Origin of the sequence: Aquamicrobium sp. LC103, from assembly GCF_001014615.2 — a bacterium.
GTDB lineage: Bacteria > Pseudomonadota > Alphaproteobacteria > Rhizobiales > Rhizobiaceae > LBCQ02.
In genome coordinates, this window is the sequence record NZ_LBCQ02000001.1 from 169,112 (window position 1) to 223,459 (window position 54,348).

Here is a 54,348-nt window from a genome sequence, read left to right on the forward strand (position 1 = left end):
ACGACCATGTGTCGAGCTGGGCCGTCGGCATCTCAGTCGAAAAGGCGATCGGCATCTCCTGGGGGCTCGCCGGCATCTCGGCGGTCGCCGCCGGCGTGCTGTGGGGTTCGGTCCAGGGCGTCGACTGGACGCTCTCGACGCTGCTTTTCCCGGCCGTCGCGGTGGTGATCCTGGGCGGCATCGATTCCATCTGGGGCGTGCTGATCGGCGGCCTGCTCGTCGGCATTCTCGGCTCGGTCATCCCCGGTTATCTCGACGCCGTGGTGGGCGGCGGCACCCGCGACGTCGTCACCTCGCTCATCATCCTCCTGACCATCATGATCCGGCCTTACGGCATATTCGGCCGCGAAGACATCGAGAGGATCTGACGCATGTTCTATCGCCTCGCCGGTGTCCACCATACGCGCTACGAAACCGCCCGCGCGCTCTGGCCGGTGCCGGCCGACCGCTGGCAGGTCGCGATCGTCGCGCTGCTGGCGCTGGCCGCCCCCTTCTTTCTGTCGAGCCTCTATCTCGGCAGCTATCTCCTGCCCTGGCTGATCTGGAGCGCGGCGGCGCTGTCGCTGACGCTGCTGATGGGCCTTGCCGGCCAGCTCCATTTCGGCTTCGCGGCGGTGATGGCGATCGGCGCCTACAGCTCTATCCACCTGGCACGCTTCGGAGTGCCCTTCGAGCTGGCGCTGATCGGCGCCGGACTGACCGCCGCCGTCATCGGCTCGCTCTTCGGCGCGGCCGCACTGCGCGTGAAAGGGCTCTATCTGGTGATGGCGACGCTCGCCATGCAGTATCTGGTCGACTGGGTGATCATCAACGTGCCGGCCATCTCCGGCGGCGCGCAGGCGACGCTGCGCACGCCGTCCGTCTCCTTCCTCTTCATTCCGCTAGACACACTGTCGGCGCGCTACTATCTCGCGCTCGGCTGGGTGGCGCTCGTCGCGATCTTTTTCCTCAACGTGAAGCGGACCAGCTTCGGGCGCGCGCTGGTCGCCATCCGCGACAAGGATTTCGCGGCCGCCGTCATCGGCGTCGACCCGTTCCGCTACAAGCTGATGGCCTTCTTCACCTCGTCCTTCATGGGCGGCGTGACCGGCGCCGTCCTCGCCTTCTGCTACTACCGGGCCGTAACGCCGGAGCAGTTCAGCTTCAACGTATCGATCCAGCTCGTGGCGATGGTGCTGGTCGGCGGGCTCGGCAGCGTGATCGGCGGCTTCCTCGGCGCGGGCTTCGTGCTGTTGGTGCCGATCATCCTCACCAATCTGGTCGCCGGCATGGCGGCCGCGGGCTGGTTCACCGTCTCGTCGAACCTGCTCGCGCACGTGCCGCTGATGATCTACGGCGCGCTCATCATCGGCTTCCTGCTGTTCGAGCCGCTCGGGCTCGCGAAGATCTACGACAACATCCGCAAATATTTCCTGGTCTGGCCGTTCAGGCATTCCAGGAGCTGAGGTCGAGTCTCACCAGACAGACAAGGGCAACCAAGTGGAGGAAATGTCATGAAATGGATCAGGAGAAGCGTACTCGCCACCGCGCTGATCGCGGGGATGGCGGCCACCGGCGCGGCGACGGCCCAGGAGCAGCCGATCAAGTTCGGCCTGCTGCAGGACTTCACCGCCGTCTACACCTTCGTCACCGGCGAGTACAATCAGGGCCAGCGCGACTATCTCACCCTGATCAATGAGGAAGGGGGCATAGACGGGCACAAGTTCGAGGCGATCGTGCGCGACACGGGCAACCAGCCCCAGCGCGGCATCGAGGCCTACAACCGCGCCAAAGAGGAAGGCGCGATCCTGTTCGATTTCCTTTCCACCCCGGTCTCGCGCGCGCTCGTCGACAGCGTGCTCCAGGATGCGGTGGTGATGATCACGCCGGTCCACGGCCGCGGCGACGCCAGCGACGGCGAGACCTTCCCCTACGTGTTCCCGATGATGGCGACCTACTGGTCTCAGGCCACGGTTCTGGCGAAATACATCGAGGACAATGGCGGGCTCGAAGGCAAGAAGATCGCGCTCGTCCACATCGATTCGCCCTTCGGCCGCGAGCCGATCCCGGTCCTGCAGGACCTCGCCGCGGAGAAGAAGTTCGAGTTCCAGGCCTTCGCCTATCCGAGCCCCGGCAACGAGCAGTCGGCAACCTGGACGGAAGTCCGCCGCTACCGTCCCGACCATGTGCTGATCTGGGGCGCGGGCGGCGGCCAGCCGGTCTCCGTGCGCGAGGCGATCCGCAACGGCATCCCGGCCGAGAACATCCTTTCCGTCGTCTGGCTCGCCGAGACCGACGTGGCCAATGTCGGCAGCGACACGATGAAGGGCGTCAAGCGCTTCGAGGCGGTCTCGACCGGCACCGACAGCCCGATCCTGCAGCGCATCAAGGAGAAGGTGGTCGACAAGGGGCTGGGCGCCGGCGACGCCAAGAATGTCGGCACCAGCTACTACAATATCGGCGTCGCCACCATGGCGGTCGCGGTGGAGGCCGCGCGGCTGGGTCTCGAGGCCGAAGGCGCGCCGCTGACCGGCGCCAAGCTCAAGGCCGGCTTCGAGAAGGTTACCAACTTCGACGCCGAGGGCCTGATGCCGCCGGTCACCATCACCGCGCAGGACCACCAGGGCGGCGGAGCGGGACGTGTCTCGCAGTGGAACGGCGAGGCATGGGAGCCGGTTTCCGAATGGGGCGCGGCCTACCAGGATATCGTGACGAAGGAAATCCAGCAGGGCGCGGCGGCGTTCAAGCAGGGCAACTGATCATGCCGAAGCTCGCCCTTTCGAATGTGGAAGTCGTCTACGACAAGGTGTTCCTCGCGATCAAGGGCGTGTCGCTGGAAGTCGAGGAGGGCGACATGGTCGCCCTCCTCGGAGCCAACGGCGCCGGCAAGAGCACCACGCTGAAGACGATCAGCGGCCTGCTCGGTCCGGAACGCGGCGCCGTCACCCGCGGGGAGGTGACCTTCGGCGGCAGGGACCTGCTGCCGCTCGGCGCGCCCGAGCGCGTCGCCTCCGGCCTCGTCCACGTGCTCGAAGGCCGCCGCATCTTCGGACATCTCACGCCCGACGAGAACCTCGTCGCCGCCTTCCGGAGCGGCGGCGCCACCGCGCGCCTCAACGAGCTGCGCGAGCGGGTCTACACCTATTTCCCCCGGCTGAAGGAGCGCGCCCGCAGCAAGGCCGGCTATCTCTCGGGCGGCGAGCAGCAGATGCTCGCCATCGGCCGGGCACTGATGACCGAGCCGCGGCTGATCATGCTCGACGAGCCGAGCCTCGGCCTGTCGCCGATATTGGTGCAGGAGATCTTCGCCATCATCCGCGAGATCAACAGCCAGGAAGGCGTGAGCGTGCTTCTGGTCGAGCAGAACGCCGCCGCCGCGCTGGAGATCGTACGCACGGCCTATCTCGTCGAGAACGGCCACATCGTGATGAGCGGCACCGCCGACGTGCTCAAGCAGAACCCCGACGTTCAGGAATTCTATCTCGGCGGTGGCGGCAAGGTGAACTACCACGAAGTCAAGCATTACCGCCGGCGCAAGCGCTGGCTGGCCTGAGCGACCGGGCCGGAAGGAGACCACCCGCGATGGGCGAGACATACGACGCGCTTGAAAAAGCCGATCCACGGGCGCGGGAGGCGAGCCTGTTTTCCGCGTTGGGCGAGGCCCTGGCGCTGGCGAGGAAGAACCAGCCCTTCTGGGCGGAGCGGCTTGCGGATATCGGCGACGCGCCGGTCGATTCGCGCGCGGCGCTGCAGCGCCTGCCGATATTGCGCAAGTCGGATCTCTCGCGGTTGCAGCGCTCCAAACCGCCCTTCGGAGGGCTCAATGCGACGCCGGCCGGCAAGCTCGCACGGCTCTTCGTCTCGCCGGGGCCGATCTTCGATCCCGAGGGCCATGGCGACGATTGGTGGGGGGCTGCCCGCGCACTCCACGCCGCCGGCCTGAGGGCGGGCGACATAGCGCTCAACACCTTCTCCTACCACCTCACCCCTGCGGGCGCGATGTTCGAGAGCGGCGCGCACGCGATCGGCTGCGCGGTCATCCCGTCGGGACCGGGCAACACGACCGACCAACTCCTCGCCATCGAGCAGTTCCGCCCCGTCGCCTATATCGGCACGCCGGACTTCCTCAAGATATTGCTCGACAAGGCCGATCAGGCCGGCGTCGACGCTGGCTCGATCCGCCGCGCGCTCGTCTCGGGCGCCGCCCTGCCCGCCTCGCTCAAGGCCGAGCTTGAACAGCGCGGCATAAGCGTGCGCCAGTGCTACGGCACGGCGGATCTCGGCATCATCGCCTATGAGGGCGACGCCGACGGTCTCATCGTCAACGAGGGCATCATCCTGGAGATCGTGCGGCCGGGAACCGGAGAGGCCGTGCCCGACGGCGAGGTCGGCGAGATCGTCGTGACGCGGCTCAACCGGGACTACCCGCTGTTCCGCTTCGCCACCGGCGACCTCTCATGCCTGATGTCGGTACCCGCCGGCGGCGACCGCACCAATATCCGCATCAAGGGATGGATGGGCCGCGCCGACCAGGCGACGAAGGTCAAGGGCATGTTCGTGCGGCCGGAGCAGATGGCGACGATCGCGCGCGGGCTTCCCGGCGCCGGCAGGCTTCGGCTCGTGGTGAGCCGCGAGGGCGAGCAGGACGTCATGACGCTTCATGTGGAGCATGACGACCCCGCGACGAGGGATGCGGCCGCGGCCAGGCTCGCCGAGGTCACCAAGCTGAAGGGAACCGTCGAGATCGTGCCCCTGGGCTCGCTCCCGAACGACGGCAAGGTGATCTCCGACGAGCGGGGCTGATGCGGGTTTGAGACAAGCTCCCTCTTCTCAGCCCGTCACCACCACGCCGGCGTCGACCACCAGGGCCTGGCCGGTGATGACGGTGGAAGCGGACGAAGCGAGAAAGAGCGTCGGCTCGACCATCGCTTCCGGCGGAATTTCGAGCTTCAGCGCCTGCCGCCCGATATGGCTCTTCAAGCCTTCGTCCGTGACCCAGAGCTCCTTCTGCCGCTCCGTGATGACCCAACCCGGCATCAGCGCATTGACGCGGATGTTGTCCGGCCCGAGCTCGCGTGCGAGCCCCCGCGTCAGGCCGTTGATGCCCGACTTCGCCGCGACATAGGCGGGATAGCCGTCATTGCCCATCATGTAGGAGATCGACGAGTAGTTGACGATCGATCCGCCGCCGGCAGCGCGCATGCCCGGCGCCACGGCCTGAATGGCGAAGAAATGGTGGCGGATGTTGACGTTCATCATGTGATCCCACTCGCCGACGGTGAGTTCGTCCAGCGTGTGGCGGTTGTCCCAGGCGGCGTTGTTGACGAGCACGCCGACATCGCCATGCGCTTCGGCCGATTGCGCGATCGCCTCCTTCAGCGCCGGTATGTCGGTGACGTCGCATCTGATGAAGAGCGGCCGCGCGCCGTAGGTTTTCTCCAGTCGGTCGCAGAGCGCGGTCGCGTCGGAGCGCTGGACGAAGGCGACCTTCGCGCCCTGCGCGACGAAGCCCTCCGTCAGATATTCGCCGATGCCCGAGCCGCCGCCCGAAATGAACACGGACTTGCCCTTGAGGTCGTGGAAGGTCGCGGAGAATTTCATCGTCACCCCTGCCCGCTGTCGCGCTGAAAGATCCAATCGTGGTCGGGATGGTTCTTGAAGCGCCACTTGCGCAGCGGCCCGGCCATCACGTTGAGGTAATACATCTCATAGCCATAGGGCGCGCCGCAAGGATGATGGCCGCGCGGGACCAGCACCACGTCGTGGTCGGCGACCGCCATCGTCTCGTCGAGCGCGCCGTCCTCGGTGAACACCCGCTGGAAACCGAAGCCCTGCGGCGGATTCAGCCGGTGATAATAGGTTTCCTCGAGATAGGTCATGTCGGGAAAATCGTCCTCGTCGTGGCGATGCGGCGGGTAGGACGACCAGTTGCCCTGCGGCGTATAGACCTCCGTCACCAGAAGGCTGTCGGCGACGTCGCGGTTCTCCATGGCGATGTTGTGGATGAAGCGCGTGTTGGCGCCCTTGCCGCGCTCCTCCAATCCGATGCCGGCCGGACCGATCACCTGCGCCTCGTGGCCGCCCTTGCCCGGCGCCGAGCAGACGGCGAGGGTGCACGGCGTCGTCGCCTTGGCGGTCCAGCCCGCGCCATTGGGGATATAGACGGCATGCGGCGGCAGCCGCTCGAACACGTCCATGCGTTCGCCGAGCTCACCGAATGTCCTGCCTTCGCAGGAAATCTCCGCCCTGCCCTCGACCAGCACGAGGATCACCTCCCGGTCGCCGGTCTCCTCCGTCACCGTCTCGCCGGCGGCGAGACGGTAGAGGCCGAAGCCGACATAGCTCCAATTGGCGGCGCGCGGCGTGATGTCGTGCACCTTGCCCGCGGTGCCTTTGGGCCTGACGAGTAGATCGGCCATGGCTTCCTCCCTGTGGCCGTTATTCCGGCCGGTCGCGTTCCTCGACGTCCGGTTCCGGCTTGAAGGCGATCAGCAGCGCCCAGGCGCTGTAGAGCCCGGCGCCGACGAAGAGCGTTCCCCAGAGCGGCGCGCCGGAGGCGAATTCGAACAGGCCCCAACCGAGGCAGACGACGACCACGGCGACCCTGCGCCAGAGCGGGCGGAAGAAAGGATGGCTGGCGTCAAGCAGTTGCATGGTTCGGCTCGTATCGTGGCTGCATCATATCTCCCTCCGCCTGTCGGCATCTCCTCATCAGGAGGCAACCAAATCGGCCCTCTCCACCATGCTTCGCATGGCACCCCTCCCCCGTAAACGGGGAAGGATCCAGGCTGCGCCGTCGGGAGACCCGCCGAAGGCGGTGGAGGTGCACTGCGCCAGGTTCAATCCTGCCAGCAGACGTTCCGCACCGCCGGATGCTACCCGTCCAACCCAACCTCCCGCGCGGCCTCCCTCAATGCCTTCAGCCCCATCGACTGGTACCTCACCGGATCGGCCTTGAGCGGGTCCTGTTCCGCCTCGATCACCAGCCAGCGGTCATAGCCATGTTCGGCGAGTATCGCGAGCACCGGAGCGAAATCGACTGCGCCTTCGGGATCGCCAGGCACGGTGAAGACGCCGCGGCGCGCGCCTTCGAGAAAGGAGAGCCCTTCCTCCTCCACTTGGCTGCGGATAGCGGGACGGACGTTCTTGGCATGAAAATGGCCGATCCGGTCCGCATAGGCGCGCGCCAATTCCAGGGGATCGGAACCGCCGAACCAGGCGTGGCCGGTATCGAGCAGCAGCCTGGTGGCGGGTCCGGTGCCGGCCATCAGCCGACCGATCTCCTCGCGGTTCTCGACGATGGTTCCCATGTGATGATGGTAGACCAGCTCGACGCCCTGGTCCGCGCAATACCGAGCGATCGCCTCGACGCCGGCGCAGAATTCAGGCCAGCGGTTTTCCTCCAGGACCGGCCGGTCGCGCAGCGCGATGCGATCGTTGCCGTGAACGGCATTGGACGTTTCGCAGACGATACAAACCTTGCAATCATTGGCTTTCAACATGTCGAGATGCGGCTGGATCGCCCGCTTCTCGGTTTCGATGTCGTTGACCAGCAGGTTGAGCGAGTGCCAGCCCGAGATGAAGACCAGACCGTGGGCGGCGAGCAGATTCCTCAGCTCCGCGCCGTCGGAAGGCATCTTGTGGCCCTTCTCGATGCCGTCGAAGCCGATCGCGGCGGCTTCGGACAGGCACGTCTCCAGCGAAATATGCGCGCCGATCGTGCGGTCGTCGTCGTTCGACCAGGCAATGGGATTGGTGCCGTAGCGGATCATTCTTCACCCTCGATGGATCGTGCCTGCGCTCAGGATCTCGTCTTGAGCGCGCTTTCATATTTCGCGCGCGCCGCCCTCACCTCCTCGCGTTCGGAGGTTTCGGGCACGGCCACGTCCCACCACCAGCCGCCCGCCTCGGTCGATGGATAGGGGTCGGTGTCGATGACGACGACGAACGGGCCGGAGGCGCTTCGCGCGCGGGTGAGCGCGTCTTCCAGCTCGGCGATCGAACCCGCCTTCTCCGCGTGCGCGCCCATGGAGGCTGCATGCGCGACGAAGTCGATGCGTGACGGATTCACGTGGCGGGCATGGTCGAGGAGATTGTTGAACTCCGCCCCACCGGTCGACATCTGCAGCCGGTTGATGCAGCCGAATCCGCGATTGTCTGTGACGACGACGGTGATCTTGATGCCCATCATCGCCGCGGTGGCAAGCTCGGAATTCATCATCATGTAGGAGCCGTCGCCGACCATGACGACCACGTCGCGGTCGGGCTCGGCCATCTTCACGCCGATGCCGCCCGCAATTTCGTAGCCCATGCAGGAATAGCCGTATTCCATGTGGTAGGAGCGCGGCCGGCCGGCCTTCCACAATTTGTGCAGCTCGCCCGGCATGGTGCCGGCCGCGCACATCACCACCGTGTCCTCGCGCGCCGCGCGCTGGACCGCGCCGATGACCTGCATGTCGGTCGGCAGCGCGTTGTCGTCGGCGGCGGGCGCGGAGGTAACTGCGTCGGCGGCAGCGAACCAGTCGGCCTTCAGCCTGGGGTCCGGCGGCTCGAACCGCCTGTCGCCCAGCGCGCGCCACAGCGCCTCCAATCCCACGCAGGCATCCGCGCAGACGGAGATCGCGCCGTGCTTCGCCGCGTCATAGGCGTTGACATTCAGGCTGATGAGCTTGCGGTCCGGCCGCGAGAACAGCGACCAGGACCCGGTGCTGAAATCCTGGAACCGGGTGCCGACGCCGATGACCACGTCGGCCTCGGCGCAGCGCGCATTGGCGCTGGCGGCCCCGGTCACGCCGACCGGGCCGAGATTGAGCGGGTGGTCCCATGGCAGCGCCGATTTGCCTGCCTGGGTTTCGACCACCGGAACCCCATGCGCCTCCACGAAGAACCGGAACGCCTCGCAGGCGTCGGAATAATGCACGCCGCCGCCGGCGACGATGACCGGCAGCTTCGCGGCCGCGATGATCTTCGCCGCCTGCTCGACCTCGACCGGGTCGGGCTGGACGCGGCGCATTCGCCAGGTCTTCTTCTCGAAGAAGCTTTCCGGCCAGTCATGGGCTTGCGCCTGCACGTCCTGGCAGAAGGCGAGGGTGACGGGGCCGCACTCGGCCGGATCGGTCATGACGCGGAAGGCGCGCGGCAGCGCGGTCAGTAGATGCTCGGGCCGGCTGATCCGATCGAAATAGCGCGAGACGGGGCGGAAGCAGTCATTGGCGCTGACCGTTCCGTCGCCGAAATCCTCGACCTGCTGCAACACCGGATCGGGGCCGCGATTGGCGAAGACGTCGCCGGGCATGAACAGAACCGGCAGCCGGTTCACATGGGCGAGAGCTGCGGCAGTGACCATGTTCGTCGCGCCGGGGCCGATCGAGGAGGTCACCGCCATGGCGCGCCGGCGACCGAGTTGCTTGGCATAGGCGATCGCCGCATGCGCCATCGACTGCTCGTTGTGGCCGCGATAGGTCGGGAACCGCTCGCGCTCGGCATGGAGCGCCTCGCCGAGACCGGCGACATTGCCGTGGCCGAAGATCGCCCACATACCGGCAAGGAAGGTCTCGCCTTCCTCGTTGAGCTGCGCGGCGAGATAGCGGATCGCCGCCTGCGCGGCCGTCAGCCTGATCGTCTTCATGCCGTCCTCCCGAGATGGCGGTGATCTTGGCGTTTGAGGAAATAACCCCCACCCCTAACCCCTCCCCACAAGGGGGAGGGGGATTCTGCGACGTCGACGACCCCCTCCCCCTTGTGGGGAGGGGTTAGGGGTGGAGGTAATGTCCGCACTGGAATCGAACGCCGCAATCCCATCATGCCCTCCGCCGCGCACGGTCCCAAACCCTACACAGCGCCTCGTATCTGCTTGCCATGTCGCTCACCACCTCCTCGTCGCCGATCTCGCCCGCCAGCCAGCGCCGCGCAGCATCGGCGAAGATGGTGCGTCCGACCGCGAAGCCTTTGACGAGGTCGAAGCGGCCGGCGACCGAGAAGCATTCCTCCAACGTCTCCGCGGAAGCCTCCAGGCCGAGCACGACCACGCCGCGCGTATGCGGATCATTGCGCTCGATCGCCGCGCAGGCCGCTTGCCAGGCGGCCGGCGACCGCATCGGCTCCAGCTTCCACCAGTCGGGATAAACGCCGATCTCGTAGACGCGGTCGATGATCCCGGCCGCCGTCCGGTCGTCACAAGGGCCGACCTTGGACGGGATGATCTCGAGCAGCATCTCCAGCCGGTTGCGCCGGGCGGCGGCGAAGAGCCGCCGCAGCACGTCCTCCTGCCGGGCCTTCGTCCCGGCGTCGTCGTCGGGATGATAGAGGCAGAGCACCTTGACGACATGCTCGAGCGGCCATTCGACGAGGCCGCCATAGTCGGGACCGATCTCGGGCTCCAGCATCAGCGGACGCGAGCCGGGCCACTCGACCGGCCGGCCGATCCACAGGCCGCTGCCGGCGGCGCGGTGGAGCGCGTCGGTGCCGAGCCTGCCGTCGCAGAGGACGCCGTAGCCGTGGCGCCCGTCGGCGACCCTTTGCGCCGCCGCGAAGCAGAGCAGCTTGAACGCGCCGATCCGCTCGCGCGGCACGCCGGCGGCGTCCGCCATCTCCTCCATCTGCAGGCGATGGTCGAAGGCGAAGACCCGCATCTGCGGCCAGTCGCCGGAGCGGTTGGTCGCCCAGTGCACCTGCTCGAGTGCGGCGTCGTTGCGCAGCGCGGGCTCGCGGATGCCGGTGCGCAGGAAATATTCGAGCTCGGCAAGCGACGGATAGGCTGGCGTGCAGCCATGGCGGGAGACCGCGAAGGCGCCGCAGGCATTCGCGAATTTGAGCGCGGTCGGCCAGTTCTCGCCGGTGAGCCAGCCCTTCAGCAGGCCCGACATGAAGCCGTCGCCGGCGCCCAGCACGTTGAACACCTCGATCGGAAAGCCCTCGCCGGCCTCGCCCTCGTCGAGCGTATCCGGTATGGCGCCGGTGAAGGTGGCCGCGCCCATCGGCCCGCGCTTGCAGACCAGCACCGCACCGGTAAGGGAACGCACGGCGCGCAAAGCTTCGATGGTATCGGTCGAGCCGCCGGCGACGTGAAACTCCTCCTCGGTGCCGACGATCAGATCGAAGAAATGAAGACTCGCCTGCAGCCTGGCGGTGACCCGCTCGGATTCGATGAAGCGGCTTTCGCCCGCACCATGACCGGCGAGACCCCACAGATTTGGGCGGTAGTCGATGTCGAGCGCCGTCCGCGCGCCGTTCTCGCGGGCGAGCCGCAGCGCTTTCAAGACGGCGGCTTCCGTGAGCGGATGCGACAGATGCGTGCCGGTGGCGCAGACGCAAGCCGCCTCGGCGATGAAGGCCGGGTCGATGTCGTCCTCGCAGAGCGCCATGTCGGCGCAATTCTCGCGATAGAAGATCAGCGGAAACCGTTCCCGGTCGCGGATGCCGAGCAGCACGAGCGCCGTCAGCCGCTCTGGATCGGTCACGACGCCGCGCGTATCGACGCCCTCGCGTTGGAGCTGCTCGCGGATGAATCGGCCCATATGCTCGTCGCCGACGCGGGTGATCAGCGCCGATTTCAGGCCGAGCCTCGCCGTGCCGGCGGCGATGTTGGTCGGCGAACCGCCGATATATTTGTTGAAGGAGCCCATGTCCTCGAGCCGGCCGCCGACCTGGACGCCGTAGAGATCGACGGACGAGCGGCCGATGGTGATGAGATCGAGGGGCTTCATGGCTCTGCGTCCTCCCTGCCAGTATCGCGGGCGCCTCCATGCCGCGCCTGCCGCCGGACCGCCCGAGCGGCGCTCTCCTTCCCCGGCTCTCGCATCTAGACCCGCGCAGAGCGGCGAGCCTGACACTCATTGAATGGAAAATATGTTCCAAATCGACTATCAAATCAATCAGGAAATTCCATTCTGGTTGCGAGCCGCACTTCCCACCGCGACGACCAACGCCACCGCGAGCGACAGCGTTGCCGAAAGCGATCGGAAATCTCCGAAATCGGCCTCGGAAACGGTGAGGACGAGCGGCGTGATCTGGCGCAGCGGGCTCGCAACCGAATCCGTGATCGCCACCACCTCCGCGCCGGCGCGGCGGGCGACATCCGCAAGCTCCACCGTCTCCGCCGTGTAGGGCGCGAAGGTGATCGCGATCATCGCGTCTCCCGGGCGGATGGCGTGGTGCCTGCCGAGCCTCCCGACATTGTCGTGCAGCAGGGCCGGAACGTTCATCTTCTCGAAGGCATAGGCGAAATAGGAGGCGACGGAGAAGGCCCGGCGCAGGCCGACGATGTGGACCATGTTGGCCTCGGCTAGGGTCTTGGTCGCGGCGTCGAGCGTGCGCGGATCGATCGTCTTGGCGAGGTTTTCCAGCGACAGGCAGCCGGCCTCGACGAACTCCGCCAGCAGCGCGGAAGGGCTGCCCGCGCCGCTCTCGCGCAGCTTCTTCAGCCGTGTCGCATAATCCGGCCGCTGGGCATAGGATTCCCGGAAAAGCCGCTGCATCTGCGAGAATCCGCTGAAGCCAAACACCTGGCAGAAGCGCATGAACGCCGACGGCGGCACGCCCGCGCCCTCGGCCATCTCCGCGACGGTGGAAAAGGCGATGCGGTCCTGGTTGGCCGCGACATAGTCGACGCATTGGCGCAGGCGCTTCGGCAGCTCGTCCGATTGCTCCACCATGCGGTCCATGAACTCCTCCACCGAGGCCGGCGCCGAAATTGCTGCCATGAACGCTCTTTCTCAAACTTGCAAAAATGCCCGCCCGCGACTCTAGCGCATGGAATGGAAATTCCAATAGTGTATTGTTTATTCCAACGATACACAGCGCAGGACCGGCGCGGGAGCGGAGGAGGATCGCATGCACGAGGTCGGCATCGGACTGATCGGCACCGGCTTCATGGGAAAGGCGCATGCGCTGGCCTGGCGGGCGGCGCGCGCCGTGCTCGGCGACCTGCCCCATGCGCGGCCGGAACTTCTTTGCGACACGCCCGCCGAAAGGGCATCCGGCATGGCCGACCAGTTCGGCTTCGCGCGGGCATGTGAGGACTGGCGCGAGCTCGTCGGGGACGATGCCGTCGACGTCGTGTCGATCACCACGCCCAACCGGATGCATCGCGAGATGGCCCTGGCGGCGATCGCCGCCGGCAAGCACGTCTGGTGCGAAAAGCCGATGGGGCTGACGCTCGACGAGGCGCGCGAGATGGCGGCTGCCGCCGCCGAAGCCGGCGTGAAGACGATGGTCGGCTACAACTACATTAGGAACCCCGCCTTCCTGCATGCCCGCCGGCTGATGGAAGAAGGCGCGATCGGCCGGCCGGTGCATTTCCGTGGCGTCGTCGACGAGGATTACCAGGCCGACCCGGAACTTGCATGGACCTGGCGCGCCCGGCTCGGCGAGGCCGGGCTCGGCGCGCTTGGCGATCTCGGCTGCCATCTCGTTTCCATGGCCTACGGCCTGATGGGGCCGATCGACAGCCTGATCGCGGATATGCAGACGATCCACGAAACCCGGCCCCTGCCGGAAGGTACGGGCCGCGCGGACGTCGAAAACGAGGACACCGCCTCGGCGCTGGTGCGCTTCTCGAGCGGCGCGCAAGGAACGCTTTCCGCCTCGCGCTCGGCCTGGGGCCGCAAGAACAAGCTTGCCTTCGAGGTGCACGGCACGAAGGGCATGATCGCCTTCGATCAGGAGCGCATGAACGAGTTGCAGCTCTACCGCGACGAGGGACCGGCCGGCGAACAGGGCTTCAAGACGATCCTGACCGGCCCCGCCCATCCTCCCTACGGCATGTTCTGCCCGGCGCCCGGCCATCAGCTCGGCTTCAACGACCTCAAGGCGATCGAGGCGGGCGCATTCCTGCGCTGGATCGCGGGCGGCGAGAAATCATCACCCGATTTCGCGGAAGCGCTTGAGTTCGAGAAGGTCATCCACGCGATCGCCCGCTCGGCGCGGGAGGGAAGGCGGGTGGAGGTGGATGGTTAGCGGGTTCTAATTTTAGCTCCCTTCGGTCCAGCACCGCGAAGGATCGGCCTCTCCGGCCTTAGGGCGTTTCCAGATGAAATGGATCGTCGCTTGGAATGCCCCCACCACCACGCTTCGCGCGGTCCTTCATGGCGAGCCGCTTGTCTCGCCCGTCCTTCGCCCCCCGCTCCGCAAGGGAGGAACCAGCGTCGCGGCCGGCCGCACCGTGGATCCTCCTCCGTTTACGGGGGAGGGGGACCACGAAGTGGTGGAGAGGGGTGTTTCGGTGAAAACGTGAACTGCCCTTAGGCCACCTGCCCCGCTCCAACGCTTCGGCAGTGGAGGGGCATCAACAAGGAACCCGTTGCCAGGGAATCTCCCAAAGCAGGGCGGAGACGGGCTGACCAATCCGATACCCGTCGCTGCCGGAGACAGATGCCTGACGCCGCTACTCGCCGACAACGCCGGCAACGTTCTGGTCGTAGTCCACCAGCGAGCCCGTCATGACGCCGGATTGCGGGCTGATCATATAGGCGATCAGGGCGGCGAGCTGATGCGGCTTGACGAGTTGGCCCATGGGCTGCGCGGCCTCCGCCTTCTCCAGCCAGTCGTCGGGCGCGTCGTGGGCGGTCTTCTGGACGATCGCCTCGCCGGGCGTATCCATCCAGCCCGGCAGCACCGCGTTGCAGCGAATGCGGTCGCGCCGATAGGCGTTGGCGACGTTCCTGGTGAGAACGGCGAGCGCGCCCTTGCTCGCCGAATAGGCCGTGAGGAAGGACTGGCCGGCATGCGCCGACATCGACAGGACGTTGACGATGGAGCCCGGCTCGCCTTCCTCCACCAGCCGGCGGACGATGCCCTGCATCAGAAAGAGCGGGCCGGCCACGTTGGTGTCGAAGATCGTGTGGTAGAGTTCAGGCGTCGTTTCGAGGAGCGAGCCGCGCGCGGAGGTAGCGGCGGCGTTGACGAGCCCGTTGATGGGGCCGAAACGCCTCTGCGCGGCATCGATCGCGTCGAGGCAGGCCTTCGGATCGGAGATGTCGGCGCTGATGAAGATCGCCTCGGTGCCCGACTTCTCCAGCTCCGCCACCGCAGCGCGGCCCTTCTCGGCCGAGCGCGCCACGAGGGCTACCGATCGGCAACCTTCGGCGACGAGCTGCCTCGCCACGGCAAGGCCGATGCCTTGAGCCCCGCCCGTCACGATTGCGCGCGTGGTGCCGTTGCGTGCGGCCATGTCCATGGCGATCCCTCTCAATCCCGCTCGACGGCGACGGCCCTGCCCTCGGCGATCGACCGGTAGGCGGCATCGGCCAGCGCGAGAGCGGCAAGTCCGTCGCGGCCGGAGGGCATGGCGGCGCTTCGGCTCGAAACCGCCGCCACGAACGCCGCCATCTCGGCCGCATAGGCCTCGATATAGCGCGTCATGAAGAAGTCGTGCAGCGGCGGGCGGGTGTAGCCCTCCGCCGTCGCCATCTCGATCGAGACTGGCCGCTGGTTTTCCGCCGCGACCATTCCCTTGGAGCCGTGCACCTCGACACGCTGGTCGTAACCATAGGTGGCGCGGCGGGAATTGGAGATCGAGCAGTGCCTGCCGGAGGGGGTGGTGAGGACGACCGACACGCTGTCATGGTCGCCGAGCCCGCCGATCCCCGGATCGACCAGCACCGAGGCGGTCGCGAACACCATGTTCGGCTCCTCGCCGAGCAGGAAGCGCGCCATGTCGAAATCGTGGATCGTCATGTCGCGCAGGATGCCGCCCGACGATTTGATGTAGGAGGCGGGGGGCGGGCCGGGATCGCGCGAGGTGATCTGCACCATCTCGACATTGCCGATCCTGCCCTCGTCGATGGCCGCCCGCACCGCCGAGAAATGCGGATCGAAGCGACGATTGAAGCCGACCATCAGCACGGCGCCCGCTTCCTCGACGATGCCGAGACAAGCCCTGACACGGGCTATGTCGAGGTCGATCGGCTTCTCGCAAAAGATCGCCTTGCCGGCTTTCGCGAAGCGCTCGATGAGATCGGCATGGGTGTCTGTCGGCGCGCAGATCACCACAGCGTCGATGTCGCTCGATGCCTCGATCTCGTCGATGCCGCGTATCTCGGCACCGTAATCCCGCGAGATCGCCGCGGCGGCATCCGCGAATGCATCCGCCACCGCGACCAGCTTCGCGCCGCCATTGCCCGAGATCGCCCGGGCATGAACCTTGCCGATGCGGCCTGCGCCGAGAAGGCCGAGCCTGACTGTCATGCGTATGAGCTCCCTGTCAGATGTAACTTGGTCAGATGTAACTTGCGTTCTCGTGGACACCGGTCTTGACGCCGGTGATCAGCGAGACGACTTCGTTGCCGTCCGTCTTGCCGGCTTCCAGCATGCCGGCGATGCGGCCGCGCCGGAACACCCAGATCTTGTCGACGAGATTGAAGACCTGACGCAGATTGTGGCTGACGAGGATGAGTGGAATGCCGCGGCGCTTCAGCCCGCGGATGATGTTCTCCACCTGGGTGGTCTCCTGCACGCCGAGCGCGGCGGTCGGCTCGTCCATCAGGATCAGCTTGGAGGCGAAGCTCGCCGCGCGGCTGATCGCCACGCACTGGCGCTGGCCGCCCGACATGTTGGCGATCGTGTTGTGGAGGTTCGGGATCTTGACGCCGGTCTTCTCCAGCGCCTCGCGCGAGCGCTGGAACATCTTGCGCTCGTTCAGGAAGCTGAAGGGCCCGAGATTGAAATAGACCTCCTCGCGCCCGAGGAAGATGTTCGACGGCACGTCGAGATCGTCGGCGAGCGCGAGGTTCTGGAACACCGCCTCGATGCCGACCTCGCGCGCGTCGACCGGGCTCTGGAAATGCATCTCCTCGCCCTCGAAGAGTATCCGGCCCGCGGTCGGCTTCTCGACGCCGGTGATCTGGCGCACGAAGGTCGATTTGCCGGCGCCGTTGTCGCCGACGATCGCCACGTGCTCGCCCTCGCAGAGCTCGAAATCGGCATCCTCCAGCGCGCGCACGCCGCCGTAATGCTTCGTCAGCCCCTCGGTCCTGAGGACGACCTTGCGATCCGTGTCTGCCATCTTCTCCTCCCGGAAACCTGCGCCTATCGCGAACTCGGCCGCATCCGCTGGCGGTAGACGTCCGCGACCACGGCGGTGACGATGATCGCGCCCATGATCATCTCCTGATAATAGGCGCTGAGCCTCAGGAAGGTGAAGCCCGAGGTGATGACGCCGAAGATGACCGCGCCGATCAGCGTGCCGACGATCGAGCCGCGACCGCCGGTGAGCGACACGCCGCCGATGACGGCCATGGCGATGGCGTGGAGCTCGTACATGGTGCCCATGCCGGCCTGCGCCGTCAGGCCGCGCGCGGCGACCACGATGCCGGCCAGCGCAGCGAGCATGCCGGCGATCGCATAGACGAGCACGAGATGGCGCTCGACGTTGATGCCCGACATGCGGGCCGCCTGCTCGTTGGAGCCGATCGCGTATGTGTGCTTGCCGTAGACTGTGTATTTCAGCGCCACGTGGAAGATCAGCGCGATCAGCAGGAAGATGATGACCGGTGTCATGCCCTGGCCGATGGCGGCGAAACCGTCGGTCGGGAATGAGATCGGCTGGCCCCTCGTGTACCATTTGGCAATGCCGCGCGCCGTGACCATCATGCCGAGCGTGGCGATGAAGGGCGGTATCTTGGTGTAGGCGATGAGCAGGCCGTTGACGAGGCCGGCGATCAGCCCGCAGCCGAGCCCGATCAATACCGGCACGATCAACGGCAGGTCGGTCAGCTCCGGATAGACCGCGCGCGGATAGGTGCTCACCTGGGCGAAACTCATCGCGATCATCGCGGTGGCGCCGACGACGGAGCCCGAGGAAAGGTCTATGCCGCCGGTGATGATGACCTGCGTCACGCCGATGGCGATGATGCCGATCACCGAGACCTGGAGGATCATGATGCCGAGCCGTTGCGTGTTGAACAGGAAGCTCTGCCCCTGAAGCCACCAGCCCAGCAATTCGAAGATGATCGCTATGCCCACCAGCCCCACGAGCGCGTTCAGCTCGTGGGAGCGCGGCCGTTTGACCTGTTCGGACTCCGCGGCGGTCGAGACCGCCTCTGCCTGGTTAGCCATCGTTCTTTTCCATCATTGCCGTCGCCCGAAGGCGGGGCGGACGACTCGATGCGCAGCCGTGCCGGAGAGGGAAGCCCCGGGCTTCCCCCACTATACTCCTCCGGCCGTCCGCGGTCCTCAGTTCTTGGCGGTGAACTCGTCCATGTTCTCCGGCGTCACGAGTTGGAAGGGAATGTAGACCTTCTTGTCCACCTCCTCCCCGCGCGCGAGCTTCAGCGCCGCGTCGACGGCGCCCTTGCCCTGCCCCGCCGCATCCTGGAAGACGGTGACGTCGAGATCACCCGCGGCCATCGCGGCAAGCGCGTCCTGCGTGGCGTCGACGCCGCCGACCAGCACCTCGTCCATGTTCTTGCCGGCGGCTTTCATCGCCTGGATCGCGCCGATCGCCATCTCGTCATTGTTGGAGACGAGCGCATCGAATTCCAGGCCGGCCGAGAGCCAGTTGGTCATCAGGTCGGCGGCCTGCGTGCGCTGCCAGTTGGCGGTCTGCTCCTCCACGATCTCCATGAAGGAACATTCCTCGGTGGCGATGACGTCGTGGATGTCCTTGGTGCGCATGCGCGCGGCCTGATTGGACAATTCGCCCATCATGACGACGATCTTGGCGCTTTCGCCCTTGCCCTTCTCCTTCAGGAGGCGGCAGATTTCCTGCGTCTCGAGCGTGCCGGATTCCTGCTCGTTGGAGGCGACATAGGCCTGGTTTTCCGGCAGGTCGTCGACATTGACCGGCTCGCGGTTGACGAAGACCAGCGGCACCCCGGCATCGGCGGCCGCCTTGGTCATGGCGACGGTGGCGTCGGTGTCGACGGGATTGACGACGATCGCATCGACACCGGACGCGATGAAGTTCTGGATCTGGTTGAGCTGGCGGCCGACATCGTTCTGCGCGTCCTCCACCTGCAGCTCGACATCGTCGAGCTCGCCGGCATATTCGACCATGCCGTTGCGCAGCACGGTCAGGAAATTGTCGTCGAACAACGCCATGGAAACGCCGATGGTCTCAGCCATCGCCGAAGTGGTCATCAGCGCCGACAGAGCGACGCCGAACAATAGCTTCCTCATCTGAATGCTCCTCCACATTGCGGGTGTCCGGCGGCACCCCGATTTTCCGGATTCCCTCCCTATGGGATTTCCGATGTTCCCTTCCCGACGGCTCTTCGGCCTCAAGATAGAACATGAACGCCATTGATGAAAAAATATGGAATATTCATTCCATAGTGTCAACAAGGATTCAGAACGGCGATTCCGCTCCGGCGAAGCTCGAATCGAGCTTCGCCGGGTTGCGGGAGATGTCGGCGATGGTGGAGGAGAGCGCCGCGCCGGATTGCGAGAAGCCGGCGGCGCGGCGCAGGATCACGCGCGGCGAAACGGCAAGTGATCCAGCGGCATCGGCTCTCAGTCGAGGATGGCGACGGCGCGCGTCCAGCCGGCCGAGGCGCGTTCGATCTTCACCGGGAAGCAGCTCACCTTGAAACCGTTGGCGGGAAGGTCCTCCAATCGATGCAGCTTCTCGATGTGGCAATAGCCGGTATGCCGGCCCGCCTTGTGACCCTCCCAGATGATGGAGGGATCGCCTTCGCGCTGGTAACGCCCGGCGGTATGAACGAAGGGGGCATCCCAGCTCCAGCCATCGGTGCCGGTGACGCGCACGCCGCGGTCGAGCAGATACATGGTGGCCTCGTAGCCCATGCCGCAGCCGCTCGCGACATAGTCGGCCTGGCCGAACTTGGCGCCCGCGGACGTGTTGACGACGACGATCTCCAGCGGCTGCAGCTCGTGGCCGATACGCTTCAGTTCTTCCTCGACATCCCCGGCGGTCGCGACATAGCCATCGGGAAAATGGCGGAAGTCGAGTTTCACGCCCGGCTGGAAGCACCATTCGAGCGGGATCTCGTCGATGGTCATGGCGCGCTCGCCGCGATTCATCGTCGAATGATAGTGCCATGGCGCGTCGAGATGCGTGCCATTGTGGGTGGAGAGCACGACACGCTCGACCGCCCAGCCCTCACCGTCAGGCAGGTCTTCCGGCTTCAGTCCCGGAAAGAAGGGCAGCAATTGCGGCAGGCTCTGCTTGTGGTCGATATACTCGATCGACGGAATCTGGATCGGCGGATCGGCCGGAATGTCGTTGGCGATCGGCACCGACAGGTCGATGATGCGTGTCATGGTTTCCTCCCTATGACGCTTTGATGCGATGGGGCCTCCCGCTCCGGCGGGAGGCCAGGATAGCAGGCGATCGGGACGGCCGCTCAGGCGTCCTGGCGGACGATCTTGTTGCGCAAGGTGCCGATCTTCTCGATTTCCAGCTCGATCGTGTCGCCATGGCTGAGGAAATGGCCGTTTTCGAGTCCGCAGCCATTGCCGACCGTGCCGGACCCGATGAACTCGCCGGCAAAGACCGTCTCGTCGCGCGACATATGCGCGATCAGTTCCTCGAAGCTGAACAGCATGCCTTCCGAGCGTCCCCTGGCGACCGTCTCGCCATTGATGCGCGCCTCCATGGCGAGCGCGTAGGGATCGCCGATCTCGTCCGGCGTGACGATCCACGGCCCGAGCACGTTGCCGCCGTTGAAGCTCTTGCCCTTCGCGGGTCCGAGCCAGCCGGGCATCTCCATCGCCTGCTGGTCGCGGGCGGAAAGATCGTTGAAGATCGTGTAGCCGAAGATATGCTCGGCCGCTTTGGAAGCGGGAATATTGGTTCCCGTCCTGCCGACGAACACGCCGATCTCCAGCTCGTAGTCCATCACCTTGGAGTAGGCCGGCCAGCGCACCGTGTCCTCGGGCCCGGCGACGATCATGCGGTTGGTGATGTAGTAGATCGGAAGCTTGCGGTAGACCTCCGGCAGGTCCGCGAGCGGCTCCGCCTCGATGGCGGCGAGCGCCGCCGGATCACCGGCCGCGAGCAGCTTGCGCATGCCGCGCGGCGATTGGCGGATATGCAGCGGGAAGCTCATGCCGTCGCGCATCTGGCGCGGTTCCGGCACCGGGGCGAGCAGCCGAACGGAAGAAACGTCCACGCTGAGATCGCCGCCGCCGCCATGGCGGTCGAAAAGGTCATGGGCGGCGTCCAGCCCCGCCTTGCCCGCGTCCATCAGCGAAATCATCGAGGCGAAGGCCGACGCGTCGCGGCCGGCGCGCTCGGCGGCAAGCCGCAGGTCGAACAGTTTCGCGTTTCCGGAATGGACGATGGCGACGGAAGCGTTTCCGGGTCCGTTTTCATAAGTCGCAAGCTTCACGTATTCCTCCCTCTTGCGAATATATATATTTCATGTTTCTATCGATATATCAAAGCGGCACGATTGGAAAGCCGTTTGTAAGGGAGGAAATCATGAAGCTTGGGAATGGAGCCTCGCGGCTCGGCACGGTCCTTGCCGTGCTGATGGGCATGACGTCGATCGCGTCCGCGCAGGAAAAAGTCGTCATCGGCTGCACCGCCACCACCGATTGCGCCTCGGCGGCGATCGCGGTGGAGGAAGGCATCTTCGAGAAGAACGGGCTCGACGCCGAGCTGATCCTGATCGGGCTGAACTCCAACATCCCGGCGGGCATCCTGTCGAATTCGCTCCAGATCGGCGGCCCGACCCCCTCGGTCTTCCTGCAGGCGACGGACGGCGGCCTCGACCTCGTGGCGGTCGCCGGCGCCTCCTCGACGGCCAAGGAAACCGCCGACACCGTGGCGATCGTCACGCGTGCTGGCGTGGAAATTTCGTCGGCCAAGGACCTGGCCGGCAAGAAGGTCGGCGCGCCCGGCATCGGCGCCTTCCTGCACGTGCTCTTCCAGCAATGGCTGATCGAGAACGACGTCGACCCGAAATCGGTGCAGTTCGTGGAAGTGACCTTCCCGACGATGAGCGACGTGCTGCAGTCGGGCGCAGTCGACGCGGTGGTGGCGGCCGAGCCGTTCCTGTCGCGCATCCTTTCGGCGGGCACCGGCAAGGTGATGTCGCACTATCTGGAGGATTTGCCCGAGCATCAGCCGCAGATCCTCTATGCCTCGACGCGCGAATGGGCCGATTCCAACCCCGAGGCGCTCGCCGCCTTCCGCGCCTCGATCGACGAGGCGGCCAAGATCGTCAATGCCGATCCGGACAAGGCGCGCGGCGCGATCTCGCGCTTCACCAAGATTCCGCCGGAAGTGCTCGCCAACATGAAGCTGTCGGTCTCCGATCCGGTCATCACCTCCGAACAGCTCGCCTGGTGGGCCGACGTGATGAACCAGCAGAACATGCTGCAGAACGAGCCGGACGTCGACGCGCTGGTGCAGAAGTAAGCCGACGAAATATGAAGACGGGCCCGCGGAACGGAACGACGGCACAAGGCGGCGACACGCTCAGCGAGCGTGCGGCGGCCTCGGTCGAGCGCGACATTCTCGCGGGCGTCTGGCTCCCCGGCGCACGGCTCGGCATCCACGCGCTTTCTGCTCACTACGGCATCGGCGCCACGCCGCTGCGCGAGGGCCTCTCGCGCCTGGTCTCGCGCGGGCTGATCCAGGCCGTGGGCCAGCGCGGGTTTCGCGTCGCCCCGGTCTCGCGCGACGATCTGGAGGACATCACCCGCGTGCGCTGCATCGTCGAGGCGGAGGCGCTGCGGCGGTCCATCGCAACCGGCGACGACGAATGGGAGGCCGGCGTGCTCGCCTGCCTTCACCGGCTGCGCCGCATGGTGGAGCGCGACCCGCGATCGATGCGCGAGGACGCGCCGGAATTCGACCGGCTCCACAAGGAGTTCCACCGCTCGATCCTGACCGCCTGCCAGTCGGAGCGGCTGTTGCGGCTGCAGGACGAGCTCTACGACCAGGCCTATCGCTATCGACGCGCGATGATGCGCCGTTTCGAGAACGCCGACTGGTTCATCGACGAGCATCAGCAACTGGCCGACATCATCCTCGCCCGCAAGGCGGACGAAGCGGTGGCGATGCTGATGAAGCATCTCGGGCACACACTCCACGTCGTCTATGGCGACGAGGGAGCGGACAGGACGATATGAGAAAAACCGACAAGCAGGCAGCCGCCCGACCCGTGATCGAGTTCAGCCGGGTCGACCTCTCCTTCGGCGACAGGAAGATCATCGACAAGCTCGACCTCACGGTCCGCGAAGGCGAGTTCGTCTGCATCATCGGCCCTTCCGGCTGCGGCAAGACGACGGCGCTGCGCATGGCGGGCGGCCTCGTCAACCCGACCGGCGGCAGCGTCGGCGTGCTCGGCGAGGCGATGCTGAAGCCGAGGCGCGACGTGGCGATCGTCTTTCAGGATTACGGCAAGGCGCTGCTGCCCTGGCGCACCGCGCACGGCAACATCTCGCTGGCGCTGGAGGCGGCGGGCGTGGCCAAGGCCGAGCGCGGGGACCGCATCGAGCATCTTCTGGAGAAGGTGGGCCTGCCCGGCCAGGGCGACAAATATCCGGCCGAGATGTCCGGCGGCATGCAGCAGCGGCTGCAGATCGCCCGCTGCCTGGCGCAGGACCCGAAGGTCCTCCTGATGGACGAGCCCTTCGGCGCGCTCGACGCGATGACGCGCCAGACGCTGCAGGACGAGCTGCTGTCGATCGCCGCCGACACGCGCGCCACCGTGTTCTTCGTCACCCACGACCTCGAGGAGGCGATCTATCTCGGCGACCGCGTGGTGGGACTCCTGCCCGATCCCGGCCGCATCGGCACGATGACCGAGATCGGCCTGCCGCGCCCGCGCGACCAGCTCTCGACCCGCGAGATGCCGGAATTCCTTGCGCTGCGCCGCTCGCTCTTCGACTTCATCGAAAAGGCCGAGGCGTGAGGATGCGCGCCCGCGGCCTCCTGCTTCCGCTGCTGCTGCTGGTTGCCGCCGAACTCGGCATGCGGCTCTCGGGAACGCAGAGCATGGCGCTGGCCGCGCCGAGCGACGTCTTCCTGTCGCTCCTCTCGGCGATCGGCGACGGCTCGCTGCTCGTCGCCACCCGCGACACGCTGACGGTCGCTTTCGCCGGGCTGGCGATCGGCACGGCGGTCGGGCTTGCCTTCGGCATCCTCTTCGGTCTGGTGCCGCCGCTCAACCGGCTGATGGAGGTGACGATAGAGGCGATCCGCCCCGTGCCGTCGGTCGCGCTCATTCCCATCGCCATGCTGGCGCTCGGCTTCGGCTATCGCATGGGCATCGCCATCGTGGCCTTTGCCTGCGCTTTCCCGATGCTGATCCTGACGCGCGCCGCGATCGCCGGCATCGAGCCGCGGCTCTTCGAGGTCGCCCGCGCGTTGCGTCTTTCCGCCATGCAGCGTGTCTTCAAGATCATCCTGCCGGCTGCCTTCCCGCGCATCATGGTGGCCTTCCGGCTCGCGGCCGGCATCGCGCTGGTCGTCGCCGTCACCGTCGAGATCGCCGCCAACCCGCTCGGCCTCGGCTACGGTATCCTGATCGCCCAACAGGCGCTGGACCCGGCGCGCATGCTCGCCTACCTCGTCTGGATCGGCATCGTCGGCTACGCGCTCAACTGGGCCCTGGTCGGCGCGCAACACGGCATGTTCGGGCGCGCGGGCGGGGCGGAGGCGCGGCAATGACCTTCCGAGGCAACCTCCCCTGGCGCATCGCCAGCTTCGCAGTCGCCGCCGGCTTCGTGCTCTTGTGGCAATGGATCGCCGACCTCAAGCTCGTATCGCCGGTTTTCCTGCCCGGCCCCGACCGCGCCTGGAACGCACTGGTCGCCGGCATGACCGAAGGCGATCTCGCAACCAAGCTCGTCGCCACGGTGGAGCGCATGATCTGGGGCTGGCTGATCGCCTCGCTCGCGGGCATCGCGCTCGGCGCGGCGATCGGCATATCGCCGCGCATGCGCGCTTATGTGGCGCCGATGCTGGAATTCCTGCGGCCACTGCCGGCCTCCGCCATCATCCCCGTGGCCATCGCGCTGCTCGGCCTGTCGGACGCGATGGTGCTCTTCGTCATCGCCTTCGGCGCGCTGTGGCCGGTACTGCTCGCCACCATTCACGGCTTCTCGGCCGTCGAGCCCAGGCTCTACGAGGTCGGGGCGGCGCTCGGCCTGACACGCCGGCAGACGATCATGAAGCTCTCGCTGCCCTCGGCGAGCCCCGACATCCTCGCCGGCATGCGCCTCGGCCTGACCGTGGCGCTCATCCTCGCGGTCGTCTGCGAGATGCTTGCCGGTCGCGACGGGCTCGGCAACTGGATCCTGCTTTCCGCCCGCTCCTTCCGCGCGCCCGACCTCTATGCCGGCGTGATCCTGCTCGGCGCGCTCGGCTTCCTGAGCTCCGTGGCGATCGACTGGACCGAGCAGCGGCTCCTGCGCTGGCGCGCCAGGGCGCGGTGAATTGACCGTCTTTTGCGAAGCGCTGGACTGGACTAGATTTCGCCGATCATGATGACGTCGTTGCCGCTGGACCGCTTCTTCTGAACTGCTAAGCTCGGCCATGGCTCCCATGTTGGCCAGTCTGGGTTGCCGCTGGACCGCTTCTTCTGAGCTGCTAAGCTCGCGCTGTCGCTGACATAGCTCGGCCAGTTGTTGCCGCTGGACCGCTTCTTCTGAGCTGCTAAGCTAATCCTGTTTGATGGTGCGGGTCAGCAAACGTTGCCGCTGGACCGCTTCTTCTGAGCTGCTAAGCTCGCCGCGATGTACTCAACGCTGACGAGATCGTTGCCGCTGGACCGCTTCTTCTGAGCTGCTAAGCTCAGACCACGGTTCTCCCGCCGATCTTGGCAGTTGCCGCTGGACCGCTTCTTCTGAGCTGCTAAGCTCGATGCCCGCCGATCTTCCTGAAAACAAACAGAAAATCGGCGGGCTCGATGTGGGAAAAACGGTTCCGCGCCTCAGAAAAGCGCCATCTGCTCGGGATTTTTTCGGCTTCGGCGCCGGCGCTGGTCGGAAAAGCGGACGATGTTTTCATATTGCCGGTCCGTGAACTGGAAGATGTAGATGTCGCCCCATTGAGGCAGGTTGGCCTCGATTTTCCGCGCATATGCCTCGAACTGCTCCTTGCCGTTGCAGAAGCGCAGATAGTTGGAAAACTGGCTCATCTCGAAGCCTTGATCAAGCAGGAACAGGCGGAACTTGGTCGCCGCGGCTCTCTGCTTCCTCGTTTCGACCGGCAGGTCGAAGGTGACAAGAATCCACATCAACTGATACCCGCTCAGATGCGCCAGGCCGAGATTGCCCTTGTCCTCCCGCCGCGTCATCCAGGCTCGCTTACTGCCGCTTCCGCGCGAAGAGGCGACCCCGGAAGCGCAAGGTCGATCCGGCCGGTTTCGAAACATGTCGCGACCGAATGAACGAAGCGCTGCACTTGCACGGACAGCGGCGAAACGGTGCCGTCCGGATTTTGCAGGTCGAGCGTGGTGAGCGTCGCAAGGCGGCGTTTGACGTCGCCGGTGACTTCGACATGCCCCTCGTCGAGCAGTTCCAGAACCATCTGGTCGACAAGAGGCCGATACGGCTCCATCAGATCGTCGGAAAGCGCGAAGGCGTTATTGCGGTTGGAATGGAAGATGCCGATCGTCGGATGCAGTCCCGTCGCGCAGACGCTGCGCGATACCACCGCGCGCAGGACCGTGTAGCCGTAATTGAGAAGCGCATTGGCGCCGCCGGCCGAGCGGTCCCGTGAAAAATCCGCGCCGAACAGCGCCCTCCAATACCGCCGCGCCGCCTGCGCCTCGATATTGTCCGGATCGCCCGAGCGCACCTTGCGTGCGAGCAGATCGAATGCGCCCGCCTCGCCGCCGCGCGCGGCGAAAATCGTCCCCTGCATGCGCACCTTGGCGGAAACGATACGCCGCCATATCTGCTTGCCGAGCGGCCGGCCCGCGGCAAGCTGCGCGCGCATGCGGGCGGCCTGGGCATAATGCCCTTCGATCGGCCAGACACAGGCGACAGGCGCATGGTTGCTGCCGCACACCACGATCGGGACGGCGCGCTCGGAAAGGCGCACCATCACCGAGTTCGACCATGCCGTGCCGTGCGCATGCACGATCAGCGCGCCGATATCGTCGAGCGCGACCCGCCCTTTTTCCTCTCCTCCCGCGCTCACGGTAAGAAAACCGCGATGAACGGCAAGAAAAAGACCTTCCGTTTCTATATCAACCACCCGCTCCATGGTCGAATATAGTAGCTATACTTCTTAAAATTGTGTAGCTACGCCCGCTCCCGCTCCAAACGCTTGTTGCGGGCCAGGCGGCTTTCCCGGTCCTGTGGGCCGGGATCGAGGACCTGACCGGTGGCGTCGATCCTGACCTGCCGCGCGGCTATCTCCTTCAAGCCGCTCGCCGATTTCGAGAAATACTTGAAGGGATCGGCGCGATCGGCGTCCCGCGCCTTGAGGCTTCCTCCCTCGTTATGGGCGGCAAAATAGATCTGGCCGGCGGTGTTGAACTTGACGACGCGACCGATCGTGTAGCCGTCCTTCGGATGCTCGCAGGCGACCATGTCGTTCTGCTTCAGGCTGAGCACCTTGCGTGCCGCCGGATGCGGCCTGCGCTCCTCGGCCGCCCGGTCGGGCCGGTGCGCGTCGAACATTGTGACCACGTCCGCCTTCCATTTGCCGTCCGGCAGTTCCCAGACGTCGTAACGGAAATTGGCGTCGCCCTTGTAGCCCTTGTAGATATTGCCGTCGCGGTCGCGGATGGGGATCACCGACAGGCTCTCCGTGACCCGGACATGGCGGATGCCACGGAACTGCTTGTCCGTCTTGCGGAAATAATCGAGCGCCGCCGAAAGCTCGCGGCCGGAAAGCCCGCTGGTCGCCGAATAGACGCGGCCGCGAAGCTCGGTATCCCTGATCGAGGGAATGTCCTTGTCGGTGAGCGACAGGAAGGGTTTGCGGCGCACCACGATCGGGTTGCCACGCGCGTCCGTCTCGCCGGTTATCCCATAGGCGGTGTCGTTGTGGAGCTGGCCGGCGGTGCGGCCGTGCTCACCCGGCTTGGGCAACGTTCCGTGGTCCGGCTTGTGGCTGACGACGGCGCGGTCGATGGCGGCTTTCAGTTCCTCGCGAAAGCCCGGCCAGGGCATCGGGATGTCGGCGATCGTCTCCTCCAGGGCGAGCTTTTCGCGCAGGCCCGCCTCGGTCGAGATCCGCTGCAGCAGGCCGCGCGTGGTCACGCCCACCACCGCCGCGTCGATCGCGTGGTGGCGATGGTCCTTGCGGTTCTTGGCCTGCCCGGCGCCGAAATTGTGGTCGGGCAGGAGCGCGTTCAAGCCCCATCCGCGGCGCAGCATCTCCGTCAGCCGGCCGGGAATGACGCGGACATGGTTTCTCCGGCGAAGCTCCCCGAGACGGTCGGGTTCCTCCGTCGGATAAAGCGCCTCGGCATATTCGCGGGCAAGCCGCGAAAGATATTGCGTGTCGGTGAGCTGGCGGGCGAGAAAGCCTTCGTTCTCCTTGTATTTCTCCATCGCGTCACGCGCGAAGCGCCAGCGCTTGTTGCGCGGCAGCCGCGCGGCGCGTTCCAGTATCTCGTCGTAGCGTCCGCCCCATTCGGCAACTTCGGCCGGCGCGCGGTTGGCCTTTACGCGATTGGCCTCGACGACGCACAGGATGCGGTTGGCCTGGCTGTCGTCCATCGTTCGCGACCAGGGCAGGATGTGGTCGACGTCGACTTCGCCGGAAAACAGCATGGAGATGCAAATCGGCCTGCCGGTATAGACGCAGACCCGGTCTTCGGGCTTGTCCGGGTTGAGCTCCTCCCATAGCTTCAGCAGCGCGCGATTGTAGCCATTGTCCTTCTGGCCGATGTCGCGCAGCTTCTGCGAGCGCAGGGCGGCGGCGCGCGTGTTGCGGCCGATGACGCGGTTCACCTCGTCCTTCTGCCTGTCGTTGAGCTTCAATTCCCGCGCGAGCTCGATGGCGATCTGGTCCGGCTTGCCGAAGCGGCGCGCGAGCGCGTTGACGACATGGCGGAACTGGTTCAGCGCGATATGGACCGTCGGGTTGGTGATGCGTCCCTTCGCGATGTCGTAGGGATCGTCCGGATCGTTGGTGCCGGGCGGGATGCGCCGTTCGAGGACTTCCTGATATTTCGGCAGGCGATCGAGCCCGTCCTCGTCCGCCCGCGCCAGCGAATGGTCGTAACCGGCCAGCCTCGCCGCGTCGGCCTCGGTGATCACATCGGCCTTCAATTCCTCCAGCATGGTCGAAACCGCCGTCGGCCCCAGCCTGCCGTAGCCGTCCGGCAGATGGACCTTCGCCGCCTGCTCGGCCTCCGCATCGGAAAGACCATGTTCCGAGACGAGCCATTCATGCAGCGCGAACGGATCCTCCTCCTCGCGCAGGCGCTCGACGATCCGCCATTTCTCGTCCGTCGAGAAGCCGGACCAGCGGTTGCCGAAAACCGCCTTGTCGGCCAGCGCGGCCGTCACCTCGTCGCCCATCATGTCGGTGCGATTCTCGGTTTCCTTGTTGAAGCGCAGGTCGCGCAGCCTGAGCTCCTTGCGCAGCGCGGCATAGGTCGCCTTGCGCTGGCCGCGCAGCTTGAGGACGAGCCGGTCGCGCTCGGGAAGCGTCAGCTTGCGGTGGCTCTGGTCGGGCATCACCACTTCCAGCTCGTTCACCTCCTTGTAGAGGCGGAATTCCTGGAACAGCGGATGCGCCTTGGCGAGCCGCGTCTCGGCGGAATTGAAGCTGCATCTGCCGACGATCGCCGGCTTCAGCGGCCGCTGATGAAACATGACGCGAAAGAGATGCCCGCGGCGTTCCTCCGTCAAAACTTCCGGGTGATAGGAGTACTGCTTCTCCCAGATCGCATCGAACTCCTCCTCGAGAAGCCGCCGCACGGGATAGAAGTCATAGGCCGTCTTCGCGGGCTTGCCGTCCTCGGCCTCCTGCTCGGACGCCCCCGCACGCACGCGCACCGGCCTGCCGTCGGAACGCCGCTTCGCCAGATAGGCGCCCAGCGTCGGGGCGCCGGTATCCCTCATCTCCTCGAGCAGCCGGTTGACGCCGGTTTCGATAGCGCCTTTTTCGTTCGACTTCCGGTCGGTCTTGCGGTTGGACTTGAAGCCGCGACGCTGGTTCAGGTGAAACAGCGCGCGGCCGATATGATGAAGCGGCAGCTTTTCCATCAGCGCGCGGGCGCGCAGGCTGTAGACGTCGGCGAGCGCCTCCTCCGACTTCGGACCGCGATCGCCGGTCTTGGCGACGAGCGCCTGCCGTGCCTTCGGATCGGCCGGCATCAGGCCGTATTCCGTCAGGGTGCGCAGAACCGCCTTGCGCCGGCGCTTGTAGCGGTCGCGCCGGCGCGCCATGGCACGCGCCGCGCGCCGGCCTTCGGCAAGCGAGTTTCCGGATTTCGGCTCGCGGCCGTCGGCGAAGATGCGCGCGTTGGCATCCAGAATCCGGCAAGGATCGCCATTGTCCGACAGGGCGAACACGCACCAGCCGATGCTGTTGGTACCGATGTCGAATGAGAACAGTATATCTCCCTTTCCCATCGCTTCCTCATTTAAAATCTCTTTTATTTCTATCGTACTCGATTCTTACCCATTATGTCGACGCAATAATTTCTGCATATATATGGATGTGTTCCCCCGATATATGGAAATTATTATAGTATATATTTACAACAACCATTATCGAATGTATCATGATTCGCAATTGCAATTGTGCCTTCTGGTTAGCCCAATCCAAAGCGCTGACATACAGAAAAAACGAACTCGGATTAGCGTGGCATGATTGCAATAGAGTTAGGAGCCTCACCTTCTGACTTGATGTAATTTTTTTATAGGGCGTCACATATGTGAGTCCCGAGTTAGCCTATGTGGGCCCCCGATATAGTTGCATCCGGACCGTATTTGTTGTACTTGGAGATTGCTATATCTAGCAGTTCAGAAGAGGCGGTCTGGCTGTTAACAAGCTTCGACAGCACCAAATAAGGCCCTCGCCATGGCGGGGGCTTTTTGCTTGAGCAACGCCTGCTTGCAGGACTTGGGTCGGATCGGCTGCACATCCCGGGCTGGTGCCGACCGCACTCCGATCAAAACGCCTTGAGAAAGTCCTTCCAGAAGGCGCGCCAGACCTCCGCCGCTTCGGCGGAGGCGAGCTTTTGATGCGTGACGGCGAATCCCGCCTTGTCCGGCGTCTTCTGGTTGACCGAGGCGATGACGCGGCTGCGGTCTTCGAGCGTGGCGCCCCAACGGCGCCATTTCTCCGTCGCGCTCATCCGCGGACCGCTGGCGATCGCGACGCCCGAGAAGTCGGTGCGGCGTCCGGCGAGCGCTTGCCACGCCGCCATCGCCTCGTCCATGGTTCCAGGCAGCGTCTTCGTCACCGAAAGCTGAAACGACCCGTCGCCGTCCTGGCCGGGCAGGCGGCGGCCGATATGCTGTTCATAGGCGACGGTGATCGACTGCGCCCACCAGCCCGATGCCTCGCCGGTGTCGCCGACACGACGCGCGATCTCCGTGTGAGAGAGCTCCGCCGCCCCGATTTCCTCCAGAAAGACCAGCCAGGCCTGCCAGGTCTTTCCCGTGCCCTTCTCGATGGCGGCGGTGTTGATCGGTCGGGCGGCAGCCATCGGCTATTTGGTGCCGTACATGCGGTCGCCCGCGTCGCCCAGGCCGGGAACGATATAGCCCTTCTCGTTCAGCCGCTCGTCAATCGAGGCGGTGAAGACGTCGACGTCGGGATGCGCCGTGGTGAAGCGCTCGATCCCCTCGGGCGCCGCCAGCAGGCAGAGGAAGCGGATATTGGTGGCGCCGCGCTCCTTGAGCTTGTCGATGGCCGCGATCGCCGAATTGGCGGTGGCGAGCATCGGGTCGACGACGATCACCAGGCGGTCGCCGAGATCGCTCGGCGCCTTGAAGAAATATTCCACCGCCTGCAACGTCTCATGGTCGCGGTAGAGGCCGATATGGGCGACGCGGGCGGCCGGCACCAGGTCGAGCATGCCGTCGAGCAGGCCGTTGCCGGCGCGGAGCACGGAGGCGAAGACCAGCTTCTTGCCCTCCAGCGTCGGCGCCTCCATCGTCTGCATCGGCGTCTCGATGGTCTTCGTCGTCAGCTCGAGGTCGCGGGTGACCTCGTAGCAGAGCAGCAGCGATATCTCGCGCAGGAGCCGGCGAAAGCCCGCCGTCGACGTTTCCTTGTCGCGCATGATGGTGAGCTTGTGCTGGACAAGCGGGTGGTCGACGACGGTTACGCCCATGTTCCTATCTCCGGAAATCTCTATTTTGCCTTCGATCTTAGCGGCATGGCGGCATGCGAGATAGTTTGTGCACGCCCCGAGCCACAATTTTTGTCCGCGTTCGCTATCCCGGCCCGCTTTCCGCTTCGGGCGGCCGATCAAGCCGGGAAAGCAGCGCGCCGCGCGTCGCCTCGTCCACGAAAGCCGCCTCGATGGCGGTGCGGGTGACGGCGACGAGCTCGGCCTCCCCCATCGCGAAGTGCTCGGCGGCAACCTCGTATTCCCGCTGCAGCGTCGTCCAGAAATAGGGAGGATCGTCGGAGTTGAGCGTCACCTTGCAGCCCGCCGCCCGCAAGCGCGGAAAGGGATGGTCGGCGTAGCTCGAAAACACCTTCAGCTCGATATTGGAAACCGGGCAGATTTCGAGAACGACGCCCTCGTCCGCGATGCGCCTGACGAGGTCCGGATTCTCGATCGCGCGCACGCCATGGCCGATGCGCGAGGGCCGAACATGGTCGAGTGCGTCGCGCACGCTCTCCCAGCCGCCGAACTCGCCGGCATGCACGGTGATGCCGAGGCCGGCTTCCCGCGCTATCTCGAAGGCGCGGACATAGTCCTTCATGGAACCGGAGCGCTCGTCGCCGGCGACGCCGAAGCCGGTGACGAGAGGATGCCGGCACGAGGCGGCGAAGCGCGCCGCCTCCTCGATCGATTCGGTTCCGAAATGACGTACGCCGGTGACGATCATGCGGCCTTCCATGCCCGTCTTCGCCCTTGCCCGCGCAATCCCCTCGCCGAGCGCGCCGGTATAGGCTTCGGGCGACAGGCCCGCCTTCACCGCATGGTCGGGCGAGGTGAAGAACTCGCAGTAGATGGCGCCGTCGCGGGCAAGGCCGGTCAGGTAGTGCTCGGCGAGCAGCGCATAGTCCTCTTCCGTGCGGAACAGGTCGGCGGCGAAATCATAAGCCGCCAGGAAAGTCGTGAAATCGTGCCAGACGAAGGAGCCGTTCCTGATGAACGGTTCGACATCCCTGCCGTATTTCATCGCCTGTGCCGCGACCAGCTCGGGCGACGCGGCGCCTTCGATGTGGCAGTGCAGTTCCGCTTTCAAAATCATGAAATTAACCCCACTCCATCCGCGTCCCTTCATCGCGGCTTCGACAATAGCTTCACGGCCGATGATCGGCTATGGTCGCGCCGAATTTATAGCGTCGGGCACAGAAGCGCGGGAAGCGGCTTTGATATCCGGCATGTGAACAACATATAGAGTGACGTAGCGATTCCGGTTGGTCGGATACGGCTCGAAAGCGGGTGAAGAGATGTCGCAGGAGCGCACCACCGCCGCGGGCGGCATGGAAACCGCATATGGTTTCCGCAATGTCGGAGCCGGCGAGAAGCAGGGCCTCGTCAACGAGGTCTTCCACAAGGTGGCCGGGCGCTACGACCTGATGAACGACCTGATGTCGGCGGGCCTGCACCGCGTCTGGAAGGATGCGATGATCGCCTGGCTCAATCCGCCGAAGCGTTCGAGCTGGCAGGTGCTCGACGTCGCCGGCGGCACCGGCGACATCGCCTTCCGCATGGTCGAGGCGTCGGGAAGGCTCGGCCACGCGACGGTGCTCGACATCAACGGCTCGATGCTCCAGGTCGGGCATGACCGCGCCGCCAAGCGCGGCCTCGGCGATCACGTCACCTTCGTCGAGGCGAATGCGGAGGAACTGCCCTTCGAGGACGCCACCTTCGACGCCTATACGATCGCCTTCGGCATCCGCAACGTGCCCCGCATCGAAACCGCGCTTTGCGAGGCCTACCGCGTGCTGAAGCCGGGCGGGCGCTTTCTCTGCCTCGAATTCTCCGACGTCGAGATGCCGTTCCTCGACAAGGTCTACGAAGCCTGGTCGTTCAACGCCATCCCGCGCATCGGCCAGATGGTCGCCGGCGACGGCGAGCCCTATCGCTACCTGGTCGAATCGATCCGCAAATTCCCCAATCAGGAGAATTTCGCGGCGATGATCCGCAGCACCGGCTTCGACCGGGTCACCTGGCGCAACTATTCGGGCGGCATCGCCGCGTTGCATTCCGGCTGGAAGCTTTGAGAGCTTCCGCCGCATGAGCACACTTGCCGCATATTTCCGGCTGGCGCGGGCCGGCTGGATCATGACCCGCGAAGGCGTGTTCGCCGCGCTTCCGGGCGACCAGCTCTTGGGCACGCCGCGGCTCGCCTGGCAGCTGACACGGCTTCTGGAGCGGCGCAAGGCGCGCGGCCGCGAGCGCAGCCAGAACCTGGCGCAGGCGATCGACCGGCTGGGGCCTTCCTATGTCAAGCTCGGCCAGTTCCTGGCGACCAGGCCCGACGTGGTCGGCGCCGACATCGCGTTCGATCTCGCCAGCCTGCAGGACCGCATGGCGACCTTTCCGAGAAAGGAAGCGGTCCAGGAGATAGAGGAATCGCTCGGCCGCCCGATCGGCGAATTGTTCCAGCGGCTCGAAGAGCCGATCGCGGCCGCGTCGATCGCGCAGGTGCATCCCGGCGAAATCCTCCGCGACGGCGTGCCGACCAAGGTGGCCGTCAAGGTGATCCGCCCCGGCGTCAGGCGGCGCTTCGCCAACGATCTCGAAGGCTTCTTCCTCGCGGCCCGCCTGCAGGAGCGCCATATGCCCGCCACGCGCCGGCTGAAGCCGGTCGAGGTGGCGCGCACGCTGGCGCAGACCACCAGGATCGAGATGGATCTGCGGCTCGAGGCGGCGGCCCTTTCCGAACTCGGCGAGAACACCAGGGAGGATCCCGGTTTCCGCGTGCCGTGGGTGGATTGGGAACGCACCGGCCGCGACGTCGTCACCATGGAGTGGATCGACGGCATCAAGCTCAACGACGTCGACGGCCTGCGCGCCGCCGGCCACGACCTCGAGCATCTCGCCGTCGTCCTGATCCAGTCCTTCCTGCGGCATACGCTGCGGGACGGTTTCTTTCATGCCGACATGCATCCCGGCAATATCTTCGTGGAAGCGGACGGCATGATCGCCGCCGTCGACCTCGGCATCGCCGGCCGGCTCGGCAAGAAGGAGCGGCGCTTCCTCGCGGAAATCCTCTACGGCTTCATCACGCGCGACTATCAGCGCGTCGCCGAAGTGCATTTCGAAGCCGGCTATGTGCCGCGCAGCCATGACGTCAACGCCTTCGCTCAGGCGATCCGGGCGATCGGCGAGCCGATCCACGGGCAGCCGGCCGAGACGATCTCGATGGCGCGGCTTTTGACCCTGCTCTTCGAGGTGACCGAACTCTTCGACATGGAGACGCGGCCCGAACTGGTGCTCCTCCAGAAGACCATGGTGGTGGTCGAAGGCGTGGCGCGCACGCTCGACCCGGCCTTCAACATGTGGAAGGCGTCGGAGCCCGTGGTCGGCCACTGGATTAGGGCCAATCTCGGCCCGCGCGCCGTGATCGACGACGCGCGCGACGGCCTTCACGCCCTCGTCTCGCTGGCACGGCAGGCGCCCGACCTCGCCACCCGCACCGAGCGGCTGTCGCGCGAGATCGACGCGATGGCCGAGAACGGCCTGCGGTTCGACGCCGCCACCGCCGAGGCGATCGGCCGGGCCGAGGCACGGCACACACGCTCCGGCCGCCTCGCCCTCTGGGTGATCGCCGCCGCGCTGGTCTGGATTGCCGTGGAACTGCTGTAAGCACGAAATTGACTGCAATGCTAGCAATGCCTACATTGCAGTCATTGCAGGAGGCTGTCACGAATGGCTACGCTGACGATCCGTAACCTGGAAGATGAGACCAAGCAGAGCCTGCGCCTGCGCGCCGCGAGGCATGGCCTTTCCCTTGAGGAGGAGATCAGGACCATTCTGCGCCAGGCGATCGCCACGGAAGAAGGGCCGAAGCGGCGGCACACCAATCTCTATGATGCGATACGGGAGCTGGTCGAGCCGCATGGCGGGTTCGATCTCGATATTCCCGAGCGCGCGCTTCCAACGCGCGACCCTCCGGCTTTCGATTGATCATGATCCTGCTGGACACGAATGTGATCTCTGAAACGTTCAGACCACACCCGGAGCCGAAGGTAGCGAAGTGGCTGTCGTCCGTGCCGATCGAAGATCTGTTCGTTTCGTCCATCACGACGGCTGAATTGCTTTACGGCATGGCCATACTCCCGGATGGTAGGAGAAAGCTGGAACTGGCGAATGTCATCGAGCGCTTTCTGACGGAAAAGATCGTCAACCCGATCCAGAGTTTCGACGCGCATGACGCCTCGGCCTATGCCAGGATTTCCGCGCATCGGCACCGCATCGGCCGCGTGGTACGCGAACTCGATGCCCAGATCGCCGCGATCGCGCAGACGCGCTCGCTGACCATCGCGACGCGCAATGTCTCGGATTTCGAGGATTGCGGCGTAGAGATCATCAATCCGTGGGAAGCTTAGACAAGGGCATGACACTCTCCGGCAAACGCATCCTTCTCATCATCGGCGGCGGCATCGCGGCCTACAAATGCCTCGATCTGATCCGCCGCCTGCGCGAGCGCGGCGCCGCGGTACGCTGCGCGATGACCAGCGCTGCGCAGGAATTCGTCACGCCGCTTGCGGTCGGCGCCCTGTCGGCCGACCACGTCTTCACCGAGCTTTTCGACCGGCAGGACGAGCACGACGTCGGCCATATCCGGCTGTCGCGGGAGGCCGATCTTCTCGTGGTCGCGCCGGCGACGGCCGATCTCATGGCGAAGATGGCGCATGGCCTTGCCAACGATCTCGCCTCGACGGTGCTGATGGCCACCGACAAGCCGGTGCTCATCGCCCCCGCGATGAACCCGCGCATGTGGCGGCATCCCGCCACGCGCCGCAACCGCGCCATCCTGGAGAAAGACGGCATCCGCTTCGTCGGCCCGGCAAAGGGCGAAATGGCCGAAAGCAACGAGGCGGGCGAAGGCCGCATGGCCGAGCCGCTGGAGATCGTGGCGGCGATCGAAGCGCTGCTCGACGGCGCGCCCAAGCCGCTCGCCGGCCGCCGCATCATCGTTACCTCGGGGCCGACGCACGAGCCGATCGACCCGGTCCGCTATATCGCCAACCGTTCCTCGGGCAAGCAGGGCCATGCGCTCGCCGCCGCGCTCGCGCGGCTCGGAGCGGATGTGCGGCTTGTTTCGGGCCCTGTCGCCATTGCCGATCCAACCGGCGCGACGACGACCCATGTCGAGACTGCGGAGCAGATGCTCGAGGCGGTGGAGGCCAATCTTCCCGCCGATGCCGCGGTCTTCGTCGCCGCCGTGGCCGACTGGCGCACCGACACGAAGACCGGCCAGAAGATCAAGAAGGAAGCCGGCAAAGGACCGCCTGCGCTGCAGATGGTCGAGAACCCCGATATTCTCTCGACCGTCGGACACCATGCCAAGAGGCCGAAGCTGGTGGTGGGCTTCGCCGCCGAGACGCAGAACGTCGTCGACAATGCCCGCGCGAAGCTCGCCAAAAAGGGTGCCGACCTGATCGTCGCCAACGACGTCTCCCACGACAGCGGCATCGGCGCGGCCGGCGTGATGGGCGGCGACCGCAACCGCGTCCGGATCGTTTCCGCCGAAGGCGTGGAGGAATGGCCCGAGGCAGGCAAGGATGAGGTCGCCGCACGCCTTGCGGCCCTCATCGCAGAGCGCCTCGCCTCCGCATGAGCGACGTTCCCGTCCTGAGCACGCAGCGCCTGGTTCTGCGCGAGCACCGGCCGGAGGACCTCCCCTCCTACGCCGCTCTGTGGGCGGATCCGGACGTTGTCCGCTTCATCGGCGGCAAGCCGCTCGATACCGAGGCGGCGTGGGGCCGCATCCTGCGCTATCGCGGCATGTGGGCCACGCTCGGCTTCGGCTTCTGGGCGATCGAGCATGAAGGGCGGCTGATCGGCGAGGCCGGCGTGCAGGACGTGCGGCGCGCGATCGAGCCTTCGCTTGCGGGCACGCTGGAATGCGGCTGGGCGATCACCCCCGACCTGCACGGCAGGGGATTTGCGCGGGAAGCGGTGGCCGCCCTGCTCGGCTGGGCGGACGCGAACCACCCCACCCGCGCTCAGAGCGCGATCATAGCGCCCGCCAACGCGGCGTCGATCCGCGTCGCGACGAATTTCGGATTCCGCGAGACGGCACGCGGCACCTATCACGACGCGGAGCTGATCCAGTTCCGCCGCCGGCCAGGCGGCTGATCAGGGCTGTTCGACCAGCATCAGCAGGTTGCCGCAGCCGTCCTCGATCGTAACGACCGAAGGCATGCCTTCCCTCGCCTCCGACGGCTCGCCGCGCACGACGACGCCGGCTTCGCGGAGACGCTTCACCTCGGCCTTGATGTCGTCGACGCCGAAGGAGGTGATGGGAATGCCGTTGTCGTAGAGGGTCGACTGCCAGGTCTTGGCGAAATCGTAACCGCAGGGTTCGAGCAGAAGCTCGACGCCGGAACCGTCGACGTTCTCCACGGTGAGCCAGCGTGCGCCGCCGGCCGGGATATCGTGCTTCTTCCGGAAGCCGAGCTTGTCGACATAGAACGCTTCCGCCTTGGCCTGGTCGTCCACGATCACGCTGGTAATGTGAATCCTGATCATGCCTCGCCTCCAACGCCGTCGGGAAAACGGTCCCGCACGAGGGTGAGCCCGATGCCGTGCTCGAGATACGCCTTGAGCCCGGCAAGCACGAGCGTGAAGCCTTCGGTCGACCCGATCGCGTGCTCTACCGCGCCCTCGCCTTCAAAGCCCCAGTTCGCGGCGCTGAGGAAGGTAGTTCCGTCGGGCCGCGCGGTGAACTTCCATTCGACCGTCGTCGGCTTTTCCCCATCCGACCACCATTCGAAAAGAACACGCCGGTTTCGTTCGAATTCCCTGACGGCGACATTCGAGGAGACGCCGTAGAATTCCCAGTCCCACCGCACCTCCTTGCCGGCTTCGAGCGGGCCGCTGCCCCTGCTGAACCAGAATTTGGAGGTGATCTCGGGATCGGTCATCGCCCCGAACACCTTCTCGACCGGCGCGCGGATGAGCATCTCGGCTACGGCCACGGGCGGTTTGCGTGTTTCCATCGGCTTTCTCCTCACCACGCGGTCTGTTTTTCGTCGACGAGATGGATGATCGAGCTCGGGCTCGATATCCAGAAGCCCCGGAAGCTCGGCCCGAGCGGCTCGATCTCGTCGCAGCGCACCACGCCCGCCCCTTCCAGATGCGCGGCTGCGGCGTCCTTGTCCCGCGTGACCACCTCGAGCCATATCTCGGCCTGGCTCGCCGCCGGCGCCTTGTCGATCCAGAGCTGGTTCGATCCGAACACGAAGCCGACCGCCGGCTCGTGGCCGCAAAGCTGCTCGAGTCCGAGGGTATCGCGATAGAACGCGACGGTGGCCTCGTACTGGTGCGGCGGCACCTTCATCGCGATGTTGCGGCCACCTTCATAGCGAACGCTCATGTCTTCCTCCTCAGTTCGGGGTGGCGATCGAACATCTCGTCGATCAGGTCGAGCCACATCGACCAGCCCTGTTTCGTCGCCTCGATCCCTTCCTCGCCGGGCGCCTGGCCGTTCCAGCCATTGTCGAGCACGAGCCGGGTTCGGCCATCCGGAAGGTCGTGCAGCGAAATTGCGATGAATTCCTGCGTGTAGGGACTGGCCTCGCCGCTATCGACGGCGAAGGTCTGCTTGACGAAGCGCTCCGGCTCCAGCGCCAGATAGCGTCCGCCATGGACATAGACTTCGCCGGCGTCTCCGTCGCTCTCGACACGGTAGCGCCCGCCGACGCGGACATCGGCCTCCACCCTGCCGAACCACCGGCCCATGATCCGGGGATCCGTCCAGGCAGCGTAGAGCGAGCCCGGTGAGGCATCGAAAACCCGCTCCACCCGCACCGTATGCTCGGGCGTCGTTCCGTTTTCCGTCGTCAAGGCGAACTGCCCGCGATAGGTCTCCTCGACCCGCGCATGGGTCGACCAGAAGCCGCGCGGTTCGACCCCGTTGAGCCGGTCGACGAGGATGCCGAGATGCGCGTCCCAGCCGCTGGCGACGCTGACCATGGTCTCCTCGTCGGCGAGCCGGCGATGGGTGAGCACCATCAGCACGTCCTTGCCCTCCGGAAAGAGCTCGAAGGTGACCTCGCTCGCTCCGTCGTCGCCCGGCCAGGTGTAGGCGAGCAGGCGTGGCGGATCCCATTGCGTCACCTCGCCGAACAGGGCGGGACTGTCCTCGAACTTCCTGTAACGTTCGGGCGTCGCCTCCGCCGACAGTTCGCGGTGCCGGAAGAGGTGCTCCACACGGCCGCCGACCCGGGGCTCCATCGGACCGAAGGCCAGCCATTTGCGGCGCATTCCGGAATCGGTCAGATAATCCCAGATCCGCTCGACAGGCCCTGGCAGCAGCCGCTCGATCCGTACCGTGCGCGGCTCGGTTATGATGCCTCGTCCGTCTCCTGTCCTGTCCAGCATGGCAATATCCTCTCAGGCTTCGAGCCTCTCGGCCAGCGTGCCGAGCATCTTCGTCCAGCCTTCCTTCGTGCCCTCGCCCCATTCCTCGTAGATCCCGGGCGACATCTCGTTGGTGAGCGTCAGCTCGCAGCCCTTGTCGAGCCGCCTGATCTCGATCGTCACCCGGTCATATTCGGGGCTGTACATCGGCACGGCGAAGGAGAAGACGAGGCGATCGGGCCGGTCTATCTCCAGATACTCGCCGACATGCTCGACATCGACATCGTCGCGCCTGTCGACGAAGGCGAACCGCCCGCCGACGCGCGCATCGACCTCGGCACGCACGAGCGCGCCTTCTCCGGTGGTGAACAGCCATTTGCGCGCCGTTTCCGGATCGAGCCATGCGTCGAAGACCCGTTCCGCGGAAACGTCGAACCTGCGGGTCACGATCACGGCCCGCTTTTTCGTGGTCATTGGCCTTCTCCTTTCGGATTCCTGGTTTCGGTGTCTTCCGCCCGCAGGAGCGCTTCGAGCATGTCGAGCCGGCCGGTCCAGAACCGCTCGTAATGGCGCAGCCATGCCTCGGCTTCGGCGAGCGCGGCCGCGTCCAGGCGGCAGCGATGCGTCCTGCCGGCGACCTCGCGCCGGACCAGTCCCGCTGCCTCCAGCACCTTCACATGCTTCGAAGCCCCGGCGAAGGACATCGAAAAGGGCGCTGCCAACTCACCTATGCTGCATTCGCCTTCCGACAAGGTGCGCAGCATCGCACGCCGGGTCGGATCGGAAAGCGCGTGAAAGACGGCATCGAGAATGGCGGGCTCTTGTTCAACCATAAGGTTGAATATAGCCGCCACCGAGTAAAAGTCAACCGAACGGTTTAATGATCGCCGGAACCGGGGGCGATCCGGCGTAGCACGGTGACCGAAGCGCGCGGCTTGCGTTCGTCGACGACGTAGGCCGCAAGCACTTGCGCAGCCGCAGCCCGCGCGTCGTTCTCGCTGCCGGCATGTATCACGGCGAGATCGTCGCCGACGGAGACCTCCGCGCCGACCGGCAGCAGCGAAACGATGCCGACGGAACGGTCGATGCGGTCCTCCGGCCGCCGGCGCCCGCCGCCGAGCTCGACCACGGCAAGGCCTATCCCGCGCGTCCGGATCGCGGTGACGAAGCCCGGCTTCGCCGTCTTAACGGCAAGCTCGAACCTGGCTTTCGGGAGATAGGCGTCGGCTTTCTCCACGAAATCCGCCGGTCCGCCGAGTGCCGCCACCATGTGCCCGAACACCTCAATCGCGCGGCCGCTTTCCAGCGCCTCGCGGGCCATGGCTGCGCATTCGCGGTGCGAAGCGGCACGGCCCGCCGACATCAGCATCTCCCCGCAAAGTGCCAGCGTCACCTCCGCGACCCTGCGTTCGCGCAGGCGGCCGGTGAGGAAATCGACGGCGTGGCGGACCTCAACGGCATTGCCGGCGGCGCTTGCCAGCGGCTGGCTCATGTCGGTGACCAGCGCCGTCGTCGGCAGGCCGGCGCCGTTCGCCACCTCGACCAGGCTCGACGCCAGCGCCCTGGCGCCCTTCATCGTCTCCATGAAGGCGCCGTTGCCGGCCTTCACGTCGAGCACGAGCGACTGGAGGCCGGCGGCGAGCTTCTTGGAAAGGATCGAGGCGGTGATGAGGGGAACGGATTCGACCGTGCCGGTGACGTCGCGGATCGCGTAGAAGCGCTTGTCGGCGGGAGCGAGGTCGGCCGTCTGGCCGATGATCGCGCAGCCCGCCTCGCGCACCACCTTGCGGAACAGCGCCTTGTCCGGCTGGCTGACATAGCCGGGGATCGAATCCATCTTGTCCAGCGTGCCGCCGGTGTGGCCGAGGCCGCGTCCGGAGATCATCGGGACATAGACGCCGCAGGCGGCCACGATCGGCGCCAGCATCAGCGAGACATTGTCGCCGACACCACCGGTCGAATGCTTGTCCGAGACCGGCCCCGGAAGGTTCGACCAGTCGAGCACGGTCCCGGAATCGCGCATGGCGAGCGTCAGCGCCACAGCCTCCTCGCGGCCCATCCCGTTGAGGAAGATCGCCATGGCGAGCGCCGCCACCTGACCCTCGGAGAACGAACCCGAGGAAAGCCCCTCGACGAAAGCCGAGATCTCCGAGCGCGACAGTGCCCGGCGGTCGCGTTTTTTGCGGACGATCTCCTGCGGGAGCATGTCAGCCGGCCAATCCCGGACAGAGGGGGGCGCGAAGGAATGCCGTCATATCCGACCGCTTTTCGTCCTACCCATCCAGCCCATCCGCGAGCATCCGCTTGAGGATCGTGGCGAGCCGCTTGCCGCCCAGCGGCGCCATTTCCTTGGTCTCGTCATGCGACAGCTCGGCCCCCGTCATGCCGGCCGCGAGATTGGTGATCACCGAGCAGGCGGCGACGCGCAGGCCGAGGAAGCGGGCGAGGATGACTTCCGGCACCGTCGACATGCCGACCGCATGCGCGCCCATCAGGCGCGCCATGCGGATCTCGGCCGGCGTTTCGAAGGACGGGCCGGAAAACCACATATAGACGCCCTTGTGCAGCACCGTCGCGGTCGCCTCGGCGGCGCGCTCGAAGGCGGCGCGCATGCCCGCGTCATAGGCCTCCGTCAGGCCCACGAAACGGCGGTCGCTCGGCTCGCCGAACAACGGGTTGGTGCCGGAGAAATTGATGTGGTCGGTGATCAGCATCACCGAGCCGGGCAGCATGTCGGGTTCGAGCGAGCCGGCGGCATTGGTGAGGATCAGCTTCTCGATCCCGATCCCCGCGAGCGCCTCCAGCGCCGGGCGCATCGCCGCCGCATCGCCGTGCTCGTAATAATGCGCGCGGCCGGCAAGCATCAGCACCGGCACGCCGGCAAGGTCGCCGGCGACGATCTGGCCGGCATGGCCCGTCACCCCGCTCTTCGGAAAGCCGGGAAGCTCGCCATAGGGGATGCGGATCGCGTTTCCAATCTCGTCGACCAGGTCGCCCAGGCCGGAACCGAGCACCAGCGCGGTCTTCGGCATGCGGCCCTTGAGCCGTTCGGTGAGCGCGTCGACGGAAGCCTTCATCTGAGCGTGCCCCCTTCGAAACCGAGCGGCAGCATCTCGCCCATCGTGCGGGTCTCGACGATGCCGGTCTCGTCGCAGAGATAGAGCTTGGCTTCCGGTCCGGCGAACTCGGCGAGCCGCTGCCGGCAGCCGCCGCAGGGCGTGATCCTCGCCATCTTCTCGGCCGTCACGGCGATCTCCGTGATCTTCCCCCCGCCTCCCATGACGTAGTGGCCGAGCGCGGTCGTCTCCGCGCACCAGCCCTCGGGATAGGAGGCGACCTCGATGTTGCAGCCGGCGAAAACGCGCCCGTCCTCGGTGCGGATCGCCGCGCCGACGGGGAACTTCGAATAAGGCGCGTAGGCTTTCGCCATGGCCGCGCGCGCGGCCAGGAAAAGGTCATTTGCAGGGTGCATTGATGCCCCCTCCGCCATGCTTCGCATGGCCCCCCTCCCCCGCAAACGGGGGAGGAGCCAGGTTGCGGAAGGCCGCTACGCCGGTTCCTCCCCTGCGAAGCGGGAGAGGGGGACCACCGAAAGCGGTGGAGGGGGCGTACGCTGCGAAATTCATCATCACCGTTCCTTCACATAGGGCACGCCGCCGGCGCGCGGCGGGATCGCCCTGCCGATGAAACCGGCGAGCAGCACCACGGTGAGCACATAGGGCAGCGCCTGGAAGAACTGCGCCGGCACGCGGCCGACCAGAGGCAGCGGCGTTCCCTGCATGCGGATCGAGAGCGCGTCGAGGAAGCCGAAGAGCAGGCAGGCGAACATCGCCGGCACCGGCCGCCATTTGGCGAAGATCAGCGCGGCGAGCGCGATGAAGCCCTTGCCGGCGGTCATGTCCTTGACGAAGCCGGCATTCTGCGCGAGCGCCAGATAGGTGCCGGCAAAACCGCAGAGTATGCCCGTGCAGATGACCGCGCGATAGCGCAGCCAGGCGACCGAGACGCCGGCCGTGTCGACGGCGGCGGGATTTTCGCCGACCGCGCGCAGCCTGAGCCCGAAGCGGGTGCGGAACAGCACCCACCATGTGAAGGCGACCATGGCGAAGGCGAAATAGACCAGCGCCGAATGGCCCGAGACGAGCTCGTAATAGAGGTAGCCGACGATCGGCACGTCCCGCAGGGCCTCGGCACCCGGCAGGGTGATCGCGGTGAAGCGCGCATCCGCGCCGAGCGACGGCGTGCGTCCGCCCTGGCTGAACCAGGCCTGGCCGAGGATGATGGTGGAGCCGGCGGCGATGAAGTTGATCGCCACGCCGGAGACAATCTGGTTGCCGCGATGGGTGATGGAGGCGAAGCCGTGGACGAGCGCCAGGAATGTCGAGACGAGCAGTGCGGCGGAAAGGCCGATCCAGGCGCTGCCCGAAACGGCCGCGGCCGCGGCGCCGGCGAAGGCGCCGGCGAGCATCTTGCCTTCGAGCCCGATGTCGAAGATGCCCGCGCGCTCCGAATAGAGCCCGGCAAGGCAGGCAAGCAGCAGCGGTATCGACAGGCGGATGGTGGAATCCAGGATGACGACGAGGGTGTTGAAATAGTCCATCTCAGACGCCTTCCCTCTTGGGCGAGCCGAGCCCGGTCGTGCCCGGGCTGATGCTGGCGAACAGGGCCTGGATGGAGGGACGGAACATGTGCTCCAGCGCGCCGGCGAAGAGGATCACCAGGCCCTGGATGATGACGATCATGTCGCGGCTGATCGAGGGCATCTCGAAGGCGAGTTCCGCGCCTCCTTGATAGAGCATGCCGAAGAGGATCGCCGCCGGCACGATGCCGGCCGGGTGCGAGCGCCCCATCAGGGCCACGGCGATGCCGACGAAGCCCGCACCGGTGACGAAGTCGAGCTGCAGGCGGTTCTGGTCGCCCATCACCGGGTTGAGCGCCATCATGCCGGCGAGCGCGCCCGAGATCATCATGGTGATGATGATGATCCGCGCCTCGCCGATGCCGGCATAGCGCGCCGCGCGCGGGGAAAAGCCCTGCGTGCGGATCTCGTAGCCGAGCCTGGTGCGCCAGATCAGCAGCCAGACGAGGAAGGCGCAGACGAGCGCCAGCAGGAAGGAAAGGTTGAAGGGCGAGGACCGCACCGAGAAGCCGACCGCTTCCAGCAGGAAGTTGAGCTTCGGCAATTGCCCGCCCTCGAGGAAAGTGCGCGTCTGCGGCGACATCGAGCCGACGGGCTTGAGGACGTCTACCAGCAGATAGACCATCAGGCTCGCGGCGATGAAGTTGAACATGATGGTGGTGATGACGATGTGCGAGCCGCGCCTGGCCTGGAGATAAGCGGGAACGAGCGCCCACAACGCGCCGATGGCGGCGGCGCCCAGGATCGCGAGCGGGAAATTGACCCACCAGGGCAGGATGCCGTCGAAGGCGAGGCAGACGAGCGCCACGCCGAGCCCGCCGACATAGGCCTGGCCTTCGCCGCCGATGTTGAACAATCCGCCGTGGAAGGCGACGGCGACCGCGAGCCCGGTGAAGATGAAGCTGGTGGCGTAGAACAGGGTGTAGGCGATGTTCTGGCCGCGCCCGAACGCGCCGTCGACCAGGATGACGGCGGCGCGGAACGGGTTCTCTCCGACGAGCAGCACGACGAGGCCCGCGACCGCGAAGGCGACGATCAGGTTGATCAGCGGAATCAGGCCGTAATCGGCCCAGGCGGGAAGCTTCGCGTAGGGTGCGCTCATTCCGCGGCCTCCTGCCGTTCGACGCCGGCCATCAGCAGGCCGAGCTCGCCCTCGCTGGCATCGCCGTCGCGCTCGCCGACGATGCGACCGTCGAACATGACGAGGATGCGGTCGGACAGCGAGCGTATCTCGTCGAGCTCGACCGAGACGAGCAGCACCGCCTTGCCGGCGTCGCGCATGGCGATCAGCCGCTTGTGGATGAACTCGATCGCGCCGACGTCGACGCCGCGCGTCGGCTGGCCGACGATGAGGACGCCGGGATCCTTCTCCAACTCGCGCGCAAGCACGATCTTCTGCTGATTGCCGCCGGAGAAATTCGCCGTCTTCAGCCGCTCGTTGGCGGGGCGGATGTCGTATTTCTCGATCTTGTCGCGCGCGTCGGCACGGATCGCCTCGATGTTCAGGAACGGGCCTTTCAGATATTGCGCGTGATCGTGATAGCCGAGGATCGAGTTTTCGTATTCCTCGAAGGCGAGCACCAGGCCGACATAGTGACGGTCCTCCGGCACATGTGCGAGGCCGCGGTCGCGCAATTCGCCGGGATCGGCGGTTCCGGTGACGTCGATCGGCTTGCCGTCGAGGAGAACGGTGCCCGAGACGGCCTTGCGGATGCCGGCGATGGTCTCGATCAGCTCCGACTGGCCGTTTCCGGCCACGCCGGCTATGCCGACGATCTCGCCGGCGCGCACGTCGAGCGAAACATCGTCGACCATGGTGACGCCGCGCGAATCCCTCACCGTCAGGTTCTTCACCGAAAGCTTGAAATCCCCGGGCCTGTTCTCGCCCTTCTCCACGCGCAGCAGCACCCGGCGCCCGACCATCAGCTCGGCAAGCTCCTCGACATTGGTTTCCGACGTCTTGCGCGTCGCGACCATCTGGCCCTGCCGCATGACCGAGACATTGTCGGTGATCGCCATGATCTCGTGCAGCTTGTGCGTGATCAGGATGACGGTCTTCCCCTCCTCCTTGAGCTGCCTGAGGATGCGGAACAGGTGATCGGCCTCGGGCGGCGTCAGCACGCCGGTCGGCTCGTCGAGGATCAGGATCTCGGCGCCGCGGTAGAGCGCCTTCAGGATTTCCACGCGCTGCTGCAGGCCGACCGGCAGTTCCTCGATCACCGCGTCGGGATCGACCTCGAGGCCGTATTCCCTCTCCAGCCTGGTCAGCTCCGACCGCGCCCTGGCGATGGAGGATTTCAGCAGCGCGCCGCCCTCGACGCCGAGGATGACGTTTTCGAGCACGGTGAAATTCTGCACCAGCATGAAATGCTGATGCACCATGCCGATGCCGAGCGCGATGGCGTCGTTGGGCGTGTTGATGGCGGCCGGTTTGCCGTTGACGCGGATTTCGCCCCTGTCGGCCTGGTAGAAACCATAGAGGATCGACATCAGGGTCGATTTTCCCGCGCCGTTCTCGCCGACGATGCCATGGATCGTGCCGCGCGGCACCTCCAGATGGATGTCGCGATTGGCATGCACCGCGCCGAAGCTCTTGTTGATGCCCACAAGTTCGATCGCAGCTTCCGCCATGCGCCGGATCAACCCCTCTTGTTTTTATCGTTCGGTCAAATTGTCTAGCATGGCCGCTTTCGCCTTGCCAATCCGTGCGGCCGGTGCCCGACCCGCAAGCCCACTCTCGACAAAAGGGACGGCGCTTGTCAATTTCACCGCCATGACAAACCACGCTTTCGCCGCCTTCACCTTCAACACCACCCCGTCGCTGGTCTTCGAGCCGGGCGCTTCCGCGAGGCTCGGCGAAATCGCCGGGAGAAAACTCGGCCACTCCGTGCTCGTCGTCACCGATCCGGGCCTGAGAAGGCTCGGCCTGTGCGACGCGGCGATCGGCTCGCTCAAGGCCGCCGGCATCGCCGTTGCGGTCTTCGACGAGGTCGAGGCCGATCCTTCGCGCGCGACGCTGATGAAGGCGGTCGAGGCGGGGAGGAGCGCCGGCATCTCGGGCGTCGTCGGCTTCGGCGGCGGCTCGTCGCTCGACGTGGCCAAGCTCGCGGCGCTGCTCCTGGGTTCCGGCGAGGATCTCGACGGGGCCTGGGGTGTCGCCCTGGCCAGGGGGCCGCGCCTGCCGCTGGTGCTGGTGCCGACGACCGCCGGCACCGGCTCGGAGGTGACGCCGGTCTCGATCATCACGGTGGGAGAAGAGGAAAAGCGCGGCGTCTCCTCGCCGATCATCCTGCCCGACATCGCCGTGCTCGACGCGAAGCTGACGCTCGGCCTGCCGCCGGCCATCACGGCCGCGACCGGCGTCGATGCCATGGTGCACGCGATCGAGGCCTACGCCTCGAAGAACGCCAACAACAATCCGCTGTCGCGGATGCTGGCGCGGCAGGCGCTGCAATTGCTGGGCGCCAATATCGAGAAGGCCGTCTTCGACGGCGGCGATGTCGAGGCACGGGGCGCGATGCTGCTCGGCTCGATGCTCGCCGGGCAGGCCTTCGCCAATTCGCCGGTGGCCGCCGTTCACGCGCTCGCCTACCCGATCGGCGGCACCTTCCACGTGCCGCACGGGCTTTCCAACGCGCTGGTGCTGCCGCACGTGCTGCGCTTCAACGCGCCGGACGCCGCGCATCTCTACGCCGAGATCGCCGCCGACGCCTTCCCGCATCTTGCCGGCGAGGAAGGTGCCCAGGGGCGCTGCGCGGCCTTCATCGAGACGCTTGCCGCGCTTTCGGCGAAGCTCGGCCTGAAGCCGCGACTGCGCGATGTCGGCATCGGCGAGGAGCACCTGCCGAAAATGGCAGCCGACGCGATGAAGCAGCAACGGCTCCTCGTCAACAATCCGCGCGACGTGGGCGAGGCCGATGCGCTGGCGATCTACAGGGCAGCGTGGTGAGCGATCGCCCATCCCCTTCCCGGCGCTCCGCCTACAAGGCGTTCCGCACCATCACTACGCGATGGATGGACAACGACGTCTACGGCCACATGAACAATGTGGTCCACTATTCGCTGTTCGACACGGCCGTGAACGGCTGGCTGATCGAGAACGGCGCGCTCGACATCCATGCCGGCGGCCAGATCGGCCTGGTGGTGGAGACCGGCTGCCGCTATTTCGCCGAAATGGCGTTCCCCGATGTCGTCACCGCCGGGTTGCGCGTGGCGAGGCTCGGCACGTCCTCGGTGCGCTACGAGGTTGGGCTTTTCCGCAACGACGAGAACGAGGCCGCGGCCGAGGGTTTCTTCGTCCACGTCTATGTCGACCGGCAAACGCGCCGGCCGAAGCCGCTCGAAGCATCGCTGAGAGCCGTATTGGAAAGCATCGCATGAGCACCGAAGAGCGCCTGACCAAGCTGGAAATGCTTGCCGCCGAGCAGGAAAAGACGATCGAGGAGCTTTCAGCCGAACTCGCCGAGCAGTGGAAGCTGGTCGAGCGTCTTCAGAAGAAGCTCGACGCGCTGACCGAACGCTTCCTCACGCTGGAAGAACAGTCGACGCCCGACATACCGGTGACCAAGCCTCCCCACTGGTGAAAGGCTGGTTCGACAAGCTCCGGTTCGACAAGCTCACCATGAGGGCACCGGAAACGCGGCGGCCGTTTCGCGACGCATCGGGGAGGAGAACCTCCGCCCCGATGCGCGGGTTCCGCACGCGCGGATCAGTACGGGCAGGAATTGTCCGTCATGAAATCGTGCACCTTGATGGCGCCGGAGATGATGTCCGCCTTGGCCTTGTCGACCGCGGCCTTCATCTCCTCGGTGACCAGCGAGGCGTTGTGCTCGTCCATGGCGTAGTCGACGCCGCCCTCGGCGAGGCCGAGATCCTTGACGCCGTATTCGAACTCGCCGTTCTTGGCGTCCATGAACGCCTCGTAGACGGCGACATCGACGCGCTTCAGCATCGAGGTCAGCACATGGCCGGGATGGAGGCCGTTCTGGTTGGAATCGACGCCGATGCCGAGCTTGCCCGCGTCGGCTGCCGCCTGGAGCACGCCCACGCCGGTGCCGCCTGCCGCGTGATAGATCACGTCGGCGCCCTGGTCGATCTGCGACTTGGTGATCTCGCCGCCGCGCGTCGGATCGTTCCAGGCCGCCGGCGTGTCGCCGGTGTAGTTGCGGATGACCTTGGCGTCCGACTTGGTCTCCATGACGCCGGAAACGTAACCGCACTCGAACTTGCCGATCAGCGGCACCTGCATGCCGCCGACGAAGCCGACGGTGCCGGTCTTGGAGGCCAGCGCCGCCATCACGCCGACGAGATAGGAGCCTTCCTGCTCCTTGAAGACGACCGAGCGGACATTCGGCTTGTCGACGACCATGTCGATGATCGCGAAGCTGGTGTCGGGGTACTCGCCGGAAATCTTCTCGAGCGCCGCCGACCAGTTGAAGCCGGCCATGACGATCGGGTTGCGCCCGTCCTCGGCGAAGCGGCGCAGCGCCTGCTCGCGCTGGGCGTCGTTCGAGATTTCGAACTCGACATATTCGGTGCCGGTTTCGGTCTTGAACTTCTCCGCGCCCTCGAACGAGGCCTCGTTGAACGATTTGTCGAACTTGCCGCCGAGATCGAAGAGAAGGCCCGGCTTGATTTCTTCCTGCGCGAAGGCCGAGGCCGTCATCGCCGTTGCGGCCAAGAGGCCGAGAACAAAACGCTTCATGTGATCCACACCCTGTCGGTTTTCTTTTTTACGACTCGGCGCCGCCCGGGAAACCGGGGCTTCGAGACGGCGCGCGGCGGGAGGTTCAAGGCCCCCACCCTGTCGGCAATGTTGCATGGGAAAAGGCAAAATTCACGCGGAATTTTGACCTTTTGGCAAAAATCACGGCGTCCGCAAGACGCGTTTCGGAAGACCTGCCCTTGTCATGCTCCCACGGCCGCGGGCACCGCGCATTCGACGCCCGTGCCCTTCAATCCGCAATAGCCGTAAGGGTTCTTGGCGAGATATTGCTGGTGGTCCTCCTCGGCGAAATAGAAGGTCGGCGCGGGAATGATCTCGGTCGTGATCTTCCCTCGGCCCGCCTGCTTGAGCGCGGCTTCGTAGGCTTCCTTCGAGGCGAGCGCCTCGGCCTCCTGCGCCTCGCTGGTCGTGTAGATCGCGGAGCGATAGGTGGTGCCGACGTCGTTGCCCTGGCGCATGCCCTGGGTCGGGTCGTGGCTTTCCCAGAAGATCTTCAGGAGATCGGCATGGGAGACCTCGGCCGGGTCGTAGGCGACCAGCACGATCTCGGCATGGCCGGTCAGCCCGGTGCAGGTTTCCTGATAGGTCGGATTGGGCGTGTGTCCGCCGGCATAGCCCACCGCCGTCACCCACACGCCCGGCGTCTGCCAGAACAGGCGCTCGGCGCCCCAGAAACAACCCATGCCGAAATAGGCGATCTCGAACCCTTCCGGGTAGGGGCCCTTGAGCGGCCGTTTCGAGACATGATGCTTCGTCGCCGTCGCAATGGCGCCGTCGCGGCCCGGCAGCGCCTCCGCGGCGGTCGGCAGCTTGAGCTTCCTGTTCAGCATGTCGCTCAGAAAGAACATGGCATCACTCCTTGATTCGACGCCCCGCGGTTCAATTCTCCAGCGCGAACCGCACCTTTCCACGGGGCCGGCGCCCGATGGCGTAGAGGATCAGCGCGAGGCCCAGGAAAACGGCGAAGCCGGGCAGCGTCAGCATCGGCATCACCACATGGTCCCAAAGAAAGCCGGGCAGATTGGCGGCAAAAAACGCTTCAAGCCGTTCGAGCGAGGCGGGCGCGGTCTCCATCCAGCTTTCGCCGAGCGGCGTCATCACCCAGGCGTCGGCGGCGATGGAGCGCGTCGCGTCGATCACCATCATGATCACGGCGATGGCGAGCGCGATGGTCGCGAGAAGACGAAACAGGGTCCTTATCATCGCTCCAACCTGTCACAAGGGGGCCGGTTCGGGAACCGGGCCGCCCCCTTCAGATAAGTCGGCGCCGTCCGCTTGGCAATCGCCTCGCGCCCGCCGCACCGGAAATCGAAACGGCGCGCAGGCATGAATTGCTAAAAGCCGTGCAAAGAAGATCGAAAGACGGCTTGGCATTCGCCGCCGGATCGACTAGATGAGCCCCGTGCGCGGCTGGCGATGCCTCCCGCGCCGGCGTGGTGAGGTGGCCGAGTGGTTGAAGGCGCACGCCTGGAACGCGTGTATACGGGAAACCGTATCGAGGGTTCGAATCCCTCTCTCACCGCCATTTGCCGCCGATTGCCTTCTATGGTGCGATACTGCCGCCGATTACCGTATTCGCGGCACACGGTGTCGAGAACCGTCGATTCCACGCTACAGCCCGATATGTCTTGAGGATCAGCGACGGCTGCTATCGACCCCGTTTCGGACATCAGACGCTGCATTGCGTAATCCCGGAAGCTGCCATCGCCAGGAACGGGCTGACGGCATAATTGGCCCTGCTCAAATCATACCATCGCCCTTGGCTTGCCTTCTCTGTCGCCCAAGCATTGGGGATGCGCTACCGCTCGCGAAAAAGTCGCCATGGGCACCAAGAAGACGTCTTCAAGGGGCGGGTGCTTTCGAGACCATCGGGATCTGGTACCCATACTGGCTCGGTGCGACACCGACAAAGCGGGAAAAGGCCACGCTGAAGGCGCTTGCCGAGCCGTAGCCAATGCGCCTAGCAATCTCTTTCATTCCGCCTTCCTTGCGGCGCAGCATGTCCTTGGCCAGCGCCATCCGCCACGACAGCAGATATTCCATGGGCGCCATGCCCGTCTGCTTTTGAAACCTGTCGAAGAACACCGACCGTGACAGCATGGCAGTGGATGCCAGTTCCTCGACCGTCCAGGCCTTGGCGGGCTTCTCGTGCATCTGCCGAATTACCGGGCCGAGGTTCTTGTCGGCTAGGCCCCGCAACAGGCCGGGCGTTTCCAATCCGGCGGCATCCGAGCGCAACGCCTCGATCAGCAGCAGCTGCAACTGCCTTTCGAGCACGATCTCTTTTGCGGGCCTGTCCCCTTGGGCTTCCTCACGGATCATTTGCACAAGTGTGGTCAGGCGCGCCTGACCACACACATGCAGCAGGCACGGCAGGAGTGCGAAAACCAGAGTTGTGTCTGGGGAGCCGAAAGCCAGCCGCCCGATCAGCACGCGCATATTGGGCATGCCGATTGGATCGCCATGTCGCGTTTCGTCGCCGAGCCGCGTGACACGAAGCGGGTCGTCATCTTCGTCGAGGTTCTCGGAGTTGCTCGACATGGTGAAGCGGTAGGCGGCCGGAATGAGCACGAAATCGTTCTCTTCCAGCTCAATGCTTGGCTGTCCGTTGATGGCGAGCCTTGCCGATCCTTCCAGGATGACCGCGAAGAACGGGCTTCCGTCGCCCGCTCCATCCACGCGCCAATTGCCGGATCCGCTCGCCGCCTTGGAGAAGGAAAGGCTCGGCTGAAGCATGCTGACTATTTCGGCAAGGGGGTCGATCAACCGGACGTTCTCTAATGAAATTAGGATGCGCCATGATAGCACGTCCCGGGTTCTCGGTCCACATAAGGGGCGTTCAAACATCTTGAAAGGACTTGCCATGAAAACGGTACTCATTACCGGCTGCTCTTCCGGCTTTGGCCTCGATACCGCGAAATATTTCCTCGATCGTGGCTGGAAGGTCGTCGCGACCATGCGCTCACCACGCAGCGACCTGCTACCCCAATCGGACAAGCTGGTCGTGCTGCCGCTCGACGTCACTGATGACGAGAGCGTTCGCGATGCCGTCGAGGCGGCGGGGCCGATCGACGTGCTGGTCAACAATGCTGGGATCGGCTGGCTCAATGCCCTTGAAGGCACTCCAATCGATGTTGCCCGGTCCGTCTTCGAGACCAATACGCTTGGCACCATGCGCATGATCGGCGCCGTCCTGCCCCAGTTTCGGGAGAGAAAGGCTGGCCTTATCATCAACGTGACCTCGAGCGTCACGATGAAACCGCTGCCGCTCCTTTCGGTCTATACCGCCAGCAAGGCAGCCGTGAACGCCTTCACGGAATCCCTGGCGCTGGAACTCGCTCCCTTTGGAATCGCGGTCAGGATCGTGCTGCCTGGCGCCGCACCGGACACAAGCTTCGGCAGCACCGCGCTTTCACGACTGCAGGAAAACGGGGGCTTCCCCGCCG

General features: G+C 65.6%; 58 protein-coding genes, 1 tRNA gene and 1 CRISPR repeat array (2 of these 60 only partly in view). Of the genes, 22 read left to right on the forward strand and 37 right to left on the reverse strand.

The genetic code is table 11. The features are described 5' to 3' along the window. The 5 genes in view from XW59_RS00825 to XW59_RS00845 are tightly spaced (at most 48 nt apart) and all read left to right on the forward strand, a layout consistent with a single transcriptional unit that may run on beyond the window. Window positions 1–368: the end of a branched-chain amino acid ABC transporter permease gene (locus XW59_RS00825; protein ID WP_047147074.1), read on the forward strand. 511 nt of this gene lie to the left of the window's left edge; 368 of the gene's 879 nt are visible here — the last part of the coding sequence; its start codon lies beyond the left edge, outside the window; the stop codon is at window positions 366–368. 3 nt (window positions 369–371) lie between these two features. Then, window positions 372–1,445 (forward strand): branched-chain amino acid ABC transporter permease, encoded by a 1,074-nt coding sequence (locus XW59_RS00830; RefSeq protein WP_047147073.1) that lies wholly within the window; start codon window positions 372–374, stop codon window positions 1,443–1,445. A 48-nt stretch (window positions 1,446–1,493) separates the two neighbouring features. Then, window positions 1,494–2,738 (forward strand): ABC transporter substrate-binding protein, encoded by a 1,245-nt coding sequence (locus tag XW59_RS00835; protein WP_047147072.1) that lies wholly within the window; start codon window positions 1,494–1,496, stop codon window positions 2,736–2,738. A 2-nt stretch (window positions 2,739–2,740) separates the two neighbouring features. After that, complete coding sequence (locus XW59_RS00840; protein ID WP_047147071.1) at window positions 2,741–3,532, forward strand: ABC transporter ATP-binding protein; 792 nt, start codon at window positions 2,741–2,743, stop codon at window positions 3,530–3,532. A 29-nt stretch (window positions 3,533–3,561) separates the two neighbouring features. Beyond that, window positions 3,562–4,782, forward strand: coding sequence for an AMP-binding protein (locus tag XW59_RS00845; protein ID WP_047147070.1), 1,221 nt, complete (start codon window positions 3,562–3,564; stop codon window positions 4,780–4,782). A gap of 27 nt (window positions 4,783–4,809) precedes the next feature. On the opposite strand, the gene XW59_RS00850 is transcribed toward XW59_RS00845, so the two are convergent. The 7 genes from XW59_RS00850 to XW59_RS00880 form a co-directional block, all read right to left on the reverse strand. Further along, window positions 4,810–5,580, reverse strand: coding sequence for an SDR family oxidoreductase (locus tag XW59_RS00850; protein WP_047147069.1), 771 nt, complete (start codon window positions 5,578–5,580; stop codon window positions 4,810–4,812). A gap of 2 nt (window positions 5,581–5,582) precedes the next feature. Then, window positions 5,583–6,398 carry a 5-deoxy-glucuronate isomerase gene (gene iolB, locus XW59_RS00855; RefSeq protein WP_047147068.1) on the reverse strand — a complete coding sequence of 272 codons (816 nt, stop codon included), beginning with the start codon at window positions 6,396–6,398 and terminating at the stop codon, window positions 5,583–5,585. Window positions 6,399–6,417: 19 nt separating this feature from the next. Continuing rightward, on the reverse strand, window positions 6,418–6,633 hold the full coding sequence (locus tag XW59_RS00860) for a hypothetical protein (RefSeq protein ID WP_047147067.1): 216 nt from the start codon (window positions 6,631–6,633) through the stop codon (window positions 6,418–6,420). A 221-nt stretch (window positions 6,634–6,854) separates the two neighbouring features. Next, window positions 6,855–7,751, reverse strand: a complete 897-nt coding sequence (iolE, locus tag XW59_RS00865; protein ID WP_047147066.1) for a myo-inosose-2 dehydratase — start codon at window positions 7,749–7,751, stop codon at window positions 6,855–6,857. A gap of 29 nt (window positions 7,752–7,780) precedes the next feature. Then, window positions 7,781–9,607, reverse strand: a complete 1,827-nt coding sequence (gene iolD / locus XW59_RS00870; protein ID WP_047147065.1) for a 3D-(3,5/4)-trihydroxycyclohexane-1,2-dione acylhydrolase (decyclizing) — start codon at window positions 9,605–9,607, stop codon at window positions 7,781–7,783. A gap of 172 nt (window positions 9,608–9,779) precedes the next feature. Then, a complete protein-coding gene (gene iolC / locus XW59_RS00875; protein ID WP_047147064.1) occupies window positions 9,780–11,684 on the reverse strand; it encodes a 5-dehydro-2-deoxygluconokinase in 1,905 nt (634 codons plus the stop codon). Window positions 11,685–11,852: 168 nt separating this feature from the next. Further along, complete coding sequence (locus XW59_RS00880) at window positions 11,853–12,680, reverse strand: MurR/RpiR family transcriptional regulator (protein ID WP_047147063.1); 828 nt, start codon at window positions 12,678–12,680, stop codon at window positions 11,853–11,855. 130 nt (window positions 12,681–12,810) lie between these two features. Between XW59_RS00880 and XW59_RS00885 the strand changes: the two genes are divergently transcribed. Next, a complete protein-coding gene (locus XW59_RS00885) occupies window positions 12,811–13,935 on the forward strand; it encodes a Gfo/Idh/MocA family oxidoreductase (RefSeq protein WP_047147062.1) in 1,125 nt (374 codons plus the stop codon). 427 nt (window positions 13,936–14,362) lie between these two features. Here XW59_RS00885 and XW59_RS00890 read toward each other — a convergent pair whose 3' ends face one another. From XW59_RS00890 to XW59_RS00920, 8 genes are all read right to left on the reverse strand, one after another. Next, complete coding sequence (locus XW59_RS00890; RefSeq protein ID WP_170990094.1) at window positions 14,363–15,148, reverse strand: SDR family oxidoreductase; 786 nt, start codon at window positions 15,146–15,148, stop codon at window positions 14,363–14,365. Window positions 15,149–15,165: 17 nt separating this feature from the next. Further along, window positions 15,166–16,164, reverse strand: a complete 999-nt coding sequence (iolG, locus tag XW59_RS00895) for an inositol 2-dehydrogenase (RefSeq protein WP_047147060.1) — start codon at window positions 16,162–16,164, stop codon at window positions 15,166–15,168. A 31-nt stretch (window positions 16,165–16,195) separates the two neighbouring features. Continuing rightward, window positions 16,196–16,981 carry an ATP-binding cassette domain-containing protein gene (locus XW59_RS00900; protein WP_047147059.1) on the reverse strand — a complete coding sequence of 262 codons (786 nt, stop codon included), beginning with the start codon at window positions 16,979–16,981 and terminating at the stop codon, window positions 16,196–16,198. 23 nt (window positions 16,982–17,004) lie between these two features. Then, window positions 17,005–18,033, reverse strand: a complete 1,029-nt coding sequence (locus tag XW59_RS00905) for an ABC transporter permease (RefSeq protein WP_047147058.1) — start codon at window positions 18,031–18,033, stop codon at window positions 17,005–17,007. A 117-nt stretch (window positions 18,034–18,150) separates the two neighbouring features. Then, entirely contained in the window at window positions 18,151–19,095 is a 945-nt protein-coding gene (locus XW59_RS00910; protein WP_047147057.1) for a sugar ABC transporter substrate-binding protein, read from the reverse strand. A gap of 169 nt (window positions 19,096–19,264) precedes the next feature. Continuing rightward, entirely contained in the window at window positions 19,265–19,390 is a 126-nt protein-coding gene (locus tag XW59_RS29755; RefSeq protein ID WP_281406213.1) for a hypothetical protein, read from the reverse strand. Window positions 19,391–19,428: 38 nt separating this feature from the next. Beyond that, on the reverse strand, window positions 19,429–20,199 hold the full coding sequence (locus XW59_RS00915) for a cyclase family protein (RefSeq protein ID WP_047147056.1): 771 nt from the start codon (window positions 20,197–20,199) through the stop codon (window positions 19,429–19,431). 83 nt (window positions 20,200–20,282) lie between these two features. Continuing rightward, window positions 20,283–21,269, reverse strand: coding sequence for a fumarylacetoacetate hydrolase family protein (locus XW59_RS00920; protein WP_047147055.1), 987 nt, complete (start codon window positions 21,267–21,269; stop codon window positions 20,283–20,285). A gap of 92 nt (window positions 21,270–21,361) precedes the next feature. Between XW59_RS00920 and XW59_RS00925 the strand changes: the two genes are divergently transcribed. Genes XW59_RS00925 through XW59_RS00945 form a run of 5 tightly spaced genes read left to right on the forward strand, consistent with a single transcriptional unit; the run spans window position 21,362 to window position 25,329 of the window. Then, window positions 21,362–22,303: an ABC transporter substrate-binding protein gene (locus tag XW59_RS00925; RefSeq protein ID WP_047147215.1), complete on the forward strand. Its 942-nt coding sequence runs from the start codon at window positions 21,362–21,364 to the stop codon at window positions 22,301–22,303. An 11-nt stretch (window positions 22,304–22,314) separates the two neighbouring features. Then, a complete protein-coding gene (locus tag XW59_RS00930) occupies window positions 22,315–23,019 on the forward strand; it encodes an FCD domain-containing protein (protein WP_047147054.1) in 705 nt (234 codons plus the stop codon). Next, entirely contained in the window at window positions 23,016–23,804 is a 789-nt protein-coding gene (locus XW59_RS00935) for an ABC transporter ATP-binding protein (protein ID WP_047147053.1), read from the forward strand. Before XW59_RS00930 ends, XW59_RS00935 begins: the two co-directional genes overlap by 4 nt. A gap of 2 nt (window positions 23,805–23,806) precedes the next feature. Further along, window positions 23,807–24,562, forward strand: coding sequence for an ABC transporter permease subunit (locus XW59_RS00940; RefSeq protein ID WP_047147052.1), 756 nt, complete (start codon window positions 23,807–23,809; stop codon window positions 24,560–24,562). Then, window positions 24,559–25,329 (forward strand): ABC transporter permease, encoded by a 771-nt coding sequence (locus tag XW59_RS00945; RefSeq protein ID WP_047147051.1) that lies wholly within the window; start codon window positions 24,559–24,561, stop codon window positions 25,327–25,329. Before XW59_RS00940 ends, XW59_RS00945 begins: the two co-directional genes overlap by 4 nt. Before the next feature lie 59 nt (window positions 25,330–25,388). After that, a CRISPR array of direct repeats spans window positions 25,389–25,755; the repeat unit is 37 nt; unit sequence GTTGCCGCTGGACCGCTTCTTCTGAGCTGCTAAGCTC. Window positions 25,756–25,826: 71 nt separating this feature from the next. Here the strand turns inward: XW59_RS00945 and cas2 are convergent. The 6 genes from cas2 to XW59_RS00975 all read right to left on the reverse strand — a co-directional run bounded on the left by cas2 (window position 25,827) and on the right by XW59_RS00975 (window position 33,246). Further along, window positions 25,827–26,192, reverse strand: a complete 366-nt coding sequence (gene cas2 / locus XW59_RS00950) for a CRISPR-associated endonuclease Cas2 (RefSeq protein ID WP_047147050.1) — start codon at window positions 26,190–26,192, stop codon at window positions 25,827–25,829. Then, window positions 26,189–27,106, reverse strand: a complete 918-nt coding sequence (gene cas1, locus XW59_RS00955; protein ID WP_047147049.1) for a type II CRISPR-associated endonuclease Cas1 — start codon at window positions 27,104–27,106, stop codon at window positions 26,189–26,191. The genes cas2 and cas1 overlap by 4 nt, the downstream gene beginning before the upstream one ends. Window positions 27,107–27,144: 38 nt before the next feature. Continuing rightward, window positions 27,145–30,438, reverse strand: a complete 3,294-nt coding sequence (gene cas9, locus XW59_RS00960) for a type II CRISPR RNA-guided endonuclease Cas9 (RefSeq protein ID WP_047147048.1) — start codon at window positions 30,436–30,438, stop codon at window positions 27,145–27,147. Window positions 30,439–30,980: 542 nt separating this feature from the next. Next, window positions 30,981–31,520, reverse strand: a complete 540-nt coding sequence (locus XW59_RS00965) for a hypothetical protein (RefSeq protein ID WP_047147047.1) — start codon at window positions 31,518–31,520, stop codon at window positions 30,981–30,983. A gap of 3 nt (window positions 31,521–31,523) precedes the next feature. Beyond that, window positions 31,524–32,150, reverse strand: a complete 627-nt coding sequence (gene upp / locus XW59_RS00970; protein ID WP_047147046.1) for a uracil phosphoribosyltransferase — start codon at window positions 32,148–32,150, stop codon at window positions 31,524–31,526. Window positions 32,151–32,253: 103 nt separating this feature from the next. Continuing rightward, the gene (locus XW59_RS00975) at window positions 32,254–33,246 is read right to left on the reverse strand and encodes an adenosine deaminase (protein ID WP_047147045.1); all 993 of its coding nucleotides are present in this window, start codon (window positions 33,244–33,246) and stop codon (window positions 32,254–32,256) included. Window positions 33,247–33,448: 202 nt separating this feature from the next. On the opposite strand from XW59_RS00975, the gene ubiE reads away from it, so the two are divergent. From ubiE to XW59_RS01005, 6 genes are all read left to right on the forward strand, one after another. Continuing rightward, on the forward strand, window positions 33,449–34,225 hold the full coding sequence (gene ubiE, locus XW59_RS00980; RefSeq protein WP_047147214.1) for a bifunctional demethylmenaquinone methyltransferase/2-methoxy-6-polyprenyl-1,4-benzoquinol methylase UbiE: 777 nt from the start codon (window positions 33,449–33,451) through the stop codon (window positions 34,223–34,225). A gap of 13 nt (window positions 34,226–34,238) precedes the next feature. Beyond that, a complete protein-coding gene (ubiB, locus tag XW59_RS00985; RefSeq protein ID WP_047147044.1) occupies window positions 34,239–35,813 on the forward strand; it encodes a 2-polyprenylphenol 6-hydroxylase in 1,575 nt (524 codons plus the stop codon). 63 nt (window positions 35,814–35,876) lie between these two features. Further along, window positions 35,877–36,134 (forward strand): hypothetical protein, encoded by a 258-nt coding sequence (locus tag XW59_RS00990; protein WP_047147043.1) that lies wholly within the window; start codon window positions 35,877–35,879, stop codon window positions 36,132–36,134. 2 nt (window positions 36,135–36,136) lie between these two features. Next, window positions 36,137–36,556, forward strand: coding sequence for a type II toxin-antitoxin system VapC family toxin (locus tag XW59_RS00995; protein WP_047147042.1), 420 nt, complete (start codon window positions 36,137–36,139; stop codon window positions 36,554–36,556). Window positions 36,557–36,564: 8 nt separating this feature from the next. Continuing rightward, window positions 36,565–37,791, forward strand: a complete 1,227-nt coding sequence (gene coaBC, locus XW59_RS01000) for a bifunctional phosphopantothenoylcysteine decarboxylase/phosphopantothenate--cysteine ligase CoaBC (RefSeq protein ID WP_137326955.1) — start codon at window positions 36,565–36,567, stop codon at window positions 37,789–37,791. Further along, the gene (locus XW59_RS01005; RefSeq protein WP_047147040.1) at window positions 37,788–38,312 is read left to right on the forward strand and encodes a GNAT family N-acetyltransferase; all 525 of its coding nucleotides are present in this window, start codon (window positions 37,788–37,790) and stop codon (window positions 38,310–38,312) included. Before coaBC ends, XW59_RS01005 begins: the two co-directional genes overlap by 4 nt. On the opposite strand, the gene XW59_RS01010 is transcribed toward XW59_RS01005, so the two are convergent. From XW59_RS01010 to XW59_RS01065, 12 genes are all read right to left on the reverse strand, one after another. Next, entirely contained in the window at window positions 38,313–38,705 is a 393-nt protein-coding gene (locus tag XW59_RS01010; RefSeq protein ID WP_047147039.1) for a VOC family protein, read from the reverse strand. Then, on the reverse strand, window positions 38,702–39,175 hold the full coding sequence (locus XW59_RS01015; RefSeq protein WP_047147038.1) for an SRPBCC family protein: 474 nt from the start codon (window positions 39,173–39,175) through the stop codon (window positions 38,702–38,704). The genes XW59_RS01010 and XW59_RS01015 overlap by 4 nt, the downstream gene beginning before the upstream one ends. Before the next feature lie 11 nt (window positions 39,176–39,186). Further along, entirely contained in the window at window positions 39,187–39,552 is a 366-nt protein-coding gene (locus XW59_RS01020) for a glyoxalase/bleomycin resistance/dioxygenase family protein (protein ID WP_047147037.1), read from the reverse strand. After that, window positions 39,549–40,559 (reverse strand): SRPBCC domain-containing protein, encoded by a 1,011-nt coding sequence (locus XW59_RS01025; RefSeq protein ID WP_137326956.1) that lies wholly within the window; start codon window positions 40,557–40,559, stop codon window positions 39,549–39,551. The genes XW59_RS01020 and XW59_RS01025 overlap by 4 nt, the downstream gene beginning before the upstream one ends. A gap of 12 nt (window positions 40,560–40,571) precedes the next feature. Then, window positions 40,572–41,012 carry an SRPBCC domain-containing protein gene (locus tag XW59_RS01030; RefSeq protein WP_047147036.1) on the reverse strand — a complete coding sequence of 147 codons (441 nt, stop codon included), beginning with the start codon at window positions 41,010–41,012 and terminating at the stop codon, window positions 40,572–40,574. After that, complete coding sequence (locus XW59_RS01035; protein WP_047147035.1) at window positions 41,009–41,371, reverse strand: metalloregulator ArsR/SmtB family transcription factor; 363 nt, start codon at window positions 41,369–41,371, stop codon at window positions 41,009–41,011. The genes XW59_RS01030 and XW59_RS01035 overlap by 4 nt, the downstream gene beginning before the upstream one ends. A gap of 44 nt (window positions 41,372–41,415) precedes the next feature. Next, on the reverse strand, window positions 41,416–42,744 hold the full coding sequence (gene deoA / locus XW59_RS01040) for a thymidine phosphorylase (protein ID WP_047147034.1): 1,329 nt from the start codon (window positions 42,742–42,744) through the stop codon (window positions 41,416–41,418). A gap of 67 nt (window positions 42,745–42,811) precedes the next feature. Beyond that, the gene (locus XW59_RS01045; RefSeq protein WP_047147033.1) at window positions 42,812–43,615 is read right to left on the reverse strand and encodes a purine-nucleoside phosphorylase; all 804 of its coding nucleotides are present in this window, start codon (window positions 43,613–43,615) and stop codon (window positions 42,812–42,814) included. Further along, window positions 43,612–44,010 (reverse strand): cytidine deaminase, encoded by a 399-nt coding sequence (gene cdd, locus XW59_RS01050; RefSeq protein WP_047147032.1) that lies wholly within the window; start codon window positions 44,008–44,010, stop codon window positions 43,612–43,614. The genes XW59_RS01045 and cdd overlap by 4 nt, the downstream gene beginning before the upstream one ends. Before the next feature lie 156 nt (window positions 44,011–44,166). After that, complete coding sequence (locus XW59_RS01055) at window positions 44,167–45,138, reverse strand: ABC transporter permease (protein ID WP_047147031.1); 972 nt, start codon at window positions 45,136–45,138, stop codon at window positions 44,167–44,169. Between the two features lies 1 nt (window position 45,139). Further along, window positions 45,140–46,279 carry an ABC transporter permease gene (locus XW59_RS01060; RefSeq protein ID WP_047147030.1) on the reverse strand — a complete coding sequence of 380 codons (1,140 nt, stop codon included), beginning with the start codon at window positions 46,277–46,279 and terminating at the stop codon, window positions 45,140–45,142. Beyond that, window positions 46,276–47,808, reverse strand: coding sequence for an ABC transporter ATP-binding protein (locus tag XW59_RS01065; RefSeq protein WP_047147212.1), 1,533 nt, complete (start codon window positions 47,806–47,808; stop codon window positions 46,276–46,278). Before XW59_RS01065 ends, XW59_RS01060 begins: the two co-directional genes overlap by 4 nt. 142 nt (window positions 47,809–47,950) lie before the next feature. Between XW59_RS01065 and XW59_RS01070 the strand changes: the two genes are divergently transcribed. Genes XW59_RS01070 through XW59_RS01080 form a run of 3 tightly spaced genes read left to right on the forward strand, consistent with a single transcriptional unit; the run spans window position 47,951 to window position 49,760 of the window. Continuing rightward, a complete protein-coding gene (locus XW59_RS01070) occupies window positions 47,951–49,126 on the forward strand; it encodes an iron-containing alcohol dehydrogenase (RefSeq protein ID WP_047147029.1) in 1,176 nt (391 codons plus the stop codon). Continuing rightward, window positions 49,123–49,557, forward strand: coding sequence for a thioesterase family protein (locus XW59_RS01075; RefSeq protein ID WP_047147028.1), 435 nt, complete (start codon window positions 49,123–49,125; stop codon window positions 49,555–49,557). The genes XW59_RS01070 and XW59_RS01075 overlap by 4 nt, the downstream gene beginning before the upstream one ends. After that, window positions 49,554–49,760: a SlyX family protein gene (locus tag XW59_RS01080; protein ID WP_047147027.1), complete on the forward strand. Its 207-nt coding sequence runs from the start codon at window positions 49,554–49,556 to the stop codon at window positions 49,758–49,760. The genes XW59_RS01075 and XW59_RS01080 overlap by 4 nt, the downstream gene beginning before the upstream one ends. A 125-nt stretch (window positions 49,761–49,885) precedes the next feature. Here XW59_RS01080 and XW59_RS01085 read toward each other — a convergent pair whose 3' ends face one another. From XW59_RS01085 to XW59_RS01095, 3 genes are all read right to left on the reverse strand, one after another. Further along, window positions 49,886–50,881, reverse strand: coding sequence for a BMP family ABC transporter substrate-binding protein (locus XW59_RS01085; protein WP_047147026.1), 996 nt, complete (start codon window positions 50,879–50,881; stop codon window positions 49,886–49,888). Window positions 50,882–51,084: 203 nt separating this feature from the next. Next, window positions 51,085–51,750 (reverse strand): peptide-methionine (S)-S-oxide reductase MsrA, encoded by a 666-nt coding sequence (gene msrA / locus XW59_RS01090; RefSeq protein WP_047147025.1) that lies wholly within the window; start codon window positions 51,748–51,750, stop codon window positions 51,085–51,087. Window positions 51,751–51,781: 31 nt separating this feature from the next. After that, window positions 51,782–52,105 (reverse strand): hypothetical protein, encoded by a 324-nt coding sequence (locus XW59_RS01095; protein ID WP_047147024.1) that lies wholly within the window; start codon window positions 52,103–52,105, stop codon window positions 51,782–51,784. A 232-nt stretch (window positions 52,106–52,337) separates the two neighbouring features. On the opposite strand from XW59_RS01095, the gene XW59_RS01100 reads away from it, so the two are divergent. Beyond that, window positions 52,338–52,427: transfer RNA gene (locus XW59_RS01100), tRNA-Ser, on the forward strand. A gap of 317 nt (window positions 52,428–52,744) precedes the next feature. Here XW59_RS01100 and XW59_RS01105 read toward each other — a convergent pair. Next, entirely contained in the window at window positions 52,745–53,668 is a 924-nt protein-coding gene (locus XW59_RS01105; protein WP_047147023.1) for an AraC family transcriptional regulator, read from the reverse strand. 97 nt (window positions 53,669–53,765) lie between these two features. Between XW59_RS01105 and XW59_RS01110 the strand changes: the two genes are divergently transcribed. After that, window positions 53,766–54,348 carry the 5' portion of an SDR family oxidoreductase gene (locus XW59_RS01110; RefSeq protein WP_047147022.1) on the forward strand. The gene runs 164 nt beyond the window's last position, so 583 of the gene's 747 nt are visible here — the first part of the coding sequence; the start codon lies at window positions 53,766–53,768; its stop codon lies off the right edge, out of view.

What these genes read in the sequence shown, in the direction of transcription:
- XW59_RS01030 (WP_047147036.1), bottom strand. Translation starts at nt 41,012, where the DNA reads ATGACCACGAAAAAGCGGGCCGTGATCGTGACCCGCAGGTTCGACGTT.
- deoA (WP_047147034.1), bottom strand. Translation starts at nt 42,744, where the DNA reads ATGCTCCCGCAGGAGATCGTCCGCAAAAAACGCGACCGCCGGGCACTG.
- XW59_RS00940 (WP_047147052.1), top strand. Translation starts at nt 23,807, where the DNA reads ATGCGCGCCCGCGGCCTCCTGCTTCCGCTGCTGCTGCTGGTTGCCGCC.
- XW59_RS01015 (WP_047147038.1), bottom strand. Translation starts at nt 39,175, where the DNA reads ATGGAAACACGCAAACCGCCCGTGGCCGTAGCCGAGATGCTCATCCGC.
- XW59_RS00860 (WP_047147067.1), bottom strand. Translation starts at nt 6,633, where the DNA reads ATGCAACTGCTTGACGCCAGCCATCCTTTCTTCCGCCCGCTCTGGCGC.
- XW59_RS00900 (WP_047147059.1), bottom strand. Translation starts at nt 16,981, where the DNA reads ATGGCAGACACGGATCGCAAGGTCGTCCTCAGGACCGAGGGGCTGACG.
- iolE (WP_047147066.1), bottom strand. Translation starts at nt 7,751, where the DNA reads ATGATCCGCTACGGCACCAATCCCATTGCCTGGTCGAACGACGACGAC.
- XW59_RS00945 (WP_047147051.1), top strand. Translation starts at nt 24,559, where the DNA reads ATGACCTTCCGAGGCAACCTCCCCTGGCGCATCGCCAGCTTCGCAGTC.
- iolC (WP_047147064.1), bottom strand. Translation starts at nt 11,684, where the DNA reads ATGAAGCCCCTCGATCTCATCACCATCGGCCGCTCGTCCGTCGATCTC.
- XW59_RS01085 (WP_047147026.1), bottom strand. Translation starts at nt 50,881, where the DNA reads ATGAAGCGTTTTGTTCTCGGCCTCTTGGCCGCAACGGCGATGACGGCC.
- cas2 (WP_047147050.1), bottom strand. Translation starts at nt 26,192, where the DNA reads ATGACGCGGCGGGAGGACAAGGGCAATCTCGGCCTGGCGCATCTGAGC.
- XW59_RS01010 (WP_047147039.1), bottom strand. Translation starts at nt 38,705, where the DNA reads ATGATCAGGATTCACATTACCAGCGTGATCGTGGACGACCAGGCCAAG.
- XW59_RS01060 (WP_047147030.1), bottom strand. Translation starts at nt 46,279, where the DNA reads ATGAGCGCACCCTACGCGAAGCTTCCCGCCTGGGCCGATTACGGCCTG.
- upp (WP_047147046.1), bottom strand. Translation starts at nt 32,150, where the DNA reads ATGGGCGTAACCGTCGTCGACCACCCGCTTGTCCAGCACAAGCTCACC.
- XW59_RS01020 (WP_047147037.1), bottom strand. Translation starts at nt 39,552, where the DNA reads ATGAGCGTTCGCTATGAAGGTGGCCGCAACATCGCGATGAAGGTGCCG.
- XW59_RS01005 (WP_047147040.1), top strand. Translation starts at nt 37,788, where the DNA reads ATGAGCGACGTTCCCGTCCTGAGCACGCAGCGCCTGGTTCTGCGCGAG.
- XW59_RS00885 (WP_047147062.1), top strand. Translation starts at nt 12,811, where the DNA reads ATGCACGAGGTCGGCATCGGACTGATCGGCACCGGCTTCATGGGAAAG.
- msrA (WP_047147025.1), bottom strand. Translation starts at nt 51,750, where the DNA reads ATGTTCTTTCTGAGCGACATGCTGAACAGGAAGCTCAAGCTGCCGACC.
- XW59_RS00925 (WP_047147215.1), top strand. Translation starts at nt 21,362, where the DNA reads ATGAAGCTTGGGAATGGAGCCTCGCGGCTCGGCACGGTCCTTGCCGTG.
- XW59_RS00830 (WP_047147073.1), top strand. Translation starts at nt 372, where the DNA reads ATGTTCTATCGCCTCGCCGGTGTCCACCATACGCGCTACGAAACCGCC.
- XW59_RS00880 (WP_047147063.1), bottom strand. Translation starts at nt 12,680, where the DNA reads ATGGCAGCAATTTCGGCGCCGGCCTCGGTGGAGGAGTTCATGGACCGC.
- XW59_RS01055 (WP_047147031.1), bottom strand. Translation starts at nt 45,138, where the DNA reads ATGGACTATTTCAACACCCTCGTCGTCATCCTGGATTCCACCATCCGC.
- XW59_RS01045 (WP_047147033.1), bottom strand. Translation starts at nt 43,615, where the DNA reads ATGAAGGCTTCCGTCGACGCGCTCACCGAACGGCTCAAGGGCCGCATG.
- XW59_RS01080 (WP_047147027.1), top strand. Translation starts at nt 49,554, where the DNA reads ATGAGCACCGAAGAGCGCCTGACCAAGCTGGAAATGCTTGCCGCCGAG.
- ubiB (WP_047147044.1), top strand. Translation starts at nt 34,239, where the DNA reads ATGAGCACACTTGCCGCATATTTCCGGCTGGCGCGGGCCGGCTGGATC.
- ubiE (WP_047147214.1), top strand. Translation starts at nt 33,449, where the DNA reads ATGTCGCAGGAGCGCACCACCGCCGCGGGCGGCATGGAAACCGCATAT.
- XW59_RS00930 (WP_047147054.1), top strand. Translation starts at nt 22,315, where the DNA reads ATGAAGACGGGCCCGCGGAACGGAACGACGGCACAAGGCGGCGACACG.
- XW59_RS00835 (WP_047147072.1), top strand. Translation starts at nt 1,494, where the DNA reads ATGAAATGGATCAGGAGAAGCGTACTCGCCACCGCGCTGATCGCGGGG.
- XW59_RS01025 (WP_137326956.1), bottom strand. Translation starts at nt 40,559, where the DNA reads ATGCTGGACAGGACAGGAGACGGACGAGGCATCATAACCGAGCCGCGC.
- XW59_RS00840 (WP_047147071.1), top strand. Translation starts at nt 2,741, where the DNA reads ATGCCGAAGCTCGCCCTTTCGAATGTGGAAGTCGTCTACGACAAGGTG.
- XW59_RS00975 (WP_047147045.1), bottom strand. Translation starts at nt 33,246, where the DNA reads ATGATTTTGAAAGCGGAACTGCACTGCCACATCGAAGGCGCCGCGTCG.
- XW59_RS00965 (WP_047147047.1), bottom strand. Translation starts at nt 31,520, where the DNA reads ATGGCTGCCGCCCGACCGATCAACACCGCCGCCATCGAGAAGGGCACG.
- XW59_RS00850 (WP_047147069.1), bottom strand. Translation starts at nt 5,580, where the DNA reads ATGAAATTCTCCGCGACCTTCCACGACCTCAAGGGCAAGTCCGTGTTC.
- XW59_RS00845 (WP_047147070.1), top strand. Translation starts at nt 3,562, where the DNA reads ATGGGCGAGACATACGACGCGCTTGAAAAAGCCGATCCACGGGCGCGG.
- XW59_RS01095 (WP_047147024.1), bottom strand. Translation starts at nt 52,105, where the DNA reads ATGATAAGGACCCTGTTTCGTCTTCTCGCGACCATCGCGCTCGCCATC.
- XW59_RS00935 (WP_047147053.1), top strand. Translation starts at nt 23,016, where the DNA reads ATGAGAAAAACCGACAAGCAGGCAGCCGCCCGACCCGTGATCGAGTTC.
- XW59_RS00905 (WP_047147058.1), bottom strand. Translation starts at nt 18,033, where the DNA reads ATGGCTAACCAGGCAGAGGCGGTCTCGACCGCCGCGGAGTCCGAACAG.
- iolD (WP_047147065.1), bottom strand. Translation starts at nt 9,607, where the DNA reads ATGAAGACGATCAGGCTGACGGCCGCGCAGGCGGCGATCCGCTATCTC.
- XW59_RS01070 (WP_047147029.1), top strand. Translation starts at nt 47,951, where the DNA reads ATGACAAACCACGCTTTCGCCGCCTTCACCTTCAACACCACCCCGTCG.
- XW59_RS00890 (WP_170990094.1), bottom strand. Translation starts at nt 15,148, where the DNA reads ATGGCCGCACGCAACGGCACCACGCGCGCAATCGTGACGGGCGGGGCT.
- XW59_RS00910 (WP_047147057.1), bottom strand. Translation starts at nt 19,095, where the DNA reads ATGAGGAAGCTATTGTTCGGCGTCGCTCTGTCGGCGCTGATGACCACT.
- cas9 (WP_047147048.1), bottom strand. Translation starts at nt 30,438, where the DNA reads ATGGGAAAGGGAGATATACTGTTCTCATTCGACATCGGTACCAACAGC.
- coaBC (WP_137326955.1), top strand. Translation starts at nt 36,565, where the DNA reads ATGACACTCTCCGGCAAACGCATCCTTCTCATCATCGGCGGCGGCATC.
- XW59_RS01065 (WP_047147212.1), bottom strand. Translation starts at nt 47,808, where the DNA reads ATGGCGGAAGCTGCGATCGAACTTGTGGGCATCAACAAGAGCTTCGGC.
- iolB (WP_047147068.1), bottom strand. Translation starts at nt 6,398, where the DNA reads ATGGCCGATCTACTCGTCAGGCCCAAAGGCACCGCGGGCAAGGTGCAC.
- cas1 (WP_047147049.1), bottom strand. Translation starts at nt 27,106, where the DNA reads ATGGAGCGGGTGGTTGATATAGAAACGGAAGGTCTTTTTCTTGCCGTT.
- XW59_RS00915 (WP_047147056.1), bottom strand. Translation starts at nt 20,199, where the DNA reads ATGACACGCATCATCGACCTGTCGGTGCCGATCGCCAACGACATTCCG.
- XW59_RS00990 (WP_047147043.1), top strand. Translation starts at nt 35,877, where the DNA reads ATGGCTACGCTGACGATCCGTAACCTGGAAGATGAGACCAAGCAGAGC.
- cdd (WP_047147032.1), bottom strand. Translation starts at nt 44,010, where the DNA reads ATGCACCCTGCAAATGACCTTTTCCTGGCCGCGCGCGCGGCCATGGCG.
- iolG (WP_047147060.1), bottom strand. Translation starts at nt 16,164, where the DNA reads ATGACAGTCAGGCTCGGCCTTCTCGGCGCAGGCCGCATCGGCAAGGTT.
- XW59_RS00995 (WP_047147042.1), top strand. Translation starts at nt 36,137, where the DNA reads ATGATCCTGCTGGACACGAATGTGATCTCTGAAACGTTCAGACCACAC.
- XW59_RS01035 (WP_047147035.1), bottom strand. Translation starts at nt 41,371, where the DNA reads ATGGTTGAACAAGAGCCCGCCATTCTCGATGCCGTCTTTCACGCGCTT.